The 57,671-nt window shown below is 38.2% G+C and carries 53 protein-coding genes and 1 riboswitch (1 of these 54 running past the window's edge); of the genes, 39 read left to right on the forward strand and 14 right to left on the reverse strand.

Features of this window, described 5'->3' with window-relative positions:
* The first annotated feature begins 424 nt into the window (after nt 1-424).
* The 8 genes from pcrB (at nt 425) to pruA (ending at nt 10,997) form a co-directional block, all read left to right on the forward strand.
* Nucleotides 425-1,111: a heptaprenylglyceryl phosphate synthase gene (gene pcrB / locus AC6CHV_RS15225; protein WP_498079156.1), complete on the forward strand. Its 687-nt coding sequence runs from the start codon at nt 425-427 to the stop codon at nt 1,109-1,111.
* Between the two features lie 71 nt (nt 1,112-1,182).
* Nucleotides 1,183-3,417 carry a DNA helicase PcrA gene (gene pcrA, locus AC6CHV_RS15230; RefSeq protein ID WP_341329769.1) on the forward strand — a complete coding sequence of 745 codons (2,235 nt, stop codon included), beginning with the start codon at nt 1,183-1,185 and terminating at the stop codon, nt 3,415-3,417.
* A gap of 18 nt (nt 3,418-3,435) precedes the next feature.
* Nucleotides 3,436-5,442 (forward strand): NAD-dependent DNA ligase LigA, encoded by a 2,007-nt coding sequence (ligA, locus tag AC6CHV_RS15235; RefSeq protein ID WP_498079157.1) that lies wholly within the window; start codon nt 3,436-3,438, stop codon nt 5,440-5,442.
* 13 nt (nt 5,443-5,455) lie between these two features.
* Nucleotides 5,456-6,661 carry a CamS family sex pheromone protein gene (locus tag AC6CHV_RS15240; protein ID WP_341329771.1) on the forward strand — a complete coding sequence of 402 codons (1,206 nt, stop codon included), beginning with the start codon at nt 5,456-5,458 and terminating at the stop codon, nt 6,659-6,661.
* A gap of 171 nt (nt 6,662-6,832) precedes the next feature.
* A complete protein-coding gene (locus AC6CHV_RS15245; RefSeq protein WP_440273128.1) occupies nt 6,833-7,744 on the forward strand; it encodes a LysR family transcriptional regulator in 912 nt (303 codons plus the stop codon).
* Between the two features lie 574 nt (nt 7,745-8,318).
* A complete protein-coding gene (locus AC6CHV_RS15250; protein ID WP_341329773.1) occupies nt 8,319-8,834 on the forward strand; it encodes an acyl-CoA thioesterase in 516 nt (171 codons plus the stop codon).
* Nucleotides 8,835-8,867: 33 nt separating this feature from the next.
* Nucleotides 8,868-9,230: a hypothetical protein gene (locus AC6CHV_RS15255; RefSeq protein ID WP_341329774.1), complete on the forward strand. Its 363-nt coding sequence runs from the start codon at nt 8,868-8,870 to the stop codon at nt 9,228-9,230.
* Between the two features lie 219 nt (nt 9,231-9,449).
* On the forward strand, nt 9,450-10,997 hold the full coding sequence (pruA, locus tag AC6CHV_RS15260; protein WP_341329775.1) for an L-glutamate gamma-semialdehyde dehydrogenase: 1,548 nt from the start codon (nt 9,450-9,452) through the stop codon (nt 10,995-10,997).
* A gap of 41 nt (nt 10,998-11,038) precedes the next feature.
* On the opposite strand, the gene AC6CHV_RS15265 is transcribed toward pruA, so the two are convergent.
* Nucleotides 11,039-11,341, reverse strand: coding sequence for an iron-sulfur cluster assembly accessory protein (locus AC6CHV_RS15265; protein WP_121449498.1), 303 nt, complete (start codon nt 11,339-11,341; stop codon nt 11,039-11,041).
* Nucleotides 11,342-11,806: 465 nt separating this feature from the next.
* On the opposite strand from AC6CHV_RS15265, the gene putP reads away from it, so the two are divergent.
* Together putP and AC6CHV_RS15275 are read left to right on the forward strand one after the other, a co-directional pair.
* Entirely contained in the window at nt 11,807-13,321 is a 1,515-nt protein-coding gene (putP, locus tag AC6CHV_RS15270) for a sodium/proline symporter PutP (protein WP_440273126.1), read from the forward strand.
* A 433-nt stretch (nt 13,322-13,754) separates the two neighbouring features.
* Complete coding sequence (locus AC6CHV_RS15275; RefSeq protein WP_341329777.1) at nt 13,755-14,210, forward strand: GNAT family N-acetyltransferase; 456 nt, start codon at nt 13,755-13,757, stop codon at nt 14,208-14,210.
* Nucleotides 14,211-14,266: 56 nt separating this feature from the next.
* Here the strand turns inward: AC6CHV_RS15275 and AC6CHV_RS15280 are convergent, their stop codons facing one another.
* Nucleotides 14,267-14,584: a thioredoxin domain-containing protein gene (locus AC6CHV_RS15280; protein WP_121449495.1), complete on the reverse strand. Its 318-nt coding sequence runs from the start codon at nt 14,582-14,584 to the stop codon at nt 14,267-14,269.
* Between the two features lie 196 nt (nt 14,585-14,780).
* Between AC6CHV_RS15280 and gatC the strand changes: the two genes are divergently transcribed.
* From gatC to AC6CHV_RS15345, 13 genes are all read left to right on the forward strand, one after another.
* A complete protein-coding gene (gene gatC / locus AC6CHV_RS15285; protein ID WP_121449523.1) occupies nt 14,781-15,071 on the forward strand; it encodes an Asp-tRNA(Asn)/Glu-tRNA(Gln) amidotransferase subunit GatC in 291 nt (96 codons plus the stop codon).
* A gap of 14 nt (nt 15,072-15,085) precedes the next feature.
* Entirely contained in the window at nt 15,086-16,543 is a 1,458-nt protein-coding gene (gene gatA, locus AC6CHV_RS15290) for an Asp-tRNA(Asn)/Glu-tRNA(Gln) amidotransferase subunit GatA (RefSeq protein WP_341329778.1), read from the forward strand.
* Between the two features lie 15 nt (nt 16,544-16,558).
* Nucleotides 16,559-17,989 (forward strand): Asp-tRNA(Asn)/Glu-tRNA(Gln) amidotransferase subunit GatB, encoded by a 1,431-nt coding sequence (gene gatB / locus AC6CHV_RS15295; RefSeq protein ID WP_498079158.1) that lies wholly within the window; start codon nt 16,559-16,561, stop codon nt 17,987-17,989.
* A gap of 602 nt (nt 17,990-18,591) precedes the next feature.
* On the forward strand, nt 18,592-18,843 hold the full coding sequence (locus AC6CHV_RS15300; protein WP_341329780.1) for a DUF3949 domain-containing protein: 252 nt from the start codon (nt 18,592-18,594) through the stop codon (nt 18,841-18,843).
* 235 nt (nt 18,844-19,078) lie between these two features.
* The gene (locus tag AC6CHV_RS15305; protein ID WP_498079201.1) at nt 19,079-19,528 is read left to right on the forward strand and encodes a sigma-70 family RNA polymerase sigma factor; all 450 of its coding nucleotides are present in this window, start codon (nt 19,079-19,081) and stop codon (nt 19,526-19,528) included.
* The gene (locus AC6CHV_RS15310; RefSeq protein ID WP_498079159.1) at nt 19,525-19,968 is read left to right on the forward strand and encodes a hypothetical protein; all 444 of its coding nucleotides are present in this window, start codon (nt 19,525-19,527) and stop codon (nt 19,966-19,968) included. Before AC6CHV_RS15305 ends, AC6CHV_RS15310 begins: the two co-directional genes overlap by 4 nt.
* Nucleotides 19,965-21,059, forward strand: coding sequence for a hypothetical protein (locus tag AC6CHV_RS15315; RefSeq protein WP_498079160.1), 1,095 nt, complete (start codon nt 19,965-19,967; stop codon nt 21,057-21,059). The genes AC6CHV_RS15310 and AC6CHV_RS15315 overlap by 4 nt, the downstream gene beginning before the upstream one ends.
* Entirely contained in the window at nt 21,059-22,012 is a 954-nt protein-coding gene (locus AC6CHV_RS15320; protein WP_498079161.1) for a hypothetical protein, read from the forward strand. The genes AC6CHV_RS15315 and AC6CHV_RS15320 overlap by 1 nt, the downstream gene beginning before the upstream one ends.
* Nucleotides 22,013-22,228: 216 nt before the next feature.
* Nucleotides 22,229-23,134, forward strand: a complete 906-nt coding sequence (locus AC6CHV_RS15325; RefSeq protein WP_121449406.1) for a diacylglycerol kinase — start codon at nt 22,229-22,231, stop codon at nt 23,132-23,134.
* 494 nt (nt 23,135-23,628) lie between these two features.
* A complete protein-coding gene (rlmD, locus tag AC6CHV_RS15330; RefSeq protein ID WP_498079162.1) occupies nt 23,629-25,002 on the forward strand; it encodes a 23S rRNA (uracil(1939)-C(5))-methyltransferase RlmD in 1,374 nt (457 codons plus the stop codon).
* Between the two features lie 39 nt (nt 25,003-25,041).
* Nucleotides 25,042-25,278, forward strand: coding sequence for a hypothetical protein (locus AC6CHV_RS15335; RefSeq protein ID WP_341329786.1), 237 nt, complete (start codon nt 25,042-25,044; stop codon nt 25,276-25,278).
* A gap of 333 nt (nt 25,279-25,611) precedes the next feature.
* Complete coding sequence (locus AC6CHV_RS15340) at nt 25,612-27,051, forward strand: MFS transporter (RefSeq protein WP_498079163.1); 1,440 nt, start codon at nt 25,612-25,614, stop codon at nt 27,049-27,051.
* A gap of 19 nt (nt 27,052-27,070) precedes the next feature.
* Nucleotides 27,071-28,258, forward strand: a complete 1,188-nt coding sequence (locus tag AC6CHV_RS15345) for an amidohydrolase (protein ID WP_498079164.1) — start codon at nt 27,071-27,073, stop codon at nt 28,256-28,258.
* A 60-nt stretch (nt 28,259-28,318) separates the two neighbouring features.
* On the opposite strand, the gene AC6CHV_RS15350 is transcribed toward AC6CHV_RS15345, so the two are convergent.
* A complete protein-coding gene (locus tag AC6CHV_RS15350; protein WP_341329789.1) occupies nt 28,319-29,290 on the reverse strand; it encodes a DMT family transporter in 972 nt (323 codons plus the stop codon).
* A gap of 145 nt (nt 29,291-29,435) precedes the next feature.
* Between AC6CHV_RS15350 and AC6CHV_RS15355 the strand changes: the two genes are divergently transcribed.
* A complete protein-coding gene (locus tag AC6CHV_RS15355; protein ID WP_440273120.1) occupies nt 29,436-30,299 on the forward strand; it encodes a LysR family transcriptional regulator in 864 nt (287 codons plus the stop codon).
* Nucleotides 30,300-30,361: 62 nt separating this feature from the next.
* On the opposite strand, the gene AC6CHV_RS15360 is transcribed toward AC6CHV_RS15355, so the two are convergent.
* The gene (locus AC6CHV_RS15360; protein ID WP_498079165.1) at nt 30,362-30,676 is read right to left on the reverse strand and encodes a winged helix-turn-helix transcriptional regulator; all 315 of its coding nucleotides are present in this window, start codon (nt 30,674-30,676) and stop codon (nt 30,362-30,364) included.
* A gap of 190 nt (nt 30,677-30,866) precedes the next feature.
* Here AC6CHV_RS15360 and AC6CHV_RS15365 point away from each other — a divergent pair, with 190 nt between their 5' ends.
* From AC6CHV_RS15365 to AC6CHV_RS15385, 5 genes are all read left to right on the forward strand, one after another.
* Complete coding sequence (locus AC6CHV_RS15365; RefSeq protein ID WP_121449399.1) at nt 30,867-31,718, forward strand: VOC family protein; 852 nt, start codon at nt 30,867-30,869, stop codon at nt 31,716-31,718.
* A 19-nt stretch (nt 31,719-31,737) separates the two neighbouring features.
* On the forward strand, nt 31,738-32,799 hold the full coding sequence (locus tag AC6CHV_RS15370; protein WP_498079166.1) for an LLM class flavin-dependent oxidoreductase: 1,062 nt from the start codon (nt 31,738-31,740) through the stop codon (nt 32,797-32,799).
* Between the two features lie 257 nt (nt 32,800-33,056).
* On the forward strand, nt 33,057-33,632 hold the full coding sequence (locus AC6CHV_RS15375) for a TetR/AcrR family transcriptional regulator (protein ID WP_440273116.1): 576 nt from the start codon (nt 33,057-33,059) through the stop codon (nt 33,630-33,632).
* A gap of 104 nt (nt 33,633-33,736) precedes the next feature.
* A complete protein-coding gene (locus AC6CHV_RS15380; RefSeq protein WP_498079167.1) occupies nt 33,737-35,842 on the forward strand; it encodes an MMPL family transporter in 2,106 nt (701 codons plus the stop codon).
* Between the two features lie 153 nt (nt 35,843-35,995).
* Nucleotides 35,996-36,916 carry an NERD domain-containing protein gene (locus AC6CHV_RS15385; RefSeq protein ID WP_498079168.1) on the forward strand — a complete coding sequence of 307 codons (921 nt, stop codon included), beginning with the start codon at nt 35,996-35,998 and terminating at the stop codon, nt 36,914-36,916.
* 774 nt (nt 36,917-37,690) lie between these two features.
* On the opposite strand, the gene AC6CHV_RS15390 is transcribed toward AC6CHV_RS15385, so the two are convergent.
* From AC6CHV_RS15390 to AC6CHV_RS15405, 4 genes are read right to left on the reverse strand one after another with little or no spacing between them, the layout of a single operon-like run.
* A complete protein-coding gene (locus AC6CHV_RS15390; RefSeq protein ID WP_498079169.1) occupies nt 37,691-38,764 on the reverse strand; it encodes an extracellular solute-binding protein in 1,074 nt (357 codons plus the stop codon).
* The gene (locus AC6CHV_RS15395; protein ID WP_121449394.1) at nt 38,761-39,564 is read right to left on the reverse strand and encodes an ABC transporter permease subunit; all 804 of its coding nucleotides are present in this window, start codon (nt 39,562-39,564) and stop codon (nt 38,761-38,763) included. Before AC6CHV_RS15395 ends, AC6CHV_RS15390 begins: the two co-directional genes overlap by 4 nt.
* Nucleotides 39,554-40,372, reverse strand: coding sequence for an ABC transporter permease subunit (locus AC6CHV_RS15400; protein ID WP_498079170.1), 819 nt, complete (start codon nt 40,370-40,372; stop codon nt 39,554-39,556). Before AC6CHV_RS15400 ends, AC6CHV_RS15395 begins: the two co-directional genes overlap by 11 nt.
* Complete coding sequence (locus AC6CHV_RS15405; protein WP_498079171.1) at nt 40,362-41,471, reverse strand: polyamine ABC transporter ATP-binding protein; 1,110 nt, start codon at nt 41,469-41,471, stop codon at nt 40,362-40,364. The genes AC6CHV_RS15400 and AC6CHV_RS15405 overlap by 11 nt, the downstream gene beginning before the upstream one ends.
* 281 nt (nt 41,472-41,752) lie before the next feature.
* A riboswitch (cyclic di-GMP riboswitch) is annotated at nt 41,753-41,816 on the forward strand.
* A 339-nt stretch (nt 41,817-42,155) separates the two neighbouring features.
* Between AC6CHV_RS15405 and AC6CHV_RS15410 the strand changes: the two genes are divergently transcribed.
* A complete protein-coding gene (locus tag AC6CHV_RS15410; protein WP_498079172.1) occupies nt 42,156-43,346 on the forward strand; it encodes a diguanylate cyclase domain-containing protein in 1,191 nt (396 codons plus the stop codon).
* Between the two features lie 156 nt (nt 43,347-43,502).
* On the opposite strand, the gene AC6CHV_RS15415 is transcribed toward AC6CHV_RS15410, so the two are convergent.
* The 3 genes from AC6CHV_RS15415 to AC6CHV_RS15425 form a co-directional block, all read right to left on the reverse strand.
* A complete protein-coding gene (locus AC6CHV_RS15415; RefSeq protein WP_121449390.1) occupies nt 43,503-43,790 on the reverse strand; it encodes a DUF2653 family protein in 288 nt (95 codons plus the stop codon).
* On the reverse strand, nt 43,778-44,224 hold the full coding sequence (locus tag AC6CHV_RS15420; protein WP_440273110.1) for a hypothetical protein: 447 nt from the start codon (nt 44,222-44,224) through the stop codon (nt 43,778-43,780). The genes AC6CHV_RS15415 and AC6CHV_RS15420 overlap by 13 nt, the downstream gene beginning before the upstream one ends.
* Nucleotides 44,225-44,428: 204 nt before the next feature.
* Nucleotides 44,429-45,766 (reverse strand): gluconate:H+ symporter, encoded by a 1,338-nt coding sequence (locus AC6CHV_RS15425; RefSeq protein ID WP_498079173.1) that lies wholly within the window; start codon nt 45,764-45,766, stop codon nt 44,429-44,431.
* Nucleotides 45,767-46,128: 362 nt separating this feature from the next.
* On the opposite strand from AC6CHV_RS15425, the gene cyoE reads away from it, so the two are divergent.
* From cyoE to AC6CHV_RS15465, 8 genes are all read left to right on the forward strand, one after another.
* Nucleotides 46,129-47,031, forward strand: a complete 903-nt coding sequence (gene cyoE, locus AC6CHV_RS15430; RefSeq protein WP_341329803.1) for a heme o synthase — start codon at nt 46,129-46,131, stop codon at nt 47,029-47,031.
* Nucleotides 47,032-47,269: 238 nt separating this feature from the next.
* On the forward strand, nt 47,270-47,875 hold the full coding sequence (locus AC6CHV_RS15435) for a methyltransferase domain-containing protein (RefSeq protein ID WP_498079174.1): 606 nt from the start codon (nt 47,270-47,272) through the stop codon (nt 47,873-47,875).
* A gap of 287 nt (nt 47,876-48,162) precedes the next feature.
* A complete protein-coding gene (locus AC6CHV_RS15440; protein WP_180271122.1) occupies nt 48,163-48,312 on the forward strand; it encodes a hypothetical protein in 150 nt (49 codons plus the stop codon).
* Nucleotides 48,313-48,323: 11 nt separating this feature from the next.
* Entirely contained in the window at nt 48,324-48,791 is a 468-nt protein-coding gene (locus AC6CHV_RS15445; RefSeq protein WP_099360970.1) for a cytochrome c oxidase subunit II, read from the forward strand.
* Nucleotides 48,792-48,805: 14 nt separating this feature from the next.
* The gene (locus tag AC6CHV_RS15450; RefSeq protein ID WP_341329805.1) at nt 48,806-50,497 is read left to right on the forward strand and encodes a cbb3-type cytochrome c oxidase subunit I; all 1,692 of its coding nucleotides are present in this window, start codon (nt 48,806-48,808) and stop codon (nt 50,495-50,497) included.
* A 283-nt stretch (nt 50,498-50,780) separates the two neighbouring features.
* A complete protein-coding gene (locus tag AC6CHV_RS15455; protein ID WP_440274638.1) occupies nt 50,781-51,413 on the forward strand; it encodes an SCO family protein in 633 nt (210 codons plus the stop codon).
* Between the two features lie 4 nt (nt 51,414-51,417).
* Nucleotides 51,418-51,978: a hypothetical protein gene (locus tag AC6CHV_RS15460; protein WP_341329807.1), complete on the forward strand. Its 561-nt coding sequence runs from the start codon at nt 51,418-51,420 to the stop codon at nt 51,976-51,978.
* Nucleotides 51,979-52,083: 105 nt separating this feature from the next.
* The gene (locus tag AC6CHV_RS15465) at nt 52,084-53,226 is read left to right on the forward strand and encodes a trans-sulfuration enzyme family protein (protein ID WP_341329808.1); all 1,143 of its coding nucleotides are present in this window, start codon (nt 52,084-52,086) and stop codon (nt 53,224-53,226) included.
* A 77-nt stretch (nt 53,227-53,303) separates the two neighbouring features.
* Here AC6CHV_RS15465 and AC6CHV_RS15470 read toward each other — a convergent pair whose 3' ends face one another.
* Together AC6CHV_RS15470 and AC6CHV_RS15475 are read right to left on the reverse strand one after the other, a co-directional pair.
* The gene (locus AC6CHV_RS15470) at nt 53,304-53,918 is read right to left on the reverse strand and encodes a hypothetical protein (RefSeq protein ID WP_341329809.1); all 615 of its coding nucleotides are present in this window, start codon (nt 53,916-53,918) and stop codon (nt 53,304-53,306) included.
* Between the two features lie 207 nt (nt 53,919-54,125).
* A complete protein-coding gene (locus tag AC6CHV_RS15475) occupies nt 54,126-55,520 on the reverse strand; it encodes a sigma-54 interaction domain-containing protein (RefSeq protein WP_341329810.1) in 1,395 nt (464 codons plus the stop codon).
* 323 nt (nt 55,521-55,843) lie between these two features.
* Here AC6CHV_RS15475 and AC6CHV_RS15480 point away from each other — a divergent pair, with 323 nt between their 5' ends.
* The gene (locus AC6CHV_RS15480; RefSeq protein WP_341329811.1) at nt 55,844-57,046 is read left to right on the forward strand and encodes an ornithine--oxo-acid transaminase; all 1,203 of its coding nucleotides are present in this window, start codon (nt 55,844-55,846) and stop codon (nt 57,044-57,046) included.
* Nucleotides 57,047-57,093: 47 nt separating this feature from the next.
* Here AC6CHV_RS15480 and AC6CHV_RS15485 read toward each other — a convergent pair whose 3' ends face one another.
* Nucleotides 57,094-57,671, reverse strand: the 3' portion of a protein-coding gene (locus AC6CHV_RS15485; RefSeq protein ID WP_341329812.1) for a dimethylarginine dimethylaminohydrolase family protein. 421 nt of this gene lie beyond the right edge of the window; 578 of the gene's 999 nt are visible here — the last part of the coding sequence; its start codon lies off the right edge, out of view; its stop codon occupies nt 57,094-57,096.

Below are 57,671 nucleotides of genomic sequence, written 5' to 3' on the forward strand. Positions count from 1 at the left end.
TACTTCATCAAGAGTATGAGGAACATAACTTAAGAAACATTAACAGGTTAAGTACTTCATCAAGTGTATGAGGAACAAAACTTAAATTACATTAAGGAGTTAAGTACTTCATCAAGAGTATGAAGTTCTTAACCTAAGCTTGAATCACGTGCTAAGCCATTTTTATTCATAAGTCAGGTCGTATAAAGGGTTTGTGTTATAACCTTTTTCCACTATTATCCAAAAATCTAGTCTTATACGGTCTTTATTCCATATCCTTTTTCAAAATTTATACAAGTTTCCTAAAATAAAATGAGATTAGCCATATTTTTCATCTGTAATTAATTGCAATAAAAGTACATTTTTAATGAAATCCACCTAAGTATTAATAGATGGATGTAGTTTTGATATAATGGAGAAATGGAATGATGAATGGAGGATCTTCATGTACGATTTTAGAGAATGGAGACATGTTTTTAAGCTGGATCCGGATAAGGAAATCAGTGAGGAACATTTAGATGCAATTTGTGAATCTGGAACAGATGCGATTATTGTTGGTGGAAGCGATGGGGTGACATTGGACAATGTCCTTCACTTAATGTCTCGAATCCGACGTTATACTGTACCAGCTGTTTTAGAGATTTCAAATATTGAGTCAGTCACACCTGGCTTTGATTTATATTTTATTCCTACTGTATTAAATAGTAGTGATACACAATGGATGATGGGGATGCATCATGAGGCGGTAAAGGAATTTGGAGATGTTATGAATTGGGAAGAAATGATTATGCAAGGTTATTGCATTCTTAATGAAGACTGTAAAGCGGCTAAGCTGACAAGTGCAAATGCTTCTTTGGAAAAGGATGATGTTGTAGCCTATGCAACAATGGCTGAAAAAATGTTTTCCCTCCCTATTTTTTATATAGAATACAGTGGAGCGTACGGGGATAAGGAGATTGTTTCAGCTGTAGGAGAAACACTAGAAACGACAAAACTGTTTTACGGCGGTGGAATAAAGACGGCTGAACAGGCAAAGGAAATGGGACAGTTTGCCGATACTGTAGTCGTAGGAAATATTATATACGAAGACATGAATGCAGCTTTAAAAACAGTACAAGCTGTTAAGGGATAAGAATGGAAATCCTCATAAAAATCGGATAAAATAGAACGTATGTACGATACTGAAATAGGACGGTGAAGAAATTGCAATTTATTAGCAATAAATTGTTATCGGGATTAAACGAAGAACAACAAGAAGCGGTTAAAGCAACAGATGGTCCACTTTTAATTATGGCGGGAGCAGGGAGTGGTAAAACTCGAGTTTTGACACACCGTATTGCTTATTTAATGGTGGAAAAAGAAGTTGCGCCGTGGAATATCTTGGCGATCACCTTTACTAATAAAGCAGCTCGAGAAATGAAAGATCGTGTACAAGCAATTCTAGGAGGAGCAGCTGAAGATATTTGGATTTCAACTTTCCACTCAATGTGTGTTCGAATTTTACGAAGAGACATCGACCGAATGGGGTTCAATCGAAACTTCTCCATTTTAGACACAACTGATCAGCTTTCGGTTATCAAAAATATTTTAAAAGAAAAAAATATTGATCCGAAGAAATTTGACCCACGTACGATTCTAGGAACAATCAGCAGCGCGAAGAACGAATTGCAAACACCTGAAGAATATGAAAAAACAGCGGGTGGCATGTATGAGCAGATTGTAAGTGATGTCTATAAGTTGTATCAAAAAAGACTGCGTAAAAACCAAGCGCTTGATTTTGATGATCTCATTATGACTACAATCCAACTTTTCCAACGAGTTCCGGAAGTGTTGGAATTCTATCAGCGTAAATTTCAGTACATCCATGTGGATGAGTACCAGGATACAAACCGTGCCCAGTATATGCTGGTTAAGCTTCTAGCTTCACGTTTTAGGAATTTGTGTGTTGTGGGTGATTCAGATCAGTCGATTTATCGTTGGCGTGGCGCGGATATCACCAATATTCTTTCGTTTGAAAAAGATTATAAAAATGCAAAGGTAATTTTGCTTGAACAAAACTATCGTTCAACAAAACGAATTTTACAGGCAGCAAATGTAGTTATCCAAAACAATATGAACCGTAAACCGAAAAATCTCTGGACGGAAAATGACGAAGGGAAAAAGCTGTTGTACTACCGTGCCGATAGTGAATCTGGGGAAGCGCAGTTTGTTGCAGGGAAAATACGTGAACTTGTAGATGGTGGACAACGAACCTTTAAAGACATTGCGATTTTATATCGAACCAATGCCCAATCTCGTGTGATGGAGGAAGTCTTGCTTAAATCCAATATCAACTACCAAATTGTTGGCGGAATTAAGTTCTACGACAGGAAAGAAATTAAGGATATTTTGGCATACTTGCGCACAATTGCGAATCCAGACGATGATATTAGCTTAACGAGAATTATTAATGTCCCAAAACGTGGAATTGGTGCGACTTCTATCGATAAGATTGCCAACTATGCAATTGCACAAGACCTTTCCATGTTCCAAGCATTGCAAGAGGTTGAACAGATTGGTTTAAGTGCAAAAATCACAAAAGCATTACGCGAATTTAGAGATTTAATTAATAATTGGGTCCAAATGCAGGACTATTTATCGGTCACTGAATTGGTTGAAAATGTTTTAGAGAAGACAGAATACGTTGAAATCTTAAAGGCTGAAAAAACACTTGAATCTCAGAGCCGAATTGAAAACATCGAAGAATTTTTATCTGTTACTCAAAACTTTGAGAAAACAAATGATGACAAAAGTCTTGTGGCCTTTTTAACAGATTTAGCATTAGTGGCTGATATTGATAAACTAGAAGAAGATGAAAATGATAAAAATAATGCAGTTGTCCTGATGACACTTCACTCTGCGAAAGGACTTGAGTTCCCGGTTGTGTTTTTAATGGGAATGGAAGAAGGAGTCTTTCCACATAGTCGTTCTCTTATGGAAGAAGCGGAAATGGAAGAAGAACGCCGCCTTGCTTATGTAGGGATTACAAGAGCGGAAGAAGAGTTGTATTTATCAAATGCACAAATGAGAACCTTGTATGGACGAACATCAATGAATCCAGTTTCACGTTTTATTGCTGAGATCCCAGAGGAGCTTCTTGAAGATTTGGGTCAGCAACGTAGACAGCAAATGCGTACTCCATTTTCTTCGTCATCCTCACCTTCACCTGCGAAACAGCCAGAAAGAAGGGTTTTCTCAAGACCAGTTGCACAATCCACTGGCGGAGATGAAATTGGTTGGAAGGTTGGCGACAAGGCTGAGCATAAAAAATGGGGAATTGGAACGGTTGTCAGTGTGAAGGGAGAAGGGGAATCGAAGGAACTGGATATTGCATTCCCTAGCCCAACTGGAATCAAACGATTGCTTGCAAAATTTGCACCAATCACGAAGGCAAACTAGGAAAGAGAGGTTTGGTGTATGGATAAAGTGGCAGCACAAGAAAGAGTTCAGGAGCTTCATGAACTTTTAAACCAGTACAATTATGAATATCATGTATTGGATAAACCTTCTGTACCAGATGCGGAGTATGACCGGTTAATGCGTGAGTTGATTCAGCTTGAGGAGGAATTTCCTGAGTTACAAACAGGAGATTCTCCTACAGTCCGCGTTGGTGGGCAGGTTCTAGAATCCTTTCACAAAGTAGAGCATCGAATTCCAATGTTAAGTCTCGGTAATGCATTTAATGAGCAGGATTTGCGTGACTTTGACCGCCGTGCACGTCAAGCAGTTGGTGATTCTATCTCTTATGTGTGCGAGTTAAAGATTGATGGTCTTGCTGTGTCTCTACGTTATGAACAAGGTCGTTTTGTTCAAGGCTCTACTCGCGGTGACGGGACGATTGGAGAAGACATCACGGTTAACCTAAAAACGATTCGTTCGATTCCACTTCGTTTAAAGAAGGAGATCGATATTGAGGTTCGTGGAGAGGCATTTATGCCGAGAAAATCTTTCGAAAAGCTAAATGCGGCTCGACTCGAAAATGAAGAAGAACCATTTGCAAATCCGAGGAATGCGGCTGCAGGTTCATTGCGACAGCTTGACCCGAAAATTGCAGCAAGTCGCAATCTCGATATCTTCTTATACGCGATTGCGGACTCAACGAATCTAGGGGTCGATTCACATAGTGAAGGCCTTGATATGCTTGATGAAGTAGGCTTTAAAACAAACCCTGAACGCAGAAGATGTGCAAGTATAGAGGAAATTCTAGATTACATTGCGGAATGGACAGAAAAGCGTCCAGCTCTTGCGTATGATATTGATGGGATTGTCATAAAAGTTGATTCATTTGATCAGCAGGACGAGCTTGGATTCACTGCAAAAAGTCCGCGATGGGCTGTTGCCTATAAGTTTCCGGCAGAAGAAGTTACTACTAAGCTGATTGATATCGAGTTAAGTGTCGGTCGAACTGGAGTAATCACACCTACGGCTATCCTTGAGCCTGTTCGTGTGGCAGGGACAACCGTGCAGCGAGCATCTCTTCATAATGAAGATTTAATTCGTGAAAAGGACATCCGGATTGGGGATACTGTAGTCGTAAAAAAAGCAGGGGATATCATTCCAGAGGTTGTGAATGTCCTTGTTGAAAAACGAACAGGTGAGGAACCAGAGTTCTACATGCCGACACATTGTCCGGAATGTGAGAGTGATTTAGTCCGTTTAGATGGAGAAGTCGCTTTACGTTGTATTAACCCGAAATGCCCAGCCCAGATTAGAGAAGGGTTGATTCATTTCGTTTGTCGAAATGCCATGAATATAGATGGACTTGGTGAAAAGGTGATTTCACAATTATTTGATGAAAAATTGATTTCAGATGTTGCAGACCTGTACACATTAACAAAGGAACAGCTGATTAATCTTGAACGCATGGGTGAGAAGTCCGCAGATAATCTTCTTGCCGCAATTGAAAATTCAAAGTCAAACTCCTTAGAAAAACTACTATTTGGTTTAGGGATTCGACATGTTGGAGCTAAAGCAGCAAAAACATTGGCCCAGCATTTTGAAACAATGGAGAAGCTACAGGTTGCCACAAGGGAAGAACTTACGGCGATCAATGAAATAGGCGAAAAAATGGCTGATGCGGTTGTCACTTATTTTGAGCTCTCAGAGGTTCATGAACTTCTAAATGAACTACGTGAGTATGGAATAAATATGGAATATAAAGGTCCTAAGCTTGTATCTGTAGAAGATAGTGATTCCTATTTTGCTGGAAAGACCATCGTTCTTACGGGTAAGCTTGAGCAATTGTCAAGAAATGAAGCAAAAGCTGAAATTGAGGCACTTGGAGGAAAGGTTACAGGAAGTGTAAGTAAAAGCACTAACCTTCTGATTGCAGGTGAAGCAGCTGGCTCGAAGCTTACAAAAGCACAGGATTTAAAAATTGAGATTTGGGACGAGGAAAGACTGGTACAAGAACTAAGGAAGTAAGAGGTGTTCGAACTTGAGAAACCTATACCTTCTAGGCTTAGCGTTTTTGCTTCTTTTATCTGGGTGTGCCCCTAAATTTGAACAAGAGACAGAAGTCGTTCAGGATTCAGATAAGAAAGCGGAGAAAGCGATTATTCCTAGATATAATATTTCAGATTCCTATTATAAAGCGGTCCTTCCTTATAAGACAGGAAAAGCGCGGGGGATTGTTGCATCATATATTAACAATCGATTGGATATCGATGAATTCGAAACGGGATTAATGCGAATCGCTCAGGATTCATTTCCATCGGACAAATATTTTTTCCAGGAAGGCCAGTATCTTGAAAAAGAGACGGTTCAAGACTGGTTAAAGCGGAAAAGGTCATCTGCCCAGCAGCAAGCATATGAAAAGGCATTAGAGAAAAAGAATCTACCAAACGAAGGACTAAATCCGATATTTGATACATCAAATGAGGACCCAGGCTATGAGGCAGCTATGAAGAAGAGTCCAATCTATGTTGCTGCAATTACGGAACAGAACTATTTAATTAAAAATAATGAAGACAAATTAGAAATTGGAGGAATTGTCATTGGAATAGGCATGAACTCCCATCATTATTACAATTTGCCAGATTCAATGGGTGGATATCCAAGGGATGTAGAAATTTCGAATGCTGAAATCGAAAGAGAAGGAAAAAAAGCAGCAGAGGAAATCATTAATCGAATTCGAACCGAAAAAGAATATGCAAGTATACGTGATATTCCAATTGTCGTTGCTTTGTTTAAACAGCAGGCAGTTAGTGCAGTTGCCCCAGGAAACTTTATCATGAAGGCAAAAGTGGATGCTAACTCGTCGAATATCGGAAAATGGGAAACAATTAATGAAAAGTATTACTTCTTTCCATCTAACGAGGCAAAAAGTAATTATCGTGAGGATTCGTTAATGGTGCAAAATTTTTCTGACGCTATTGCAGATTTCTTCCCTAATTTTACAGCAGTTGTCGGAAAAGGTTTTTATAAGGACGACGAGCTACAGGAGTTAACTCTTAAAATCCCTATGCAATTCTATGGAAAAGCAGAGGTTATTGGTTTTACACAATACGTGACGGGTCTAATAATGGAGCATTTTGAAAACTATATTTCGCTTCAGGTATATATCGAATCTGAAAGTGGAGCTGAGAGTGTTATCATACGGGATGCAGGCGAAAGTGAACCGACTGTTCACGTGTATAATTAAGAGTAGAGAAGATCTAACCACATACGCGTTAGGTCTTTTTTACCAGGGAGTCTAGTGTAGTTGTTACTACCCGTAATAAGGAATTCCAATTCCTTGAAACATGTGATTGGTGAAATTAAATAAGCATAGGCTACCATTGTCCCTTAGTACGAAAACAAGGATTTGATAAAAGTGGAACTTAAACATTTACAATATTTTATTGAGATTACGAGAACTGAAAATTTTACAAATGCTGCTGAAAATTTATTTATTACGCAGCCTGCCCTAAGCAGAATTATCAAATCATTAGAGAATGAACTTGGTACACAGCTTTTTATTCGGAAGAGAAAAAAACTAATATTAACAGAAGCGGGACAAATTTTAAAAAAACATGCATTGAAAATTGAGCAACAGTTAGAGCATCTAGATGAAGAGATGAATCAAGCATTCATGCTAAAAAAAAGGCATGTCCGCATCGGGCTACCTACCATTACCAATTCTATCTTTTTCTCACAATTACTCTCTTCGTTCCATCAAGAATATCCTGAGGTGACATTCCAATTAGATGAAGATGGTTCAAAAGCGATAGAAGAGAAAATTATTAATGGGTTACTGGATTTTGGAGTAATCGTTCTTCGTAAAACAAATAGTCAATTTGACTATTTGTTGTTTGTTAAGGAAAAATTAAAACTTGTTGTCCCATCGGCTCATTACCTTGCCAAGAGACAGGGAGTGTCATTGGATGAACTTAAGGAAGAGTCATTTATTATGTTTAATCGAGAATTTGAATTGAGGAGTCTTGTCGTTTCAGCTTGTAGGGAGGCTGGTTTTCAACCATCCATTATTTCTGAGACGTCACAGTTAGATTTCATTCAGGAAATGGTTGTTTCGAATTTGGGTATCACTTTGCTACCAGAAAGTATATGTGAAGAACTAACAAATGAACTTGCAAATGATATTCAAACGGTCAACATAACAAATCCGACAATCGAATGGAATTTAGCAATGGTCTGGAAAAGAGATGAATACTTATCACAAGTTACCAAAGAATTTATCCGGTTTGCAAAAGCAAAGCTGACAACTGTTAACCCGTATGATTCATAATATAGCTGGACATAAATGTCAGAAAGTTCCCCTGGTTAAGGAGGAGCTTTTTTTATTTGGCTCTTTTCTAAAAGGTTGTTGCTTTTTGAGATAAAAATGCAAACCTAGTTGATTGGAGCGTAAGGTGGCGACTCCTCGAAAATGTATTCACATTTTCTTCGTGCGCGGGTTATTTCAATGAAGCAAATTCAATGTCCAGCGGGAAAAGCGTGAGACTTGAGACCCCGCAGGAGCAGCAGCGACGTGTCCAGTTTCAGCGGCTAGAAACTTGAGAAATTTCAACTCCTCGTTACTGTGCAAGCCGCCTCCACATGTCGTTGAGGAGACTCAAGCCACGCCCGCGGAAAGCGTCCACCTGAAGCAGAAGTCAACGTTATAAAAAACAACAAAGTTTGCGAAAACAGCCATTTATTTTATGGTTTGGGGGCGTTTACATGCAATTTTGTTATGTATGTTATATATGAATTGGCATTGTATTTTTCTACTTTGGCAGTAGTATAATTGTCCTTGTGAAAAAAAATCTAATGCTTATGAGATTCATTCTTGTAGCATTTATATAAATGGTGATGATTAAATGGAAGCAAGGAAAGTTAAAGAAACGCGTGTTATTCAAACCGATCAAGTACTGATCAATGATTTGAACAATTATCATACTTTATTTGGCGGAGTTCTAATGAAGAAGATGGATGCCTGTGCAACACTTTCTGCCCGCAGACATTCACGGATAAAGGAGTGTGTTACGGCATCGACTGACAATGTTAATTTCATTGAACCAATCCGAGTAACTGATTCTGTATGTATTGAATCATTTGTCAGCTATACAGGGAAAAAGTCAATGGAGATTATCTGTAAAGTGATTGCTGAAGATCTTGAAACTGGGAAACGAAGAATGGCGGCAACAGCATTCTTGACTTTTGTCCCTCTTGACGAAAATAAAAGACCAATGGAAGTGCCAGGTGTTATTCCGGAAACAAAGGAAGAAAAGTATCTTTATGAGACGGGAAAAGAACGAGAAAGAATTCGCAAGTTAAAAAGGAAACAAAATCATGAGCTTGTGGCTAACCTTTCACTGGACAAACCATGGGATTAATGGGAAATAAACATAAATAAGGAAGATGATTATATGATAGTAGTAGCAAGTTACAAGCAATTGAAAGATGCACAAAATGCGATTGAAAACTTAAACAAGACAAAGCCAACTATTTATAAAAAATTCATAAATATCATTAAGTTAACCCGTCGAATGCAGTATGGGTATCAATATATGGGCTCATTAATTATGGGGGAAATCCAACCAATGTCCTCAGAAGATTATGTAGCATCTGTTTATCAAAGAGAAGTTGAAAAACTAAGAGCGGATGCAAAATTTAATGAATTGAGAGAAATGTTGAATACGCATAAACAGCTTAGTTATGTAAATATCAGTAAATTAGCATTAGGTGAAAATCCAACAGCATTAGTTGGTCCATCTTCAATCCGTTCATAAGGCAAAAGACAAATGAATAAACCACTGGAAAGAGTGGAGAGTAAGGGTGTATTGGACTTTGATTCAATTCACCCTTTTGTTTTGGATGGAACTACCCTTTTTTTGTATAAAATAAGTATAAAGAGTATTTCGACTATTTAATTCCCGTTTGAAGTAAGCGCTTTATTTTAGTAGAATGATATTGTTATCTTTAATGAGTACAAAGGGAGGCGAAGTAGAATGGTAGTACCTTACAAACATGAACCATTTACTGATTTTTCAATTGAGGAAAATATGAAAGCGTTTGAGGCCGGTCTGAAGACTGTAGAATCATATTTAGGCAATAATTACGACCTAATTATAGGTGGTGAACGCATCTCAACCGAAGACAAAATCGTCTCTGTAAACCCTGCTAACAAAGAGGAAGTAGTTGGCCGTGTGTCAAAAGCAAACCGAGAGCTAGCTGAAAAGGCTATGCAAGTTGCGGATAAAACATTCCAAACGTGGAGAAAGTCAAGCCCGGAAATGCGTGCTGATATTCTTTTTAGAGCAGCAGCAATCGTTCGTCGTCGCAAGCATGAGTTTTCTGCTTTACTCGTAAAAGAAGCGGGTAAACCTTGGAATGAAGCAGATGCAGATACAGCAGAAGCTATTGACTTTATGGAGTACTACGGACGACAAATGTTAAAATTAAAGAATGGAATTCCGGTAGAAAGCCGTCCAATTGAACATAATCGTTTTACTTATATCCCACTAGGTGTTGGGGTTATCATTTCACCTTGGAACTTCGCTTTTGCGATTATGGCCGGTATGACTACGGCTGCATTAGTTTCTGGTAATACGGTGTTACTGAAACCAGCAAGTACAACTCCAGTAATTGCTGCGAAATTCATGGAAGTTCTAGAAGAAGCAGGGTTACCTGCAGGGGTTGTCAATTATATCCCTGGAAGTGGCTCTGAAGTGGGTGACTACCTTGTAGATCACGCAAAAACTCGTTTCATCAGCTTTACTGGATCACGTGATGTCGGTTTACGTATATATGAGCGTGCATCCAAATTGAATGATGGCCAAATCTGGTTAAAACGTGTCATCGCTGAGATGGGCGGTAAAGATACAATCGTCGTTGATAAAGAAGCTGATCTAGAATTAGCAGCTAAATCCATTGTTGCATCAGCATTCGGATTCTCTGGACAAAAATGTTCAGCATGTTCACGTGCAGTTATCGTGGAAGATGTATATGATGAGGTACTAAGCCGTGCTGTTGAATTAACAAAGGAACTAACAGTGGGAGACCCTACTCAACAATCAACCTATATGGGGCCTGTTAATGACCAAGGTGCTTATGACAAGATTATGAGCTATGTTGAGATTGGGAAGAAGGAAGGGAAACTTCTTCATGGTGGAGAAGGTGATGATTCTAAAGGCTGGTTCATCCAACCTACAATCTTCGCTGATGTGGAAGAAGAGGCACGTATCATGAAAGAGGAGATATTTGGTCCTGTAGTCGCATTCTGTAAGGCACGCGATTTTAACCATGCAATTGACATTGCAAATAACACAGAGTATGGATTAACAGGTGCAGTTATTTCAAACAACCGTGCAAATATCGAAAAAGCAAAGGAAGACTTCCACGTGGGTAATCTCTATTTTAACCGTGGATGTACGGGAGCAATTGTAGGCTATCAACCATTTGGTGGCTTCAATATGTCTGGAACAGACTCAAAAGCAGGTGGCCCAGACTATCTTCTTCTTCACATGCAAGCTAAAACAATATCTGAAATGCTATAAAAATAAACGCCCTTTCATCACATGAGAGGGCGTTTTAATGTTTAATGGTGGTGATGTCCTTTTTTAGGATTGGTAATTACAAATTGCTCTTCTGGAACGTAGAAGAATTGAATCCATACACCATCTAAAAATTCCGCATCCCTCGTATCAAGAAGGACTTCAATATCCTTATCGGTTTTGACAATTTCATCATGCTCTGTAGGGTTATCAAACTGAAGGGCATAATGGGCGTGGTCACCGTGTACTTCTGTGATTACCACGCGAAGCATTTTTCCTTCTGATTCTTCACTTTCGAGCATTTTCTTCATTGTTTTTGCAGCATTACGATTAATTTTTACATTCATGTCGATTCTCCTGTTTTTTTATTAAAATTTTATACTACTTATTTTCTCAGTATTTCTGAAAAATAACAAATATATAGCCTTTTTCTGAAAAAAGTTCGATTTAATTTTATTAGTTTCGATGAATAGTTATTAGATTATTAGATTTATATTGCAAATTTACACTAAATTTATGAATAATTATACATTCATTATTTGTTTTTGCAATATTCGCCCTGTTCTGTAAGTTATCATATGTTAAGATTTATAAGTGTTTATTTTGAGCTGCAGTTAATATCGAAAAATGGGAATTATCATGAAATTGTATATGACCGCATAGGGATAGGATTAGCGAAACCTTGAGGGGGGTGAAGGTATGGAATATAGTTTAACGGGTGTCACATATTTTTGGCTGTTCGTGCCGATGCTTTCGTTAATTGTATTATCAACTATCACATTATTTACTGACAAAGGAGAGGATGTCTAAACATGGATATTAACGTACAAACGTTAACAGCAATTATTATCTATCTTGTAGGAATGCTGGTCATCGGTATCCTTGCTGCAAGAATGACAAAAAATTTAACCGACTATGTACTGGGTGGAAGAAGGTTAGGTGCAGGGGTTGCAGCCCTTAGTGCTGGATCGTCTGATATGAGTAGTTGGCTCATGCTCGGTTTACCTGGTGCAATGTATGCTGGTGGAATGGGTGAAATATGGATTGCAGTTGGTTTGGCAATAGGTGCTTATCTGAACTGGCAATTTATTGCGAAGCCTTTCCGTGTGTATACAGAGGTTTCAAATGATTCGATAACGGTTCCTGACTATTTTGAAAATCGATTCCGTGATGGAACAAAGCTACTACGTGTTATTTCCGCGGTTGTTATCTTAGTATTCTTTACCTTCTATACTTCTGCAAGTCTTGTAGGTGGAGCAATTCTTTTAGAAAGCTCATTTAAAATGGACTATGAACTCGCCCTATGGGTTGGAGCTGCCGTCATACTTTCCTATACTTTCTTTGGTGGTTTCTTAGCTGCAAGTTGGACTGATTTTGTTCAAGGAATCTTGATGTTCCTAGCATTAATCATCATTCCAATCGTCGTGATCTACGAACTTGGTGGATGGGGTGATACAGTCAATCAAATCGGTGCTATCGACCCATCTTATCTAGATGTTATGTCTGGTGCTACTACACTTGGAATTATTTCATTATTAGCGTGGGGGCTAGGTTATTTTGGTCAGCCACATATCATCGTTCGATTTATGGGTATTAAATCAACAAAAGAGATTCCAAAAGCGCGTTTTATCGGAATGACTTGGATGGTATTATCACTATTTGGCGCAATCTTTATTGGATTTACGGGTATTGCTTATTTCGCTGATGCACCTTTAGCTAACTCAGAAACAGTGTTTATCGTTTTTTCACAAGTATTATTTAACCCATGGGTTGCTGGATTCTTACTAGCGGCGATCTTAGCAGCCATTATGAGTACAGTTGATTCGCAGTTACTTGTTTCTTCAAGTGCATTGACCCAAGATTTCTATAAAGCTATCTTTAGAAAGGAAGCTAGTCAGAAAGAAGAAATGTGGGTTGGTAGAATTGCGGTTCTTGTAATTGCAGTAATTGCTATTTTCCTAGGGTATGACCGTGATAGCAAGGTATTAGATCTTGTTGGATATGCTTGGGCAGGATTTGGAGCTGCATTTGGTCCTGTTATCATTCTCTCCCTGTTCTGGAAACGGATGAATCGTTGGGGAGCGTTAGCCGGAATGATCGTAGGAGCAGTTACAGTTGTTGTCTGGAGTATTCTTTCTACACCTAAATTGAATGAGGCTGGAGAGGTTATTAGAGAAGCAGTCATTCCATTTAGTTTGTATGAAATTGTTCCAGGTTTCCTACTTGCCACAATTACGATTATCGTTGTCAGCTTAGTTACAAAGGCACCATCACAAGAAATCCTTGATGAATTTGACGCAGTAAAAGAGAAACTGAAAAAAGCATAGAAAAGTATTCTTATAGATTGAAAACGAGAGGCCGTTATTTGCATTGTAGCAAATAGCGGCCTACTTTATTAGATTTCTAATTCCTTATATCATTCTTGGGATGTAGAAAATCAAAATGAAAGTCGGAATAAGATTTTGACAGGCCAAGTAGGAAATCCAAAAGTGAGTCAGAAAACGGTACATATTTGGACAGACTAATTGGGAAGAGCCTGAAGAGAGTCAGAAAAAGGTTTAGATTCTGCCAGGTCAAGTCGTAAAATCCAAAAGTGAGTCAGAAACCGGTGCAGATTTGGACAGGCTGATAGGGGAGAGCCTGAAGTGATTCCAATTAAGATGGATTCGGATAAAATGAAGGACATTTCTTTTGTTGCCTATGTAAGCGAGGTCACTCATAATTATTTTAATAGGATAATAAGTTGCGAGGAGCCAGGATATGTCATCAATAAAGATTAAAGAAATTACAATCGAAAATTTTTATGAGTGCATTAGCTTAAAATTGGGCGAAGGGCAGGATAAGAAAATTGAGCCTAATGTATTTTCAATTGCAGAGTCTAAGGTAAATCCTTGTTATACACCGTATGCAATTTATTTGGAAGAAGTTGTGATTGGATTTGTCATGACGGATTATGATCCATCACTTGAGCCCAGAAATAAATATTGGGTTCCAAGGTTGATGATTGATGTTCGATACCAAGGAAAAGGCTATGGTAAATCCGCGATGAAAAAAATTATTGATCAATTAAGAACAAATGAAGATTGTGAGTGTATCCGTCTATCAACAGAGCCAGACAACATAGTAGCTTTACGATTTTATGAATCCATCGGATTTGTAAATACGGGTGAGATGTTAAATGGAACAGAGATTATTTTAGAATTAAATCTAAACTAGACAAATAATGCCGTTAGTTGCTTGTACTAAACAATTAACGGCACTTCTTTAAGATATTAGATCCCTAATCCTTCAAGGTATTCGTTGACTTGCTCAGGTGTTTTCGCGTTAGCACTGTGTAAGTGTCCTAGCTTTTCTCCACCTTTATAATATAGAAGACTTGGGATTCCCATTACATTATACTTTTCAGCGATTTCAGGGAACTCGTCCTTATCCATGCTGTACCAAGGAACACTATTGTGAGTTTCGAGAACCTCACCAATGAACGCTTCAAGTCGTCTGCAATCAGGGCACCAAGTTGTATCAAATTTAATAATGGCACCTTCAGATTGAATAATCTCATTAAATTGTTCAACAGAAGTAATCCTTTCCATTCCAATCACTCCACATCCTGTATTTTATCAATCCTACTATACCAATTCCCTATTTAAAAGAGAAATAATCTGCCCAGCCAGAAGTTTCGAGTTGTTTCTTGTCGAAATCGGGAAGAATGAGGGAGGAACTATTGCCGAAACGGTGAAAATTTTGATATTATCAGTATATTGTATGGACGGTGGAGGTGAAGGGAAAATGTCGAGGATTTCGATTGAAGAAGTTAAACATGTTGCTAACCTAGCGCGTTTAGCTGTGACAGAGGACGAAGCGAAGATGTTCCAACAACAGTTAGATGCGATTATTTCATTTGCTGAACAATTAAATGAACTAGATACAGAAAATGTGGAGCCAACTTCACATGTTCTTTCCGTGAAAAATGTAATGCGTGAAGATGTTGCAAAAGAAGGATTACCAGTTGAAGAAGTTTTGAAAAACGCACCAGATGCGAAAGATGGACAGTTCCGTGTACCATCTATCATTGAATAAAGGGGGGAGACAAAGTGTCACTTTTTGATCACAAAATTTCAGAATTACAAGCACTTTTACATAAAAAAGAAATTTCAGTATCAGATCTTGTAGATGAATCATTCAAGCGTATCAATGCGGTTGATGATAAGGTACAAGCTTTTTTAACATTGAATGAAGAAAATGCAAAAGAATACGCGAAGCAATTAGATGAAGCACTTGGAAACAGTGATGAATTAGGCTTATTATTTGGTATGCCAATCGGTGTTAAAGACAATATTGTAACCAAAGGCGTTCGTACAACGGCAGCAAGTAAAATACTAGAAAACTTTGATCCGATTTATGATGCAACGGTCGTTCAAAAGCTTCAGAATGCTCAATCAGTTACGATTGGTAAGTTAAACATGGATGAATTTGCAATGGGTTCTTCCAATGAAAACTCAAGCTTTAAGGTAACAAAAAATCCATGGGATCTAGAACGTGTTCCAGGAGGGTCTAGTGGTGGATCTGCAGCAGCGGTTGCGGCTGGAGAAGTATTATTCTCACTTGGTTCTGATACCGGTGGTTCCATTCGACAACCAGCAGCTTTTTGTGGAGTGGTTGGATTAAAGCCTACGTACGGAAGAGTTTCACGTTTTGGTTTAATCGCTTTTGCATCTTCATTAGATCAAATTGGACCAGTTACACGCACAGTTGAGGATAATGCTTTCCTTTTACAAGCAATTTCTGGTGTTGATCCAATGGATGCAACTTCTGCGAATGTCGACGTACCAAACTACGTATCTGCTTTAACGGGTGATGTTAAAGGCTTGAAAATTGCTGTGCCTAAGGAATATCTAGGTGAAGGTGTAAATGAGGAAGTTCGTCAATCTGTTCTTGACTCACTTAAGGTTCTTGAAGGACTTGGCGCAACATGGGAAGAGGTTTCACTTCCACATTCAAAATATGCATTAGCAACGTATTACTTATTATCATCTTCAGAAGCATCAGCAAACCTTGCACGCTTTGATGGCGTTCGTTATGGATACCGTACAGATAATGCAGAAAATCTCATTGAGATGTACAAGCAAACGAGAAGCGAGGGCTTTGGTGACGAAGTAAAACGTCGTATCATGCTCGGAACCTTTGCGTTAAGCTCAGGCTACTATGATGCTTACTATAAAAAGGCACAAAAAGTTCGTACATTAATCAAGAAAGACTTTGAAGATGTACTTGAAAAATATGATGTCATCATTGGACCTACTACACCAACTCCAGCGTTTAAAATTGGTGAAAACATGGACGACCCACTTACAATGTATGCGAATGATATTCTAACCATCCCAGTGAACCTTGCAGGTGTACCAGGAATATCGGTACCATGTGGATTCTCAAATGGATTACCACTTGGTCTGCAAGTTATTGGTAAACATTTTGATGAAAGTACAATTTATCGTGTTGCAGATGCGTTTGAAAAAGCAACCGAACATCATAAACAAAAACCACAATTGTAAGGGGTGAAAACAGAGATGAAGTTTGAAACAGTTATTGGGTTGGAGGTTCACGTTGAACTTAAAACCGAATCAAAAATATTTTCAAGCGCACCGAATGAATTCGGAGCAGCGCCAAATACATTAACTAGTGTCGTTGAATTGGGGTACCCAGGTGTACTTCCAGTTATAAATAAAAAAGCTGTAGAGTGGGCGATGAAGGCTGCAATGGCTTTAAACTGTGAGATTAACCAGGAAACAAAGTTCGACCGTAAAAACTATTTTTATCCGGATAACCCAAAGGCCTACCAAATCTCTCAATTTGATAAGCCGATTGGTGAGAATGGTTGGATTGAAATCGAAGTAAATGGCGAAAAGAAAAAGATTGGGATTTCACGTCTTCACCTAGAGGAAGATGCGGGTAAACTTACTCACTCTGGTCGTGGTTATTCATTGGTTGACTTGAACCGTCAAGGAACACCATTGATTGAGATTGTATCTGAGCCAGACATTCGTACACCTGAGGAAGCATATGCCTACTTGGAAAAACTAAAATCAATCGTCCAATACACAGGTGTATCTGATTGTAAAATGGAGGAAGGCTCACTTCGTTGTGATGCTAACATCTCACTACGTCCAGTCGGCCAAGAAGAGTTCGGTACAAAAACGGAACTTAAGAACTTAAACTCATTTGCATTCGTTAAAAATGGTCTTGAATATGAAGAGATTCGTCAGGCTGAAGTTTTATCTGCAGGCGGCGTAATCGAACAAGAAACACGTCGCTATGATGAATCTTCAAAATCAACTATTTTAATGCGTGTAAAAGAAGGTTCGGACGATTACCGCTACTTCCCAGAGCCAGACTTAGTTGAACTTTATATTGACGATGAGTGGATGGAAAGAGTTCGTGCAGAAATTCCTGAGCTTCCAGATGCTCGTAAAAAGAGATATATTGAAGAACTGGGACTACCAGAATATGATGCATCTGTTCTAACTGTAACGAAGGAAACATCTGATTTCTTTGAAGAAACAGTAAAAAGTGGCGCTGAAGCAAAACAAACCTCAAACTGGATTATGGGTGAAGTTTCAGGGTACCTAAATGCCGAGCAGAAGGAATTACATGAAATTGCCTTAACTCCAGCAGGACTTGCAGGTATGATTAAACTAATCGAAAACGGAACAATTTCTTCTAAAATTGCTAAAACCGTCTTTAAAGAGTTAATTGAAAATGGCGGAGATGCTGAAACAATCGTGAAGGAAAAAGGACTTGTTCAAATCTCTGATGAAGGTGCTCTAACAAAGATTATCGTTGAAGTGATCAGTAACAACCCTCAATCCGTCGAAGATTTTAAGAGTGGTAAAGGGAAAGCGATTGGTTTCCTAGTTGGCCAAGTTATGAAACAAACAAAAGGACAAGCCAACCCACAAATGGTAAACAAAATTCTTGCTGAAGAAATGAATAAATTATAAAAGACGAAGACCTACTTATTTTTAAAAAGTAGGTCTTTTTTTGGTTGCCAAACAATGGTGAGTTTTACCGGTTACGGTCGGTTGAAATAGCGGAGTAGGATGTCCCGCAAGCGAATTCTATAGGTACATGCTTGAATGGAATAGCGGTGTAGCATATGCCCATAAGAGCGTTCTACAGGTACAAGCTTGGCACAAATAGTGTGTGGCATGTCCCGCAAGAGAGTGCTACCGGTACACGCTTGGCAGAAATAGTGTGTGGCATGTCCCGCAAGAGAGTACTACCGGTACAGGCTTGGCGGAAATAGTGCTTGGTATGTGCCACAAGAGAGCTCTCCCGGTACACGCTCGATAAAAATAGTGGAGTAGCATGTGCCACAAGGGAGCACTACCGGTACACGGCTGGCAGCAATAGTGCGCAGTTTGTATCGCAAGAAAGCTCTACCGGGTACACGCTCGATAGAAATAGTGTGTAGCATGTCCTGCAAACGGTGCTTATTGATAAACCATTGGCAGAAAAATATATTTATGCATTACGCATGAAACCTTCTCAGGGTCCTAATCGTAAACTAAATATAAGCGTTTTCACTCAAGGGGGTGCGAAGATGGATTTGATATGGATGATACTTGGAGCGATTGTAGTTCTTTATATTTTAATCATGATTCCGTTCCAATATCGAAATATAGCTGCAACGAAGGAAGAATTAAAGAAAACGAAAAAAACACATAATGAATTGTATGAGGACATGTCCTTCGAGGAGCAACAATTACAGTATAACCTCCAAGGGAATTTGTTAAATCTGCCATCAACATTAATCGCAGCATTAATATATAAATTACGTCATCGAGATAGTTAATTGTTTAGGAGACCTTCAAGTTTTGAGGGTCTTTTTTCGTGACTTTAAATTTTTTTATAATTTTTTTATGAAAAGTGTAGGGTATAGTAGGGTTAAGTTCGTCTAATAGGGTAGAGAAAAGAGAAGGGGGGAGAGCGCAATTCAGGATGAGATTCTGATTGAAAAGGTAAAAGCAGGCGATGAGCACGCATTTCGATTATTTATCGAAAAATATAAGAATCTAGTATTCAAGGTAATATATTCAGTTTTACGACATGAAAAGGATGCCGAGGATGCGTCGCAGGAAGTGTTTCTAAAAATCTATTATGCTCTCCCCCAGTATAGTTCGCAGGGCATTAAAGCATGGATGACACGGATTGCTATGAACCACGCAATTGATGTAAAGCGGAAGAAACTTCGGCAGCAAGAAATGGTTCTTGAACCGGATGACCTCCCGACATTCTCTTCCCCAGAGGAAAATGTTGTATTGCCACTTTTACAAAAAGAACAAAGAGAACTGGTCAAAAATCGGTTACACGATATGCCTACGAATTATCGTAAAGTGATTGAAGCTTATTACATAGCAGAAAAAAGTTATAAACAAATTGCAGAAGAGCAACAGGTCGAAGTAAAGACGGTTGAAACCAAATTATACCGAGCTAGAAATTGGATAAAAAAACATTGGAAGGAGGATGATTTTAGGTGAGACATTACAGAGACGAAGAATGGTTAATGTACATGAAGGATGAATTAGCAGAATCAAGGCGGGGAGAACTTGAAGATCACCTGTATTCCTGTGACCAATGTTTAAAAATATATATGAAACTAGTAGAGGACCAAGCCGTTGGGCTTCCGGATCTTGAAAATATTCATTTTACAGACGAGGTAGTAATGAAGCTACCGGTGAACAAGGAAAAACAAAAGAAGTCTATTTTACAAAGTCCGATATTCCATTATGGAGTTGCGGCAGTTGTAACATTATCATTAATGTCAACTGGAGTCTTCCAAAGTATGACGGGTATAGTGGGGACAGTGGAGGCATCTAGCTTTTCTAAACAAAGACAATCTGTTTCAACTAGTTTGATGGAAAAAGCTTTATCGGTTTTTGACATAATCAATACAGATCAAGAGGAGGGAGAAAAATGAGTTATAATCCAGTGCTGGCATTTTTCCTATCATTTATTCCAGGTGTTGGACATTTTTATGTGAATCGAAAGATAAGAGGGTTTGTTTATGGAGTGGGTACAGTCGGGCCTATATTAATAGGAATCTTTGGATGGATGATGACTGGATTTGAAGATCCACTTTTAGTTGGGCTCATCTTTGCATCTTTTGTAGCGGTTATTAATGTATTCGATATGGTTATCTTTCTATTACGAAATAATAAGCAAAACCAAAAGCATCAGGTATTTCAATCGGGAGATGAACAAGTTATTGTTACTAGATCGGATGATTCAGAACGTTTCTATACAATTATTCTTTCGTTTATCCCGGGGTTAGGGCATTTTCAACTAGGCTTGCTAAACCGTGGATTAACCTTTCTTATCGGATTCTTCGGATTGGGAACCATGGTTGTGTTTATTTCCATTTTTACAGATCAAGGGGCATTCTTGGTGTTTTTAGGGATTCTACCAATTTTGTGGGTATACAACATGTTTGATGCGATTCAGTTAATAGGGAAAAAACACCGTGGAGAAGAGTTAGTTGATAAGACCATAATCGAGGATTTTGAGGAAACAAGACGTGAGCAAGGGCGTAAAAGCAAAACGCTAGCAACAATTTTAGCCATTTTCCCGGGAGCAGGGCATTTGTATCTTGGCCTTCAAAAACGAGGTATACAGCTGATGGCTGCCTTTTTATTCGCGATTTATATTTTAGATGTTCTGAGGTTGTCATTATTTCTGTTTTTAATCCCCATTATTTGGTTTTATAGCTTTTTTGATGCCCTACAAAAGGTGTCAAAGCATGGAGAAGATGACCTTGAGGATGTTCCGGTCGTTTCCTATATTGTCAATCACCAAAAATGGGTCGGATTTGGGCTAATTGCCTTAGGGATTTACTATTTACTCGTAAATGTTGTCCTTCCTACGGTTGGTCCTACGATTATGAGAGTTTTCAATTTTGATGTTCAATATTTTTACTATAATTACTTCCAAGGCACGATTATTTGTATCTTACTCATTGGTGGTGGCTTGAAGTTGATGGTAGGAAGTAAAAAACGGAAGGAGAATGCGTAATGCGAAAGTGGCGGGTTGGTTCAGTTTCAATGGGGTTGTCTTTAGTCTTGCTTGGGATTCTTCTTTTCCTATCACAGCTAAAAGGAATGCAAATGATGGAGCCGCTGCTTGTGTGGTGGCCAATCATTCTAATCGTGTTGGGAATAGAAATTGTCGTCTATCTATTTATGTCAAAGCAGGAAAATCCAATAGTTAAATATGACTTTTTAAGTATTCTTTTTGTTGGGATTATCGGAACAATTGGAATCGGGTTTACCTTGTTATCATCTATAGGGCTTGTTGATGAGGTTCAAGGCGTGATTGGGGCAAAGCACCGTACAATGGATTTGCCAGCAATTGAGGAAAAGTTGGCAAGTGATGTCAAGCGTGTGGTCCTTGAAACGAACGGAGTAACAAGCATAGTCGAAGGATCTACTGCGAATGAACTTCATGTATTTGGCGTGTTCCGTGCAACGGTCCACCCGAAGGCAGACCCAATCATTGCAGAAACAAAGGATTATGTATTTACTAAGGTTGTCGGGGATACTATGTACGTGACATTGAAAGAACCTGCAGATCAGACGGGTCCATTTTCTACATATGCAACAATCGAGCCCACGATTATTGTGCCAAGTTCGATTAGACTAGAGGTGCGAGGTGAGCATAATAATGTCTCACTTTATCCGGGCTCACTTGAAAATAACTGGGTTGTAGATGGAGTGTCAAATGTATCGGTTCATGTGAATGATAAGAGTGACATTCTGTTGTCAGCTGTTTCGAATAATGTCCTTGAGAATGGAAATATAAAGTGGGATAAAATCGATACAACTGAACGTGGTGGAATTGAAGAAGTTTACGAGGAAAGTACCACCGAAAAATTATACAAAGGCACAAAAAAGTTGGGCGAAGGCACATATAAGTTATCGATTTTTAATAGTGATCTTGTAACAGTAAATCTAGTTGAAAAAATGTAAGAAAAGGTTTTGCGCTTTGGCCTTGGCAAAGCGCATTTTTGTGTAATAAGCGTAAGTTAAAAGGGGCAACTTAATAGTGTTTTTTGAATATAAATGATATAGTAAATAGGTGTGGTAGAATTGGATTTTTTTGCTAATGGACCAAATTGATTAAATCATTTGGTTAAGCTATGATGTAAATGAAATATAAAGATTATCTTTTTTAGGATGATGAAAATGAAAAGAGCTCGTATTATATATAACCCTACCTCTGGTAGAGAATTGTTTAAGAGACATCTGCCCGAGGTGTTAGAGAAGCTAGAAAAAGCGGGATATGAAACCTCATGTCATGCCACGACTGGGGCTGGCGATGCAACAAATGCGGCCCGAATTGCGGTTGAAAGAAAGTATGACCTTGTAATAGCTGCAGGTGGCGATGGAACCATTAATGAGGTTGTAAATGGCTTGGCTGAGCAGGAATATCGTCCAACACTCGGAATTATTCCTGTTGGAACAACGAATGACTTTGCACGCGCAATTGGAGTTCCTCGAAATATTGATGGTGCTTGTGACGTGATTGTAGAAGGAAACTCTGTTCCAATCGATATCGGCCGTATAAATGATAAGTATTTTGTTAACATTGCAGGTGGAGGAAGGCTAACTGAGTTGACCTATGAGGTACCAAGCAAACTGAAAACGATGCTTGGGCAGCTTGCCTATTATTTAAAAGGGATGGAGATGCTTCCTTCGATCCGTCCAACTGAAGTTAGTATTGAGTACGATGGGAAGCTGTTTGAGGGTGAGATCATGTTATTTCTTGTATCCTTAACGAACTCTGTTGGAGGCTTTGAAAAGCTGGCACCAGACTCCTCATTGAATGACGGCTTGTTTGATTTGTTAATTTTAAAAAAGGCAAACCTTGCCGATTTTATTAAGGTTGCAACTTTGGCAATTCGTGGAGAGCATATCAATGACCCACATGTTCTTTACACAAAAGCAAATCGTGTTAAAGTAAATCCTACTGAAAAAATGCAAATCAATCTAGATGGTGAATATGGTGGATTACTGCCAGGTGAATTTGTAAATCTGTACAAACATATAAATGTGCTAGTATCAAAAGAAAAAGCAGAAAAGATGGATTGAAATCTGGCGTGAGCCAGATTTTTTTTGGTTTGGATAAGGGTAAGGGCAAGCGAGTGAATCGTGCCCGATTAGCGGAAGAGGAAGGCAAAAGGGGAACGCAAACAAGTGAATCGTGCCCCATTTGTGGCAAAGGAAGGCAGAAGGGGAACACAAGCGGGTGGATTGTGCCCGATTTGTGGTAAAGGTAGGCAGAAGGGGAACGCAAGCGGGTGGATTGTGCCCGATTTGTGGTAAAGGAAGGTAAAAGGGGAACGCAAGAGGATGAATCGTGCCCGATTAGCTGAAGAGGAAGGCAAAAGGGGAACGCAAGCAAATCAGCCCTGCCTAAGCACGAAGGGGAAATTGGATAGCATGGACGATGCTAAGCTTTGAATACGTTTTGCTAACTCCAGATCTCAATATTTAATACCCGAACCTCCTTCCCACATTGGCGTAACCTCCCTCCGATATGTTACAATCAGTTCAGCATTTTGAACGCAAAGGAAGAATACACAATGACAAAACTGAAACCGCCAGTTGAAAAAAATACTTACTATGATGTCACATTTGAAGATCTTACCCATGATGGAGCGGGTGTGGCTAAAATTGAAGGCTTTCCGATCTTTGTTCCGAACGGTCTACCGGATGAGAAAGCAAAAATCAAAGTTACCAAAGTCAATAAAGGCTACGGCTTTGGCCGTCTAATAGAGATTTACCAAAAAAGCGAATATCGCGTCGATGCTCCGTGTCCGATATATAAAGAATGCGGAGGCTGTCAGCTTCAACATCTCAGCTATGAGGGACAGTTAGTTGCGAAACAAAAACAGGTCCAGGAAGTATTAACACGCATCGGTAAGCTACAAAATATCAAGGTTCACTCTGTTCTTGGAATGGATAATCCATGGCGATATCGGAACAAGGCACAGGTTCCAGTAGCAGACCGTGAAGGCGGCCTAGTTGCAGGGTTTTACCAACAGCGAAGCCATGAAATCATTGATATGGAAGCTTGCCTTATCCAACAAGAGAAGAATGATTTGGTTGTGCAAACAGTGAAAACAATCTGTGAGAAGTTTGGAATACAGGCCTATGATGAGAAGAATAACAAAGGTACTCTTCGTCACATTATGGCACGTTATGGCTTGGTTTCTGGAGAAATTATGGTTGTACTTGTCACTAGAACGAGAGAGCTTCCACAAAAGAATAAAATCATCTTAGAGATTACTGAAAACTTGCCAGGTGTTAAATCGATTGTACAAAACATTAACTCCAAACAGACGAATGTGATTTTTGGAAATGAAACAAATGTCCTTTGGGGTGAAGAATATATTTACGATAATATTGGTGATATCAAGTTTGCGATCTCTGCAAGATCGTTTTATCAGGTTAATCCTGAACAAACAAAGGTACTGTATGACAAAGCGTTGGAGTATGCAGGGTTAACAGGGGAAGAGACAGTTATTGATGCCTATTGTGGAATTGGTACTATTTCATTATTTTTAGCCCAGAAAGCAAAGAAAGTGTATGGAGTTGAAATTGTTCCTGAAGCGATTGAGGATGCGAAGCGGAACGCAGCCCTAAATCATATCGATAATGCAGAGTTTGCGGTCGGAGAGGCAGAGGTTGTCATTCCAGCTTGGTACAAAGACGGAGTTAGGGCGGATGTCATTGTCGTTGACCCTCCTCGTAAGGGGTGTGATGAGGCGTTATTACAAACGATTTTAAAAATGAAACCGAAGAAAGTTGTTTATGTTTCATGTAACCCAGCAACTCTTGCAAGAGACCTTCGAGTTTTAGAAGATGGTGGGTATAAAACAGCCGAGGTACAACCTGTAGATATGTTTCCGCACACTGTTCACTGTGAAGCAGTCGCAAAATTAATTATAAAATAGATACTAAATAAATAAACATGAAGCGGGAGGAAAAGGCTGATGGTTAAAGAAAAATTAAAAGCTAAAATTATCGAAATTGTGGATAATCAGATTAACATAAATGACCCAAAATGTACCAAAGAAACCTTGGAACGATTGGTCAACTCAGGTTTCTCAGAAATGGAGTCTAAAGAAATGATCGGCAGAGTGCTTATTGAAGAAATGTACGAACTTTTGAAAAACCAAGTTCCTTTTAATGAAAAGCGCTATGCAGAGAAATTAAGTATGCTTCAGTAGAGTCCTGTCCTAATATATAAAAAACTTTACGAAAGCCCCCATTAAACTATTTATGGGGGTTTTTTGATGCTGAGCTTTTTAGCCTTAAAAACAATCTGTACTAATCAATCATTTTCGTAAAAGCCCATTTTCAATCAAACGTTTGTTTAACGGATTAGCCCAGATGTATCAACGACTTGCAATTTCAATTAAACGTTTGTTTGAACTGGATTAATCGTGTTAAGCGAGCGGAAATACGAACTGTACTAGTCGAAAAATTGTAAAAAAGTGGGGCTAATTCGCAGGATGATGTGGACTGCGGAGGAGATTCTAGTAGTAAAAGGGGGGAAATCTATGGAGTTAGCATATAAAGGTACAAACAAAATGATAATTGGGATTGTATTTGGTGTTATTACATTCTGGTTATTTGCGCAAGCAATGGTCAATGTAGTCCCTGCCGTGCAAGAGGATTTAGGGATTTCACTTGGGACGCTGAACATCGCCATAAGTTTAACAGCACTATTCTCAGGGTTGCTTATCGTGGCTGCAGGTGGTTTAGCTGACAAAATAGGTCGTAAAAGGATTGCCTATTTTGGATTTATCTTAAGTATTGTCGGTTCACTATGTCTGTTAATGGCTCAAGGGTCTGTATTACTAATTATGGGACGTATTATTCAAGGTGTTTCAGCAGCATGTATTATGCCATCAACAATTGCATTAATGAAGGCTTATTTCGAGGGAGCAGAACGACAACGTGCACTCAGTTTTTGGTCCATTGGTTCCTGGGGAGGGTCAGGGGTTGCTTCTTTTGCAGGTGGCACAATCGCGACATCTTTAGGATGGAGATGGATTTTCGTATTTTCGATTACTTTTGCAATCGTTGGGATGTTTTTATTAAAGGATACACCAGAAAGTAAACAAGAATCCTCAGGTTCTTTTAAATTCGATTACTCAGGCTTAGCAATTTTTATCGTAACGATGATCGCACTAAATGTGTTTATTACATATGGGGCAGATTTAGGATGGACAAGTCCAATTTCGCTAGGCCTTGCTGCAGTAACAATAATAGGTCTTCTCCTTTTCATTAAAGTAGAGAAGAATAAAGAAATTGTTCTTATTGATTTTGCTTTATTTAAAAATGCGCTTTATACTGGTGCAACTGTATCCAACTTCTTGCTGAATGCGATTGCTGGTACATTAGTTGTAGCGAACACGTATGTACAGGTGGGTAGAGGTTTTAATTCTTTTCAATCAGGTATGTTGTCCCTCGGTTATTTAGTAGCGGTATTGGCAATGATCCGTGTTGGGGAAAAAATCTTACAAAAAGTAGGTGCAAAAAAGCCGATGGTTTGGGGCGCTACTATCACTACGCTTGGTGTAGGTGTCATGGGATTAACATTCTTATCTGATCTTGCTTATACAGTTGTTGTGTTTATTGGATTTGCATTATTTGGGTTAGGACTTGGAATCTATGCCACCCCTTCAACAGATACTTCTGTATCAAATGCACCAGCTGAAAAGGTGGGAGAAGCCGCTGGTGTTTATAAAATGGCAAGTTCACTTGGTAGTGCATTCGGTGTTGCAATTTCTGCTACAGCTTACGCGGCGATAACAGCTAATGGGAACCTAGAATTTGCAGCTACGGTAGGAATCATTGTTAATGTCATCTTCGGTATTTTATCGATACTATCGATTATTATGCTGGTACCAAAAGATGCAGGAAAAACAACTAAAGAGGTTAAACCAAACCCTGCTTCTAACAAAACACCAACTAAAGAGCCCATTTTAGAATAGTCGAAAAGGAGAACAGCCAATGAAAGAACAATTGATGGAAATGTTAGAATCACGAAAGGATGAAATGATTGAAATCCGCAGACATTTACATGAAAATCCCGAACTATCCTTTAAAGAAGAAAAAACCGCTCAGTATATTTTAGATTTTTATAAAGGGAAAGATGTAGAGGTTCAAGCCAATGTTGGGAATGGTTATGGAATTGTCGTGACAATAAAGGGGGGGAAGTCTGGAAAAAACATTGGCCTGCGTGCAGACTTTGATGCGCTTCCTATTGTCGAAGAAACAGATGTACCGTTTAAATCAAAGACTGAAGGTGTGATGCATGCGTGTGGTCATGATGGACATACAGCGTATTTGTTAGTACTAGCAGACTGTTTAATTCAATTAAAAAATGAAATACCCGGTACAATCAAAATTATTCACCAGCATGCCGAAGAGGTTCCGCCGGGTGGGGCAAAAAGTATCGTGGAATCTGGTATTCTTGATGATTTAGATCATGTATTCGGCATCCATCTACTTCCACTAGGTCCGGCAGGGACAGTTGGGTATCATGCAGGATATTCATTTAACGGAAGAGCTTATATGAAATTAAAGGTCCAAGGTAGAGGTGGCCATGGCTCATCGCCACATTTGGCAAATGATGCGATTGTGGCAGGGGCGCATTTTGTAACAGCCGTTCAAACAATCATTAGCCGTCGTTTAAGCCCATTTGAAAATGGTGTTATTACGATAGGTTCATTTGATGGTAAAGGAACATTTAATGTCATCAAAGATAGCGTAGAGCTTGAAGGTGACATTCGTTATATGACGGATGAAACAAAGGAAAAAATTGAAAAAGAAGTGAAACGTCTTGCCCGTGGACTTGAAGAAGAATTCGGAGTAACATGTGAGCTAACTTACAAAACGGATTATCCTCCCCTATACAATGATCCAGAATTAACAGGAAAAGTTGCAGAGTATCTAAACAATGCAAATGACAAAGACATTAAAGAAGTGAAGGAATTTCTAGCAATGGCACCATCTGAAGATTTTGCTTATTATGCAGAAAAGTTCCCTTCTTGTTTCTTCTATATTGCATGTACGCCAAAGGGGGATAAGGATCCCTATTTCAATCATCATCCTAAATTTGATATTGATGAAGATGCCCTCCTTGTCGCTGCAAAGGCAGTGGGAACTGTGGTTTGTGGATTTTATGAATTAGATTAGGGTACTTATCCAAAACAAAGCCCATTCAACAAGTGATATGTTGGATGGGCGTTAGCCTTTTTAGGATAAAGGCATTTCTCTCAAATTTGTACGAACTTGTTTAACAGATTTTTTCTTTTGCGACAGCCTTACGTAGATATTATTAGATAATAGTGAAACGATGATTAAGATTGTACCAAGAAGATCGAACATCGTTACCTGATTACCCTGAAAAATCGAAATCAAGAGTGTTGTAACGGGAACAAAGTTAATGAACAGCAATCCATTTAATGGTGATAATATGCTCACACCAATATTCCAACCGAGTAATGCAATCACCCCAGGAAAAATAATCATAAATAATAAATGTGGGCTAACAGTTAGCATACTTTCTACTGTTGGGACAGTTAAAGAGCCGAACAAAGTTGCACCAATTGTAATTACAATAGCAGTAATTGTTCCAAGTAAACAACTTAACGTTGAATAACGCAATGCAGACCAACCACTAAATTCACTACCCCCCATCGTGTAAATGACCCATCCTATTACGGCAATGAATATTAGTAATGAAGGTATAAAGTCATCAGTTGCTCCAAGAAAAGCTCTAACATCACCTTTAGTAATCACCAACATCGCGCCAATGAATGATACGATTACACATCCTAATGTGAATAGTTGCGGGCGTTTCCTAAAAATCATCCATACGATTACAACGGAAATCATCGGCATGAGGGATTCCATAATTGATGCGACCATTACTCCGGAAGCACCTAATAAATCTTCACCCCAGAAGATAAAAAGATTATAGACGGTGAATGCCATCGTGCCGAAAAACCATAATTGAAGTCCTTTTCCTTCAAAGCGGAAAGCTTGCTTTCCTTCTTTCCATAATAAGATGGCCACTAATATAATAGTTACAGCGCCATAACGAATGATTGTAAAATAAAAGGGATCAAGATGTTTAAATGCCGCATGAGCTACAGGAAACATTGCTCCCCATGATACCGCTGCAATAAAACACAAAATCGCTCCGATTAGTACACTATTTTTCACTTTCCTCTACCTCTTTCAATAAGTTACGATAATCATCATCTTAAAACGATTTGTATATCTTGTAAAATGAATAAAAACAATGATTAATATCATTTTTATTGATATCATATTTATAGAGATAATTGTGCGAACAGGAGGAGAAACTGTGGAATTCAAAGACTTAGAAATTTTTCAGATGGTAGCAGAAAAAGGAACAATTACAGAAGTGGCAAAAGAGTTGAGCTACGTTCAATCCAATATTACATCACGGATCCAGAAGCTCGAGGCTGAGCTAAATACACCTTTGTTTAATCGACATCGTCGGGGAATGACGTTGACACCCGAGGGGAAGAAACTATTAACCTATAGTAAAAAAATATTGTTGTTAACAGATGAAATGAAAAAAGCCGTTCAAAATAAAAATGAGCCGTCTGGTAAATTAGAAATTGGAACAGTTGAAACTGTCATTCATTTACCAAAAATATTATCTACCTATACTAAAAAATATAAAAATGTGGATCTGTCATTATATACTGGTGTCACTGAAGATTTGGAAAAGCAAGTGTTACATCATAAGTTGGATGGAGCATTCGTTTCTGAATCAGACTTTCATCCTGACCTTGTGTCGCATGACGTATTGCAAGAGGAGCTTGTGTTAATATCAGATATTCGTACATCCTCATTGGAAGAGTCGAAAGAGGAAACCATTCTTTGCTTTAGTGAAGGCTGCGGATACCGAGCGAGATTTAAAGCGTGGTATAGAGACCAAAACCTTACACCAAGAAAAGTGATGGAATTTGGCACATTAGAAACGATTTTGCGTAGCGTAGTCGTTGGACTTGGTGTGGCATTCGTCCCAAGATCAGCGGTTACCCATTTGGAGCAAAGTGGGCTCATCAGATGTTATACCCTTCCAGATCAATACAGTAAAATCAAAACCGTTTTTATAAGAAGAGCTGATTCGTACTTAACCTCAACAATGGAAAAATTTATTGAAACCATCGAAACGAATAATCAAATAACAGTATAAAAAAACAGGTTGTTCCCAATAGTCACCGACATGACTTGTGGAACAACCCTTTACCATTTTTTTTAATCTATTTTTACCCATTCTTGCGACCATTTTTCAATTTCCCTTAAAATGGGTTCGATACTATGTCCTCTTTCTGTTAGTGAATACTCAATAATAACAGGCGTTTCAGGGATAACCTCACGTTTAACCAATCCTTGGTGCTCCAGTTCCTTTAAACGATCTGATAATACCTTTCCACTTATACCTATTGAAGATTGTACCTCATTAAACCTTTGTGGCCCTACTAATAATTGATAGATAACCAAAGCTGTCCATCTTTGACTTAATAGTGAAATTGCTTTTTCAAATTTCGGGCAGATTGTAGGTTGTTTCATTTTAAAAATGCACCTCTCTTAATGAGTATTGTACTAAAATGAAAAACTATTTACAATTGGAAATTTAATTACTTGACAATAATTAATTATATAAATAAACTTACTTACATAAAGTAACTTAATTTTAAAAACGAATTGATATTGTAAAGGGAAAGTTATATAAAATTATAGATAATCTAGGAGGATAATAATGGGATACCATGCAAAGCCAACCACATTTGTTGGACATGTCAAAATAAAAGTTGAAAAGCTAGAACGTTCATTACAGTTCTATAAGGATATACTGGGATTTGATATTTTGGAACGAACAGACTCGACAGCAAAACTAACGACTGATGGAAAGACAAGTATTCTATCACTGGAACAACCTGAAGATGTTGTTCCAAAGCAAGGAAGAACAACTGGACTCTATCATTTTGCTCTTCTTTTACCTACAAAAACAGATTTGGCTAATATTGTTGTTCATCTAGTAGAAAAAGGGGTTCGCTTTGGCTCTTCTGACCATCTAGTTAGTGAAGCTTTATATCTAAATGATCCTGATGGCAACCAAATTGAAATATATATAGACCGCGATCCCTCTGAATGGGATTGGAAGGGTGAAGAAGTGGAGATGGCTGTTGATCCGCTAGATTTTGAAAGACTTTTAAACAACATTGAACCAGGTAAAACATGGAAAGGGATGCCAAATGAAACGCTAATGGGGCATATTCACTTACATGTAGCTGAGTTACAAAAGACCGAAGAGTTTTATGTGAAAGGACTTGGATTGGATGTTGTAAATCGTTATGGTACACAGGCACTTTTCCTTTCGTCCGGAAAGTACCACCATCATATTGGAGTTAATACATGGAATGGCGTAGGAGCACCTAAGCCACCTAAAAATGGTGTTGGGCTTGAATCGTATACACTTATTTTGCCAACTGAAGAAGCCCGTGACGGGATTGTGGAAAATTTGAAAAAGATTGGTGCGGATGTGATCGAAGAGAACGATACGGTTATCACATTTGACCCTTCTGGAAATCAAATAGAGTTAGCTATCTAATGAAGGGAGGACACCTTTAATGAATCAAGAAAAGAAAAGTGATTTTGAAATTGGCATTTACACTCTCGCTGATATTGGGCCAGACCCCCTTACCGGTAAGACCATTACCGCTCAAGAAAGAGTAAAAGAAATGATTCAAGCTGCAAAACTTGCGGACGAGGCTGGACTTGATGTATTTGGAATAGGAGAGCATCATCGTCTAGACTATGCATCATCTTCTCCAGCAGTTATATTGGCTGCAATTGCCCAAGGCACTGAACAAATTAGATTAACGAGTACAACGAGTGTATTAAGTACGCTTGATCCCGTTCGTCTATTTGAGGATTTTGCAACATTGGATTTACTCTCGGATGGTCGTGCAGAAATACTGGCCGGTAGAGGAGCGTTTATTGAATCATTTCCTCTTTTCGGTTATAGCACAAATGATTATGATGAATTGTTTGAAGAACATATGGATTTATTATTAAAATTAACTCAAAATGAGACTGTCACTTGGTCGGGGAAGTTTCGTTCTTCATTAAGGAATGCAGAAATCGCTCCTAGACCAGTACAGGAAAATCTACCAGTATGGATCGGAGTTGGAGGTACACCTGAAAGTGCCGTTCGTGCTGGAAAGTTTGGGGTGGGGATGGCTCTAGCAATATTAGGTGGTCATCCAAAACGATTTAAGCCACTTGTCGATCTCTATCGTCAAGCAGGAATAGAAGCAGGACATAACCCTCAAGACTTAAAGGTCGGTGTAACAGGCCATGCTTATCTAGCTGAAACAACTCAGCAAGCAAAGGATGAGTTTTACCCTTATTACTCCAATTACTGGGAATATGTAAATCGTCAGCGTGGAATGGGGACAAGGATGTCAAGGAATGACTTTGAACATATGGCTAGTCCAGAAACGGCCTTGTTCGTAGGAAGTCCACAGCAAGTCGCTGAAAAAATCCTCACACAATACGAGCTCTTTGGGCACAAACGATTTCTTGCCCAGTTAGATATAGGTGGTCAACCTTTTAAAAATGTAGCAAAAGGTATTGAATTGTTAGCAACGGAGGTTGCTCCAATCGTTCGAAGAGAAACAAGTAAATAATGGATACGAAAACTATCTGTACTAATCGGCTATTTTCGAGAAAACCCATTTTCAAACAAGCGTTTGTTTAATGGGTTTTTCCTTTAGTAACAATAACTTGCGAATTCAATTAAACGTTTGTTTGAATCAAATTCGTATTGTTGAGCAGGTTAAAAAGTGTGCTGTACTAGCCCAATATTGATATTAATGTGTCAATTCGTAGTCAACTCTTTCTCTTTACTTATATCTTGTTCTATAATGAGGGTGGGGTGAAGGACATGGCTCGTGAACGTAAATTTACAACTGAGGAATTATATAAGACAACTGAGGAACTACTCCTAACACATCATTATGAAGGGTTCCAGTTTAGTTTGGTTGCGGATCATTTGCGTGTTTCCCGAGGAGCAATCTATAAGTATTTTGAAAACAAGGAAGAATTGATTACGGAGTATATGCTTTTTAAAATGGAGCAATTTCTCCAGGAGCTAAAGGAAATATACTCAATTGAAGGCTTTCATAGTCAATTTGATTTTCTTTTAAACCTCATGTTTAAGAATCCGGAACTTTATCAACTTATAGAAATTGGGAAGCGTGTTCCGGTCCACATAAATGAGAAAGTAAAAGAAAACATGGAAAAACTTGAAAGCTATCACATTGAGATGTACCGTTATGTGGAGGGTTTAATTGAATCGGGTAAAAGTGAACAACAATTTAATCCAAATATTCCTGAACCAGTCATCTTAGGTTATATTTTTCAATCAGTCGCGATTCCAAATCATTTTGGCATTCCCCATGATAAGTGGGTTCAGTCGATTAAAGAAATAATTTGTCACGGAATCTTCAAAGACTTATAATTGACACGGGTGTCACTTTAAAAGATAATTATCGTGACAACTGTGTTAATTTTTTTATAGAAAGTGACATGAGTGTTACTTTTGAAAGAAGAGGTGGTTTAAAATTGAAAAACATGTTACGAGCCATTACAGATAAAGTCACCACAAAAAAAGGAATGTGGATTACATTAGCCTCTTGGCTTATTGTCACCATATTATTAGCCGTTTTTGCGCCGAACGCAAAGGATTATGAGGTTTCGAGAATTGACTCACTTCCTGAGGATGCACAGTCGGTAATTGCCCAAAGTAAAGTGGATGAGTATTTCAAGGATAGTAATGGGACTCCAGCAATCTTGGTCTTTCATAATGATGAACAATTCTCATTTCAAGATCTTGTAGATGTATCTAGTCAAATTGAGAATGCTGAAATTCCTGGGGTAGAGCAGGTAGTTCCTTTATCAACCTTGCCACCGCAGGCTGCTGCAGGATTCTTTTCAGAGGACCAATCAGCTGCTATACTTCCAATCATGTTTGATGCATCGTTAGAAACAACGGAAATCCGCGATTCTAAGGATGAGGTTATAAAGGTCGTTAAAGATAATTCAGATCTAACTTTGTATGTAACTGGTCCAGCGGGAATTGCAACAGATTCACTGGATTTATTTTCAAGGGCCGATCTAGTGTTAATTTTATCAACGGTAGGGTTAATCCTCATTTTATTAATTGTGATTTATCGTTCACCATTGTTAGCCCTAATACCGTTATTAGCAGCTGTCTTTGTCTATGAAGTGACTATGCAATCATTAGGTATACTAGGGAAAGCTGGTTTACAGCTAAGTAATCAGACAATCTCAATTATGTCGATTCTTTTATTTGCGGCCGTCATTGATTACTCGTTATTTGTATTTTCTCGTTTCCGTGAGGAGCTCAAGAATTATGAAAATAAATATGATGCGATGAGAGCTGCCATGAAAGAGGTAGGAATGCCTGTCTTTTTCTCAGGTGGGACAGTATTAGCGGCAATGCTAGTATTATTCTTCGCAGACCTTGGAGATTATCGTAATTTTGCTCCAACCTTCGGTACAACAATGGTAATCATCATGATTGCATCTGTCACACTCGTGCCAGCACTATTTACACTTTTCGGTAGAAAATCATTCTGGCCAAAGGTACCAAAAGTAGGGGATGCAAAAGTAAAAGATAACTCCATCTGGAGCAAAGTCGGAAGAATGGTTGTTAAAAAGCCAGGATTATATGTCGCAATTGTAGGGATTTTTCTTCTTATTTCTGCAGCCAATATGTTTAACTTAAATTACGAATTCGACACGATGAAGTCATTTCCAGAGGATATGCCATCACGACAAGGATATGAACTCATCGAGGAGAAATTTGCAAAAGGTGAACTTGCACCATCTACAGTCTTGTTTGAAGGGAAAGCGGCTGTTACAAAGGAAGAGCAGGATGCGCTACGCGAAGAGTTACTAGCTCAAGATCTTGTGAGTGACGTTAGAATCAACGGAACTGCTGAAGAAAATCGGGTTCTAAATTTCTCTTTAACGTTTGAAGAAGGGCCATATGATATAGAAACGATTAACGCAATGGAGAAGATGATTTCAAACTCTGAAACCATTTTGAAAGATGCGGATGTAGATGGAGAACTCTACTTTGCAGGAGAAACCGCAACTAAAGTGGATGATCGCTCAACAAATAATCGAGACGTTATCTTGATCGTTATACTTGAAACGATTTTAATTTTTGGTATGCTAATTGTTCTTACAAAATCATTTAAAATGCCTATTTATATGATGGGTACAATCTTAGTTTCATTTTTAGCGGCATTAGGATTAGGTATGTTCTTAACAAACTTATTCTTTGATATCGACACGATAGCGAATCGTGTTCCATTATACGCATTTGTTTTCTTAGTTGCACTTGGAATTGATTATAATATTATGCTCATCTCAAGATTCCAGGAAGAAAGAAGAAATCATTCAGTCAAAGAAGCGGTACAAATAGCAGTCGCAAAAACAGGTGGAGTCATTTCATCTGCGGGTGTCATTTTAGCTGCCACCTTTGCGGTCCTCATGACACAGCCGGTTCAATTATTATTTGTCTTCGGCTTTATTGTAGCGGTAGGAATTCTGTTAGACACATTCCTAATCCGCGGAGTATTGTTACCTGGGTTAATCGTACTCTTAGAGAAGGATAAAGCGGTAAGTAAAGAAAATTAGTGATAGAAAAGAAAGGGCCTGTATCAATTTAGATACAGGCCTTTTTATAGTGTATGGATTTGTGTTCTAATTAAATCGAATTTTAGGTGATTGACAAGATTTGTGAATTATGAAACTATTATATTGTAAAAATTTAGAAAAGGAAGGCTAAAGATGATACTTAAAGCAAGAAAGGTTCCAAATCACCTACAAATACGGCGTTACTTAAAGCCCCGAATAGTGTTTACTGATGGGCAAGTAAAAAAGTTACTAGCTGATGAAAAAGGCTTTGAAGGCGAATGCAATTTCGATGAACTAATAGCCCGATCCCCTGCTTCCACATATCTTCAACTATATGACCTCCTCCTTGAATGGCGAAACACAACTTTTCAAATTGACTCACTCCTTATATGTCCATACAAAATCTATCTTTTCGATGTCAAAAACTTTGAAGGAGAATTTTATATTGAGGGTAATCGATGGTACTTTTCATCTGGGTATGAAATAAAGAATCCAATTCCTCAACTAGAGCGCTCTGAATCCCTGCTTAGACCACTCATGCAATCAATAGGTATTAATCTTCCCATTGAAGCGAAAATCATTTTTGATAATCCCGACTTTACCCTTTTTCAGGCAGATAGACATCTTCCAATCATCCTACCTACTCAAATTAATTCTTTGTTAAAGAAGTTAGGTTATGCTTCTATGAATACTAGTGGATCATTAATAGGATCGGCAAAAGAACTAGCCCTACTTCATAGTGAAAATTCTCCATTCAATGATAAGCTTATCCCTGAATATACCTATCAATCTGTGAAAAAGGGAATCTCTTGCGTCGATTGTGGATCGCTATCGGTTAGTTTGAATGGAAGATACCTTATGTGTGAGAGGTGCGGGGCAAAGGAAGCTCTACATACAGGTATTATGAGATCACTAGAAGAATATAGGGTGCTCTTTCCAAATAGGATACTGACCGTTTCTGAGGCTAATGATTGGTGTGGGCTTGATATGAATAGGCTTAGAATGCAGAAAATATTGAAGGAACATCTTGTTATGGTTGAGGGAGGAAAATCAACGTATTACCGTTTTATATAAGTGTAGTAGTGGAAATTCACTTCTATATTATTTTTAAGCGAGATGGATCAAAAGGCATTGGTAAATAAGGGATACGAATGCTTTTTTGTGGACAGGGCAGACAAAAGTATTTGTAAAATCCAGGAAAAGGAAAAAGTGACATTAGAATCGATGATAATTGTAATTTATTTCCATTTCTGTATCTTTTTTAAGCGAAAATGACCAAAAAGCATACGCAAATAGGGATTGCGAATGTTTTTTTGAGGATAGGTGAAACAAAACCATTCAGAAAATCCAATAAAAGGAAAAGGTAACTTTGGAATCGGCATGAATTGTAATGAAATTCCATTTCCGAATGATTTCTAAGCGAAAGTGATCAAAAAGCATACGTAAATAGGGGATACGAATGCTTTTTTGAGAATAGGCAGCACCAAACCATTCGCAAGATCCAATAAAAGGGAAAAATAGCCTATAAGTTGAGTAAGAATGTAACGATTTTCAACTTATGCATTATTTAAAAACGAAATATTGAACGCATAGTCTTTGTTTACCCCAGAAGCAAAAAAGATAAAACGCAATAAACGAACACAAGGACCGTATCGGTTATGATACAGTCCTTGTATTCGATGCTAGCTCCAAGAAAGAGCATCTCGGCTCTCTTATCTAGCCAATCCCCTCTGAGGGAAAAAGATGCCTTTTTCAGTACTTGTGGACCACGACAGGACGGCTAAGCTTCAGAGGTAGGCACAAGAGTACCTACCTTCAGCTGGAATTCGGGCACCTTGCGCTTTTCTGTTAGTTCTGTCCCATCTTAAATTCTAGGAAAAGCTGGTTATAGATGGCGAGGTTCTTTTTCCCAAGGTTTTCATACACCTCAAGCTTTTCGGTTAGCTCTGGAGATGGGTAGAAACGCTCATCAGACACCATATCTTCTGGCATATATTGTAGTGCTTCTTTGTTTGGAGTAGAGTAGCTGACGTATTCCGTGTTTTGAGCTGCTACTTCCGCATCCAGCATAAAATTAATAAACTGATGTGCGCCATCAATATTTTTGGCTGTCTTCGGAATGACCATATTGTCAAACCAGAGGTTAGAGCCTTCGCTTGGTACGACATAGTTCAGATCCTCATTTTCCCACATGATATCAGCGGCATCACCCGACCAAACAATTCCAATCGCAGCCTCGCGATTTTGAATCAGTACTTTACCCTCGTCACCAACAATTGCTTTTACATTTGGGGTAAGCTTCATCAGTTTTGCCTTTGCTTCAATTAAGTGGTCAAGATTAGTATCATTCAATGAATAACCAAGAGAGTTAAGCCCCATTCCAATGATTTCTCTGGCACCATCAACCAAGATGATTTCATTTTTTAGGGAAGGGTCCCAGAGATCATTCCAGCTTGTAAATTCTTTACCATCAAGCATGGTAGAGTTATAGACAATGCCGACCGTCCCCCAGAAATATGGGACTGAGTACTGATTACCCGGATCAAAAGGAAGATCCATGAACCGTTCATCAATGTTTTTTAAATTTGGTAGTTTTGAATGGTCAAGAGGGATGAGTAAGTCCTCTTGGCGCATTTTATCAATCATATATTCAGATGGCACCGCGATATCGTAGGTGGTTCCACCTTGTTCGATTTTTGTCATCATCGCTTCATTAGAGTCGAAGGTTTCATAAATAACCTTGATTCCAGTTTCCTCTTCAAAACGATCGATGAGTTCTTCGTCGATATAGTCGCCCCAGTTATAAATCGTCAAGGTGTTCCCACCAGCGAGACCCTGAGATGAATTTAAATGGTGGATAAGGTAGAGTAACCCACCTGATACTAGTGCAATTGCTATAAAGGCACGGATGAGTTTCGTCATTTTCGAACCCCCAATCCACGTGTGTTTCCTCGTTGTGCAATAAAGTAATATCCAACAACAAGAAGCATTGTAAAGATAAAGAGAAGAGTTGACAATGCATTAATATTTAACGAGATTCCTCGTCGTGCAAGAGAATAGATTTCAACAGATAGCGTTGAGAAACCATTTCCTGTTACGAAAAATGTAACAGCGAAATCATCGAAGGAATACGTAAGGGCCATGAAAAATCCAGCAAAAATTCCTGGTGTGATGTAAGGAATAATCACCTTTGTTAGAACCTGCCATTGGCTTGCTCCGAGATCTCTCGCTGCATCAATTAAAGAAGGACTCATCTCTTTTAGTTTTGGCAGTACCATAAGTACAACGATTGGAATACTGAAGGCAATATGTGAAAGTAACACAGAATAAAATCCTAATTTAATTCCAGCCATTGTTAATAAAATTAAAAAGGAAGCACCGATAATGACATCAGGACTTACAATCAAGACGTTATTTAACGATAGTAAAGTATTTTGAGTTTGTCTTTGTTTAATCGAATGAATCCAAATGGCTCCAAGCACGCCAATAATGGTCGATACAAGAGCAGAAAGCAAGGCAATCACAAATGTATTTAACACGATGATTAGCAGTCTAGTATCCCCGAATAGCTCCTTATACCAATCCAAGGTAAAGCCCTCAAAATTGCTCATCGTGCCACCACTATTGAATGAGTAATACACGAGATAGAAAATCGGTGCATATAAAATGAAGAAAATAATAAATAGATACGCCTTAGAAGAAATAGCCAGTTTATCTCTCATTTTTAGCACCTCGTTTCTTGCGGTTTCCAGTTGCGACCATAATTAATACCATAAAAATAATCAGGAAGACAGCTATTGTTGAACCCATGCCCCAATCCTGAGTGACAAGAAACTGCTGTTCAATAGCAGTACCAAGTGTAATCACTTTGTTTCCTGCAATTAGTCGTGTCAGCATGAATAATGATAAAGCAGGAATAAATACAACCTGACAGCCAGATTTTACCCCTTGAATCGTAAGTGGAAAAATCACACGACGAAACGTAGTCCATTTAGATGCCCCAAGGTCGCGAGAAGCATCTAGCAGACTAGGGTTTAATTCATTTAACGAGTTGAAGATTGGTAAAATCATAAACGGAATAAAAATATATACAGATACAAACACAAAGCTAAAATCCGTAAATAATAATTGTTTAGAGCCAATACCAAACACTTCAAGAATCGCATTCGCTGTGCCATAAGTTCCGAAAATTCCAATAAAAGCATAGGCTTTTAATAGTAAATTAATCCAGGATGGAGCAATGATTAATAATAACCACAGATGTTTATGTTTTGTTCTTGTAATTAAATACGCTGTCGGATATGCAACTAATAGAGTTACAGCTGTAATTAAAAACGCATACCAAAAAGAGCTCAGCGTCATTTTTAAGTAAACGGGTGTGAAGAATGTTTTATAGTTTACTAAAGATAAATTTCCCTCAATATCAAAAAAAGAATAATAGACAACAAGTGTAACCGGAGCGATAACAAATATGAGAATCCATAATGCATAAGGGATAAAAACAAGATTACGTGTTACCTTATTTTCCATGGCTTTCCCCGTCCACGTATGCCTCTAAACGACGATCATATTCTTCTTCTGTTTCACCAAGACGCATAACGTGTATTGCCTCTGGGTCAAAATAAAGTCCAATTTCTTCGCCAACTTTAGCCTTCTTAGTTGAATGAACAAGCCACTCATTTCCATCCTTATCCAAACCGCAAATTTCATAATGTACTCCTCTAAATAACTGGGAATCCACTACAACTTGTAGTTTTCCTTTTTCAACAGAAGTAATTTCTAAATCTTCTGGACGGATGACAATTTCGACTAATTCATTGTCTGAAAAACCTTGGTCAACGCATTCAAATGTCTTTCCGACGAATTCTACGAGAAAGTCTCGATGCATTTTTCCTTTTACGATATTAGATTCACCGATAAAATCAGCAACAAAACGATTGATTGGTTCATCGTATATATCAATTGGGGTACCACTTTGTTGAATTTTTCCTTCATTAAGTACAAATATCTCATCAGACATGGCAAGAGCTTCTTCTTGGTCATGGGTAACGAAGATAAAAGTAATACCAAGCCGCTTCTGAAGGTCGCGAAGCTCGTATTGCATTTCGGTACGAAGCTTCAAATCGAGAGCGGATAATGGTTCATCCAATAAGATAATCTCGGGTTCATTAACAATTGCACGTGCAATCGCAACACGCTGTCTCTGACCACCTGACATTTCTTGAATTTCACGATTTTCATAGCCTGCAAGATTAACAAAGCTTAAAGCTTCTTTTACCTTTTTATCTATTTCAGATTGCTTCAATTTCTTTATACGTAACCCAAAAGCAATATTTTCAAATACATTAAGATGTGGAAACAGGGCGTAATCCTGAAACACTGTATTTACTTGACGTTTATTTGCAGGTGTCGTATTTACTTTTTTACCATTAAAATAAACCTCACCACTTGATGGTTCAATAAATCCTGCGATTAACCGAAGTATCGTGGTTTTTCCACACCCAGATGGACCGAGAAGAGTATAAAATTTTCCTCTTTCTATTTCAAAGCTAACATTGTCGAGAACAGCTGGATCATTGTCATACTGCTTTGTGACATTTTTAAATTGGATAATAGGTATACTGTTCATAGCAACCCCCTTCTTTCTATTAATAGAGATAAGATTCATAACGTAATCCGGCATAATTATACACGAATCGGCAAAAAAAACAATAATAATTATAATTGTCAAGTCAGAAAACTAGGGAAGACTATTTTCTTATTGAAACAAGAGAAGTGTATAGGGCATTTGGGATAGGAAAATTTTCCCGTTTTTAGCAAAAGATTATAACGATTTCATTGACCAAAGAGGAAAATAGAAATATAATTATAGTACTATTTAAAATACTCTTTCTTTAATGAGTTAATTGGATAAAGTAAGGGCAAATTCATTGAAAGATGAAGACGCAAAACTATAGGGGCTAAAGTTCACTAGTGTTCAAAATGGAAGATAAAAAGGACCGAGAAGTTCAAGGCGGCGTAGCTTTTTTGTACCAGAGCGTATGTAATTATACGTGAGGAACGTAGAAGTAAGCCAACCCAGAAATTCTATGTGTCATTTTTACCTGAGTTTTGGAACATCCTCATTTTGGACATGCCAGCCAGTTACCGAGTACAGCTCGTATCGAAAGAACGTAGATTAATCGGTATATGATTAGTCTTTTTTTATACCAATTTATTAACAATATGTTGCTACTATATTACTAGATTTTTGGAATTGGAACATTTCAAACGAATTTTGGAACATCCTCTAAAAAAATTTGGAAGTGATTACATGGAGAAAACAATCCAGAATCTTAACTTGCTAAAAAAATTAAGCGAACTAATTGAGATGATTGGTTCTGAGAAGACTCTAATTTCTGACGAGGTTCGTACTTTACTTAATCAAACATGTCAGGAAAAAGAAGAACAAGAGATTACCAGTACCCTTTTAAATCAACTCCAAGAAATAAACGAACAAATGGAAAACATGCATTGGATGAATAAGCATTACCGAATCCTACATGATTTCGCACAAGTCTGCAGTAAAACATTAAATGAATCCGTCCTTCTCCAAAAGTCTTATGAAATGGTTTCACGTGTTATGCCTACTGATGCATTTTATATTGCATTGCATAATCCTGGTGACAAATATATTCATTTAGTCTTTATTATGGATAATGGCGAACCAGCTCCTCCAAGTACCGTAGACTTTGGCGAAAACTACACATCAAAAGTCATCAAAACAAGGGAAATCGTCCACCTCAAACATCAAAACCAGAACATTGAATATGATACGAAAATGGGTGAGGGGGACGAGGACACAAGCTCCTGTCTTTTTGTACCCGTTGTCATTGATGACCAGGTCAAAGGTGTCATCTCAACTCAGAGCTTTAAAGATTTTGCTTATCGGAAAGAGCATGAGGAACTACTACAAATGATCGGAGCGCAAGTGATCAACTCGATTGAAACAGCAAGATTATATGAAAAAATTTACACAATGTCTCGTACGGATGAATTAACAGGTTTAAAAAACCACCGTGCCTTCCATGAGGATTTAGCACAACTGATCAAAAATGAGAATGATGAAATAACAGTTATGATGATAGACTCTGATGATTTAAAACAGGTCAATGATCGCTTTGGGCACGATGCTGGTGACCTATATTTACAGGTACTAGCATACGGAATGAAAACGGTATGTAATGAAAAGTTTGAGGGGTATCGTTATGCCGGAGATGAATTCATGATTCTGATTAAAAATAGCAGTGACACGTGTGTAAAGGAAATTTACGCAACATTAAATGAGTATTATAATGAAAATCCAATCATCATGGAGAATGAAAAAATCATTGTTTCGATCAGTACGGGTGTCGGGATATATCCACACCATGGAACGACCGTAGATTCTTTAAAAAAGGCAGCCGACCAAGCGCTATATGCTGCAAAAGAAAGTGGAAAAAAACGCATCGTAATAGCGAAATAAAAAAGCTCATCCAAATGGATGAGCTTTTTACTCGTTGTCCAGCTCCAGGCACCATCGGCTCGAGGTCACAAGCCAATCGCTTCTGAAGGTAAAAATCACCTTCTGTCAGCGCTCGTCTTGTGCTTGTCGCCGATAGGCGGGGGCCCTGCGCTTTTCTTAGTTGATATGGGCAATAATACCTTCTTCGTCGTCCAACACAAGTTTGATTCCGGCATATGGGTCACGGTTAAGAAATTCGCCTAGCCATAAACGAATTGCTTCAATTAAGTTCGCCATAATGAGAACCTGCTTTCGATCGTTCACGTATACTTCTGCGGAGAATCCGTAATCATCGTCATACATCAGCTCCACTTCAACCTCTTCAGGCTTTACTTGCTTTTTTAAGCCGATATAGACACAAACTGCATTTATAATTTCCTGTTCAGAAAGTATTAGCGCTGCCATGGATCAGTCTCTTTTTTCTTTTTATCTTTAATCATGACGAAGATTTTTCGAATGATGGAGATCAGAACGTAAATCGCAAGAACGTTAATCATTAATCCTAAAAATGAACCAAGCATACCCATTCCACCTAAAAGACCTCCGAATAGGAATCCTGCAAGTCCACCAAGCATAAGACCTTTCATTAATCCACCAGACATGAATCCACCTTTTGGAGTGGTAGGAGTAGTAGATTTGTTCGTAACATTGTTGTCTTGTTTTTTCTGTTGTTGCTGGAAGTTTGATTTATTTTTGTTCCCAATATTACTATTGAATCCTCTTTTACCTGATTTGTATCCCTTTGCTTCTACAGACGTTGGTTGGTCTTGGAAAACAAAGCTCCCAAGCGGGGAAAAAATCAAAGTAAGTGCTACTAATGCTGATAATATCTTTTTCATATGATAGAAATACCTCCATAAGTTAGTTAATTTATTTATAATAGTATACCTTATTATCCAATCTATTGCGCTTTGCAATACCTCCTCATCAACTTTCTCTCTTATATACGATGAAAGCAGAGTTTGGTTTCGCTTTTTTTAAAAAATACGATTGGTAAATAGTAACAAGAGCCCTAACGAAATTGTTAGGGCTCGCAGAATGTATTACATAAACATATCAAGGATCAAGACAATACCCAAACCTACAATAGAAGTTGTGAATAGTAATAGACCCCATGTCTTAAAGGTATCTTTAATGCTTAGACCAAAATATTCTTTAAATAACCAGAATGATGCGTCGTTAACGTGTGTGATTGTGTTACTACCAGCCGCTGTTGCAAGAACCATTAATACTGGGCTAACATCAAATGTATCGATTAGAGGACCTACAATACCAGCAGCAGTTATCGCTGATACAACACCTGTACCTGTAGCAATACGAATTAAGGCAGTAATAAACCAAGCCATAATCAACGGTGAAATTGTAGTATTTTCCATCATCGAAGCAATATAGTCACCAACACCAGAATCAAGAATGACTTGTTTGAAGGCACCACCTGCACCTACAATAAAGATTATCATCGCAATTCCTTTGATAGCGCTTGAGAAAGAGTCCATTACAGTGTTAATGTCTCGACCTGTACGTATACCAAATACATAAATACCGATTAAAACAGCCACAAGTAAACTAATTTCTGCACTACCTAGGAAGTTAATAATTTCATGGAACAAGCTTCCTTCTTCGATAAACATATTTAGAATAGTTGCAGTCATAATCATGATTGCTGGGATTAATGGAACAAAAAGACTTAAACCAAAACTAGGCATTTCTTCTTCAGTGAACTCTTTTGGTTTTTCCATTAATTTTGGAATCGGACGATCTAAATTTTTCATCATTCTTGGTAAAATGATTCCAGCCGCGATAACTGCCGGAATAAAAACAACAATACCAATTATATAAACCATACCCATATCTGCGCCATAAGCATCGACCAATGCAGTCGGACCAGGCTGTGGCGGGAATAAACTATGTGATAGAGTAGTAGCTGCAACCATTGTAATTCCAAGCTTTAAGAATGGAATTTTTGCCTCCATCGCAATACTAATAACAAGCGGAGCTAGAATAATAAAGGCAACCTCATAGAAGACGGAAATTCCGAATACCATGCCAATAATAATTAGGGCCCATTCTACCTTTTTAACACCAAACTTATTTAATAGAGTAGAAGCAATACGTTGGGCTGCTCCACAATCAACCATTAATTTACCTAAAACAGCACCCAAACCAATTATTAAAGCAAGGCTTCCAAGTGTACTGCCAAGGCCGGACTTAATAGTTGAAACAATACTTGTTAGATTCATTCCATTTAATAAACCAACAAGGATTGCTGATAGTAAAAGGGCAATCACACTATTTAGCTTAAGCTTCATATTTAGAAAAAGAAGTAAAGCAACCCCAAGAATTACCGAGATAATCGGTAAATTGTCTACAAACCAATCCATTTTTCATTTCCTCCTGTATCTCTCTTAGCTGTAATATCGTTTACATTTGCTTCCGTAAGTGTTGTTCTTTTATTGAAAAAAATATTTAGATAACTGAGCGCGTTTTCAAATCAGAAAACTTTTTATTAATTTGTTTAGGAAACAAACAAAAAGCGATGGTCTAATTTTACAAAACTTTTTTGAGGGAAGCAATGAGAAAGTTTTACTATTTAACTGTAGGGAGCGGAATGATATGGGAGTTGGGTGGAATTCACTATAGAAGTAGGTAAAAAGTGGTTTTCTTATCCTAAGAGCGATAAAAATGGTATAGTATATTTGAAGCATAATGTTCTTCTAATAGAACCGTAGGAGAGAGGATATCCATGCAATCAGAAATTCAAATACAAAAAACATCCCTCATAGCTGATCTTAAATCACTTTTTAAGGCAGGGGTTTTAATAGCCAATGTTCTACCCGTGTTTTCAGGATTTTGGTTAGCCATTTACTTTACGGGCGCATCTTTTCAGGACAATCTGGGATTGTTTCTGTATACAATAATCGGAAGTACGCTCGTTATGGCGGGGGCACTCATCATAAACAACTGGTATGATGTTGACATTGATACAGTCATGGATCGAACGAAAAAGCGACCAACTGTAACAGGCCATTTTTCATTGAAATTTGTTCTGGTATTAGGAATCATTTGTACTGCTCTAGGATTCATTTTTCTATATTTCACAACATTTGAAGCTATCTTTTTTACATTTATAGGCTGGTTCACATATGTTGTGTTATACACGATGTGGTCAAAGCGCAGATTTACGATTAATACTGTGATTGGAAGTGTTTCTGGCGCTGTATCTCCTTTAATGGGGTGGGCTGCGGTTGCACCTATCGATCACATCGTTCCAATTATGCTCTTCTTGATCTTATTTGTTTTTCAAATGCCTCATACATATGCGATTGCGATGAGAAAGTATGAAGAGTATAAAGCGGCTAAAGTCGCGATGCTCCCAGTCGTTCGCGGATTTGAGGTAACGAAGAAGCATTTTCTGTTCTGGGTGATCTGTTTGTTGCCGATACCTTTCTTTTTAGGGGACCTAGGATTAGTATTTGTCGTACTCTCGACAGTGCTTAATATTGGTTGGATTGTATTGAGTGTCAAAGGATTTACGGTTAAGGATGATATGAAATGGGCTCGCTGGAACTTTCTATATTCAGTGAATTATATTTTTATAATCTTCCTATTAATGGTCGTCGTTACATTACCAAAATATTTTGGATAGCCTTGCCACGAACCTCGTTACATTTAATGTAGCGGGGTTTTTTGTGAAACAAAATTTCATAAATAAATTCAGATCTTTTTGTACTTGATTAAACGAGATAACCAACAAGAGAATATGGTATGCTTTGAAGAAGAAAAAAATCAAATCAAACATATCTTTTCCATTCGCAATCCAGAAAAGCTAACATTTGCATTGAGAGGGATACCATATTAATCACATCATGGCAAGGAGACTACCAATGGATGATAAGTATTACGATGCACTTTTACATGTAAAAACAAGTGGTGGCCAAAAGGGATTTAGCCCCTCCGTACATTATCACCGCTATGAACCGACGCCATATGAAGGGCTCGACGCACTATTTTTGCATTATCAATTGAAGGAAACCGACCGGGTAGTGGATTTTGGATGTGGCAAGGGTAGGCTTCTTTTTTATATACATCACCATTTTGGGGCATCTGTTGTTGGGATTGAGATTGACAAAAGTCTCTATCATGAAGCGGTGGAAAATCGAGTACGCTATTTTAAAAAGTCAGGTTACCAAAAAGGTGAAATTGAAATTCACCATTGTGCCGCACAGGATTATAAAATTAACTCGCTTGATAATCGTTTTTACTTTTTTAATCCTTTTTCTATACAGGTTTTTAAGCATACATTGTCTAATATCCTACGTTCATACGAGCACAATCCACGACACATAGAGATTATTCTTTATTATGGATCAAACGAGTACACCTATTTTGTAGAAACCAATACACCTTTTCAAATGAAGAAAGAAATCATCATTCCTGAATTGTTTGAGAAAAACACATATGAGAGATTTTTAGTTTATCAACTTGATTAAGCAGCTTCCAAATTCGGAGGCTGCTTTTTTGTGCAGGAGTTAGTTCACCAATTTGTCATTTTCGGATTTCTTCGAAGGGTACAAGGGAGGAAAAGTCCACAAAAAGCCGAATTAGAGCGGTTTTATTGAGTTTTAATCAAAAGTTAGGGGACGAGAAATAGCCTTTTTTCTCGTCTTTTTTTTATGAGTGTATTAAAAATTACACTTGATGTGTGATTCAGTTCACAACATTGAGAACAATTCCTAATTATGATGTAAGTAAGAAGAACATAAGGAGGTTGAGTTGGATGGGAGCTTCAAAAGTTAACAGAAATAAAAACACAAACGGGGGAAATTCGGAACGATTAGTTGGAACCTGGATTTCAGTTGGTGTTGTTGGAGCAGTCATTCTTGCTACGTATCTATTACTATTCGGCCTATTTATGGCTAGATTCTAGGAGGGAAAAAAATGAAGATGCATCGTGATGAAAAAATATGGCTTACCATAAGTTTCGGCCTTATCATTGGATTCATGCTTATAACAGGATACCAAACATTTGCATTAGAAATGGGACCACCAAGTAATATGGAAACAATCGATCCTCAGAAAGTAGATGAAACAGCTCCATTCGACAAACCAGGTGTTTATCAAATCGGAGAAAATGAATATGAAGTAGTTATGACCTTACAAATATTTAGTTTTACACCAGCAAAAATTGAAGTACCTGCGGGTGCAAAGGTTCACTTTATCATGACATCTAAAGACGTGGTTCACGGATTCCAAGTTGCAGGTACAAACTTAAACGCAATGGTAATGCCAGGACATATTCAAAAAATCACTCAAACGTTCGACGAGCCTGGTGAGTATTTAATTCTATGTAATGAATATTGTGGTTCTGGTCACCAATTAATGTCTACAACAATTACGGTTAAATAAAGGAGGGGAGACCATTGGCAACTATATTAAAAAATTCAGATTTGACATTTAAAGAAAAGACAAACAAAGTTTTAGGGGTTAATCTAGATGATGCAAAGATTTCGAAATCCTATTTATCAGTAGCATTTATCGCATTATTATTAGGTGGACTTTTTGGATTATTCCAAGGATTAAATCGTGCAGGTCTTCTAGAATTGCCAAGTTGGCTTAATTATTATCAAGTATTAACAGCACATGGCCTATTATTAGTAGTAGTATTTTCAGCATTTGTTACCATTGGTTACTTTTACGCAGGTCTTTCTCATGATTTAGGTGGATTATTACCTAAAGTTAGAAGGATGGCATGGGTGGGCTTTTGGACGAAAATCCTTGGTATCGTATTAGTCGTCATTCCTGTTCTAATGAATGAAGCATCTGTCATGTACACTTTTTATCCACCAATGGCAGCACACCCAGTGTTCTATATCGGGTTAGCATTAGTGGTAGTAGGTATTTGGATCTTAGCAGCTGGTGCATTTATTCAAGTAGCAAACTGGAGAAAGAATCATAAGGGTCAGCATTTACCAATCCTTTCTTTCTTTGCTACAGGTGTATTTATTCTACTAGTTGGTGCAACTGCATTTGTCGCAGTTGAAGTATTATTCTTGATTTTACCATGGACACTTGGCTGGGTAGATACAATTAACGTAATGGTCTCTCGTACACTTTTCTGGGCATTCGGACACACAGCAGTTAATATCTGGTATTTAACAGCTGTATCTGCTTGGTATGTCATTATACCAAAAATCATTGGCGGAAAACGTTGGAGTGATACACTTACTCGTGTAGTTGTTATTGCCCTAGTTATCATGAACATTACTGGTGGATTCCACCATCAAATTATTGATCCAGGAATTAATTTATCAGTAAAATTCCTACACGTATTCATGAGTTTAGCAATTGGTTTCCCATCATTAATGACAGCATGGGCAATGTTTGCAGTATTTGAACGTACTGGAAAAGCAAAAGGAGGTAAAGGTGCCTTAGGTTGGTTTAAAAAGTTACCTTGGGGAGACGTTCGCTTCTTATCACCATTTATTGCAATGGCTGCCTTTATCCCAGCGGGTGCTGGTGGTATTGCACAGACAACGAACCAACTTGACCAAGTTATACACAACACAATGTGGGTTGTTGGACACTTCCACTTAACACTAGGTATGTCAGTCGTAATGACATTCTTTGGTATTAGTTACTGGTTAGTCCCACATATTTCTGGCCGTGTATTAACAAAAGGAATGAATAAATTAGGTGTTGTTCAAACCATCATCTGGACAACTGGTATGGTTATCATGGCGATCACAATGCACTGGGTTGGACTTCTTGGTTCACCAAGAAGAACATCTTTCACAGACTACTTTGGTAGTGCACAAGCTGCAGGTTGGGAACCATTTATGATGGTAATTGGTATCGGTGCAACACTATTACTTGTAGCGGTAATCATCCAAGTATATGCAGTATTCAATATGATGTTCTTTGCACCAAAAGGCGAAACAGAATTCCCAATTGCTGAAGTAGAAGAAACAGCTTCAAAAACTCCATTCTGGACAGAACGTTGGGGACTATGGGTTGTGCTTATGATTCTAGTAATTGCAATGGCCTATGTATTACCATTAACTGAAATGATTGTAAACGCACCTCCAGGATCACCACCATTTAAAACTTGGTAACTAGAAAAGCGCAGGCGAGCATTTTAGCGACGTACGGACTGGACTGAACCCGTAGGAGATAAAGGAAACACGGGGAGCGAAGCGAACCGATGTTGACCTTTTCGTACGGAGGGTGAGGGAAGTCTCGCTAGTCGCTGCGAGCCGAAGCTAGACAAAACGAAAAGCGCAGGCGCCGTAGTTAGACAATCAAGGAGTTGTTCCTTAATAGAGAGAGATAGCGAAACTTCTGCTATCTCTTTCTGATATTAGTAGATGGAAAAACTAGAAATAGGATGTGATCTTCGTGATCAAAAAAAATCGAACGACATTCGCTTGTATACTAATCTTATTATTTGGATGTGTGCTGTTCTATACGGGAACCGATGGATTACGGGCGTTTACTGCTGAAACAGCAAGAGTAAACCAACTACTAGAGGATAAGCCAGCATTTCCAGATGTAACATTTGAGGATAGCGAGGGACGGACATATCCTATTTCTGAGTTTGAAGATAAATATGTGTTCATCACTTTTCTCTACACAGCCTGCACAACTGTTTGTCCACAATTAGAAATGAATATGGCGCAGGTATATGAGCAGATTCCTCAAGAATACATCGGGAAAGATATCGTCTTTTTAAGTATAAGCTTTGATCCCACAAGGGACGATCCAGCAACTTTAAGTAAATATCGCACCTTCTTTGGATCTGACGGAGAAACATGGAGAATGGCAAGGATACCAAACGAAACGGAATTACAAACCCTACTCGATACATTTGGTGTAATCGTAATCCCCGATGGAAAAGGTAACTTTGCACATAACTCAGCCTTTTATTTAGTTGATCCAAATGGTTTACTGATCGAAGTAATGGATTATCAGGAAATTGATCAAGCCACTGCCAAGGTTACTAGTATTTTAGAAAGTCAAAAGGAGGAATAAGGCTATGAAACAATTTTTAATTGGACTAGGGCTGTTATTCGTATTAGCGCTTCCTCCTGTTGCTGATTTACTGGAGTCAATTATGATCATCCATATGCACATGCAAATGCCTTCAATCGTAATTGCTGGATTTTTTATGGGTAAACTGTTTCAACAAAAGTTTCCACAGTTTTTTGAGAAATGGAATCAAAACGGAATACCAGGTATTTTATTATTCACTGTAATCATGGTGTATTGGACAATTCCAAAAACAATGGATGAGACACTAACGATTACAAGCATGGAAGTATTTAAATTTCTTAGTTTATCTTTTTTAGCGGGTGTTCCTTTACGAGATAGCTGGAAGAAACTAAGTGAACGTGCAAAAAATCTCGTCTTTATCTTTTTTACAGTGAAATATTTGGGTATGGGCGTGTTATATATAAATACAAATATGCAACTATGTAATAATTACCTTGTAATCGATCAAATCACACTGGGATGGGGTTTTATAACAACCGCAATTTGTATTGTTATTTATTTGGTTTATAACAATTATACAGACCAATCTATCTATAAAGAGTAGGTGAGAGAAGCTGCAGGTGCAGCTTCTTTTTTATAGTATTCTGATTGACATGCATTAAAATAAGGTTCAGAATAATAGCAATAAATACTAAAAAGGGTGAGGAAAATGGTAAAACGGTTTGAGACAAAATTAATACATAGTATAGAAAAAGCGAAATTACCTATTCGAAGCAAGGTAACACCAATTTACCAAACATCGGCTTTTACCTTTGATAACCTTGAAGATTTAGAGGGTTATTACCAAGGAGAAGGAAATTACTTATATTCGCGAACTGGAAATCCTAATACGGACGAGCTTGGCCAAATGGTAGCAGCAATTGAAGGAGCACCAGCAGGTATCGCGACATCTTCTGGACTATCTGCAATTTTAGCTGGAATCCTATCTGTTGCAAAAAGTGGAGATCACATTGTCGCAGCAGAGGACGTATATGGGGGGAGCTTTCATCTTCTACATGAAGAGTTGCGTAATCTAGGCGTGGAAACAACTTTTGTTTCCTTTGCAGACCTTGAACAAGTAGAAAGGGCCATCCAACCGAATACAAAACTGCTTTATACTGAATCAATCACAAATCCACTTTTACGAGTCGAAAATCTACCGGCTGTGGTCGAACTTGCAAAACGAAACAACTTAGTCACTGTTGTAGATAACACATTCGCGACACCATATCATTGCAACCCATATGAGCTTGGGGTGGAGGTAGTTGTTCACAGTGCGACAAAGTATATTGGTGGACATAGTGATGTAACTGCAGGGGTTGTTGTGGGAAGAGAGGACTTGGTTTCAAAAGCGCGTGCAAAGGTTGTTAATCTAGGTGCGAATGTAAGTCCTTTTGAAGCTTGGCTAACAACTCGTGGCTTAAAAACATTGGCCGTTCGCATGCAAGTACAGTCTTCAAATGCTCGAAAACTTGCGGAAGCTTTGCGTAACAATCCTAACATTGCAAGAGTGTACTATCCGTTTGAGGCAGAAACTACAGGATATGGAGCAATGGTGTCAATCGAACTTGCAAAAACTGTTGATGTGAATCAATTTTTCAAATCGATAGGCTGGGTTAAGCTAGTTCCAACATTAGCTGGAGTAGAGACAACTGTATCTCACCCTCTAAAGACTTCCCATCGTGCTTTACCGGCAGAGGCACAGGAATCATTAGGAATTACGAACGAACTTGTGCGAATCTCGGTGGGGATCGAACATTCCGAAGATATCATTTCTGTATTTGAAAAAGCTATCGAAAATTCATTGAAATAAACAAAACGAGTATCCATAATAATGGGTACTCGTTTTTCAAACAAACATTTGTTTGAAGCAAAACTGCATCCTGTTACCTAAAGAAATCTTTCAAGCTCCTGGGTTGAGTAATTGTTCTTTATACCAGGTTTGTTTTCTAGATACTGTATGATTTCCTCTTTCGAATAATACTCTCTAAGGCCTGAAATAATCGTATCCAAATATTCAGAGGAAGGTTTATTGAAAGCAACAGTATCTATATCCCAAGGGGCGGTAAACGTAAAAATTGGATAACCATCATCATCTCCAAGATATAGAATTCTCCCATACCACGCCTTTTCACGGAAAACCATTGAACCTGATTCTCTCACTTCCTGCAAGTCAATATCAATCTTCATTCCACTGTTCTCTTGTTTTAACACATCAATAAACTGCTCAGATGTAATTAAATATTTCTTGCTATAGGTAGCTGTTCTTTCATTCGGGGAACCATCAATAAAAGCAACACCCTTTGAATCCCATCTCCTAGCTTCCTTCGCAAAATACAATGGGTAGGGGATGGTAAAGATTCCTTCATCAATCGGAGATGAGGGATCTTTACAGCCAACCTCCGTTTCAGTAGAACCATTGGGTCTGCCACCTTTTATGTAACAAAGAAAGCGTTTCTTATTAATATTTGAGCCATAACTTGCATACCAGACATATTGTTTCACTAGAATCACCAGCCTTTAACTAATAATCATTCGTCAATTACTAAAGTTTCACCTTCCCCAGAACCGATAACATACTATATTTTCGACTTATTTCTACTCATTTCCCGAGCAATATTTGTGCGAAAAGGGGGGATTTGATGATATTTGTAAGATTTTAGATATCGAATAAGTGTGTAATTTTAAAAAGAATGTCAAGCCAGGAATATCTCACCTAGGCTTATTAATTCCGTATTTTTTTAATCGATATTGGAGGTTTTGGCGACTCTTGCGAAGTGCTTCAGCAGTCTTTGTGATATTAAAATGATAATGTTCAAGTACCTGTTTTAGGTATAAGGTTTCTGCTTCCTCCATGTAACTGTCTAACGGCTGAACCTCTGTGATTAAAGAGGGTTGTGGTGCCTTTTTTGTAGATACAGGTTTAATATGTGTTTTTTTACGAAAATGCATGGGGAGATGGTTATAAGTAATCGTATCCTCATAGGTAATGATATTTAAAGCTCCCTCTATAATATGCTCTAGCTCCCGAACATTCCCAGGCCAGTCATATTGAATCAATGTCTGTAATACCTCATCTGCTATGTTTGTTACTTGCAGACCAAACAGATGATTATATTTTTCCATAAAAGTAAAAGCGAGTTCTTTAATGTCTTCCTTCCGATTTCGTAATGGAGGAATAAAAAGGGTTACGACACCTAATCTGTAATATAAATCTTTTCGAAGTCTACCCTCGGAAATGGCATCAATGGGGTCCTCATTCATTGTAGCTAGGATCCGCACATTCACTTTTTTATCCTTCGTGTCACCCACTCTTCGTACTATTTTTTCTTGAATAACTCGTAGAAGCTTTGCTTGTAGGGCAGGATTCAATGAATTAATCTCATCTAATAGCAAAGTGCCTCCTTCTGCTTGTTCAAATAAACCTGGGCGGTCAATGGCACCTGTAAAAGCTCCTTTTTTTGTACCGAAAAGGAGACCCTCAATCAGATTGTCCGGTAAAGCAGCGCAATTCTGAGATATAAAAGGAGCGGATGACCTGGTACTTCCATTGTGAATACTTTGAGCAAATAGCTCTTTTCCTGTACCAGTATCCCCTATGATGAGAATGGAGGAACTTGTCCTAGTAGCACGTTTACTTGACTCAATTACCTCCAATATTGCAGAACTTTTCCCTATGATGCTATCAAATGTATAATGAGTATCACTTTTCCGGTTCATATTTTCACGTAGTAACTTCTCAACTTTTGTAACATCACGGGCAATTTCCATCGCTCCAATACGTTGTTTGCCATCCATAATTGGGATTGTGTTATTGATGGTGGTGATTTCCTGACCACGGTTGTTGTAATAGGTCTGTTTAGCATTATTTATGGAATTACCCGTCTTAAGTACTTGAAGCAACGTACTATCCTCATTTTTGTGAAACGAAAATACATCAACCAGCTTTTTGTTTAGAACATCATCTTGGTTCATCCCTTCAATCTGAGCCATTTTTTGATTGTAAATAATCGTTGTGCCTTGAGAGTCAACGACATGTATACCAACATCCACTTCATTAACTAATTGCTCAGTTGCTTTGGTTTTTAATATCTCAACTTGTTTCATGATATCCCCACCCTTTTCCTTACTTCTTATTATATGAGAAAAAAACAAAGGGGCAAATTATATTTGCATTAACTTTGGGAAATGAAAAATATTTTTGCGCAAAAAAATATAGTAGGTGCAAAGAAAATTTGCATTAATTTATGGAGATAAAAAAATGTCTTATTTCTAAAGATGGTCATTCGTATGAATTACCTGAGCGTAATGCACTTTTTTAAAAGAAATCATTTAAAATGCACCAACATGAGAAGTTGGCATGATTCTTGCACAAAATAGTAGACAAGAAGAAATTCTCACTACAACAATAGCTACTGGAGGTTAAATAGATGGCTCAAATTAAAGCGGACTCAAAAACAATCATTGACCAAACGGAAAAGTTTGGTGCAAATAACTATCATCCACTACCAATTGTAATTTCAAAAGCAGAAGGCGTATGGGTGGAGGATCCCGAAGGAAATAAATATATGGATATGTTAAGCGCATATTCTGCAGTTAATCAAGGTCACCGTCATCCCAGAATCATTCAAGCTTTAAAGGATCAGGCTGATCGCGTTACACTTACATCGCGAGCATTTCATAATGACCAGCTTGGCCCATGGTATGAATTAATTTGTAAAATGACAAATAAGGACATGGCACTACCAATGAACACAGGGGCGGAAGCTGTTGAAACAGCTATTAAAGCGGCACGTAGATGGGCATATGATGTTAAGGGTGTAAAGGAAAATCAAGCTGAAATCATCGCGTGTATTGGAAACTTCCATGGACGGACGATGACGGCCGTTTCATTATCTTCGGAAGAAGAATATAAACGTGGATTCGGTCCAATGCTACCGGGAATTAAACTAGTTCCTTATGGGGACATTGAAGCACTAGAAAATGCGATAACTGAAAATACAGCAGCATTTCTCTTTGAACCCATTCAAGGAGAGGCTGGAATTATTATTCCACCAGAAGGTTTTCTTAAGAAAGCTTTTGAAACATGTAAACAAAACAATGTCCTGTTTATTGCGGATGAAATACAAGCGGGGCTTTGTCGTTCTGGAAAAATGTTTGCATGTGAATGGGATGATGTAGAGCCTGATATGTATATTTTAGGTAAAGCATTAGGAGGCGGGGTATTTCCAATATCCTGTGTCGTTGCCAATAAAAACATATTAGGTGTATTTAACCCAGGTTCTCACGGTTCTACATTTGGAGGAAACCCAATGGCTTGTGCTGTCTCCATTGCTTCATTGAACGTCTTAATTGAGGAAAATTTAGCACAACGTTCTCTTGAACTTGGTGATTATTTCTTGAATCAATTAAAAGAGATAAAAAATCCAATTATTAAAGAAGTGAGAGGGCGTGGCTTGTTTATCGGAGTTGAATTAACAGAGGCTGCCCGCCCGTATTGTGAGTCTTTAAAGCAGGAAGGGCTCCTCTGTAAAGAAACCCATGACACGGTTATTCGATTCGCTCCACCTTTAATCGTAACAAAAGAAGAGTTAGATTGGGCAATCGAACGCATTGCGATGGTTCTAGGATAATCACATATTCGAAAAAAGGATCAAGTCTTTTACGCTTGATCCCTTTTTTATTGGTTTATAGGTTCACGTATAAGCGGAAGTGTTAAACAGTGTATTCCTCCCCCTAACTTATAGAACTCGGAGATGTCTACAGGGATAATATCAATACCATTTGCTTTGAGTAATTCCATTGTTTTTACTCCAGAAGAGGGGAAAATGAGCCTTCCAGGAGAAATCGGTAAGACATTAATCGTTAAAGGGGGATCTTCCGGATGAACATGAAATAATCCAATCTTCCTTTTATGAAGTTCATCTATAAACCAATAAGGAAGTAGAGCTTTATTAATAAGTGCTTTATTATGATCGATAAGAAGAAATGCTTCATCGAGATGAATGATGGTAGATGGTAAATCAACTGTTATTAAATCAATATCCTGTAGAGAAAGAATGTAATTTAATTGTTCAATACCAAGAGAATTTACGCGTTCCGAGCGACCGATAATGGCTGTGTTTTTGTTAAGCATGGTAAAACTTCCACCTTCGACAAAACCATGTCCTTGAATACGGCCTAGAATTGGCATCCCTAATTTGCTAAAGGTTTGTTCGGCCAAACGAGTTTCACCATATCGAATATAAAGGGCAAGCC

The organism is Ferdinandcohnia sp. GQ5 (assembly GCF_059759275.1).

Bases quoted from the DNA above. Each gene is read 5' to 3' on its own strand.
- AC6CHV_RS15250 (WP_341329773.1), top strand. From the start codon at position 8,319: ATGGAAGCAAGGAAAGTTAAAGAAACGCGTGTTATTCAAACCGATCAA.
- AC6CHV_RS15275 (WP_341329777.1), top strand. From the start codon at position 13,755: ATGTCATCAATAAAGATTAAAGAAATTACAATCGAAAATTTTTATGAG.
- AC6CHV_RS15340 (WP_498079163.1), top strand. From the start codon at position 25,612: ATGGAGTTAGCATATAAAGGTACAAACAAAATGATAATTGGGATTGTA.
- AC6CHV_RS15400 (WP_498079170.1), bottom strand. From the start codon at position 40,372: ATGGAAAATAAGGTAACACGTAATCTTGTTTTTATCCCTTATGCATTA.
- AC6CHV_RS15390 (WP_498079169.1), bottom strand. From the start codon at position 38,764: ATGACGAAACTCATCCGTGCCTTTATAGCAATTGCACTAGTATCAGGT.
- putP (WP_440273126.1), top strand. From the start codon at position 11,807: ATGGATATTAACGTACAAACGTTAACAGCAATTATTATCTATCTTGTA.
- AC6CHV_RS15255 (WP_341329774.1), top strand. From the start codon at position 8,868: ATGATAGTAGTAGCAAGTTACAAGCAATTGAAAGATGCACAAAATGCG.
- AC6CHV_RS15370 (WP_498079166.1), top strand. From the start codon at position 31,738: ATGAATCAAGAAAAGAAAAGTGATTTTGAAATTGGCATTTACACTCTC.
- AC6CHV_RS15315 (WP_498079160.1), top strand. From the start codon at position 19,965: ATGAGTTATAATCCAGTGCTGGCATTTTTCCTATCATTTATTCCAGGT.
- AC6CHV_RS15280 (WP_121449495.1), bottom strand. From the start codon at position 14,584: ATGGAAAGGATTACTTCTGTTGAACAATTTAATGAGATTATTCAATCT.
- rlmD (WP_498079162.1), top strand. From the start codon at position 23,629: ATGACAAAACTGAAACCGCCAGTTGAAAAAAATACTTACTATGATGTC.
- AC6CHV_RS15480 (WP_341329811.1), top strand. From the start codon at position 55,844: ATGGCTCAAATTAAAGCGGACTCAAAAACAATCATTGACCAAACGGAA.
- AC6CHV_RS15325 (WP_121449406.1), top strand. From the start codon at position 22,229: ATGAAAAGAGCTCGTATTATATATAACCCTACCTCTGGTAGAGAATTG.
- AC6CHV_RS15300 (WP_341329780.1), top strand. From the start codon at position 18,592: ATGGATTTGATATGGATGATACTTGGAGCGATTGTAGTTCTTTATATT.
- AC6CHV_RS15420 (WP_440273110.1), bottom strand. From the start codon at position 44,224: ATGAAAAAGATATTATCAGCATTAGTAGCACTTACTTTGATTTTTTCC.
- AC6CHV_RS15465 (WP_341329808.1), top strand. From the start codon at position 52,084: ATGGTAAAACGGTTTGAGACAAAATTAATACATAGTATAGAAAAAGCG.
- pruA (WP_341329775.1), top strand. From the start codon at position 9,450: ATGGTAGTACCTTACAAACATGAACCATTTACTGATTTTTCAATTGAG.
- AC6CHV_RS15375 (WP_440273116.1), top strand. From the start codon at position 33,057: ATGGCTCGTGAACGTAAATTTACAACTGAGGAATTATATAAGACAACT.
- ligA (WP_498079157.1), top strand. From the start codon at position 3,436: ATGGATAAAGTGGCAGCACAAGAAAGAGTTCAGGAGCTTCATGAACTT.
- pcrB (WP_498079156.1), top strand. From the start codon at position 425: ATGTACGATTTTAGAGAATGGAGACATGTTTTTAAGCTGGATCCGGAT.
- cyoE (WP_341329803.1), top strand. From the start codon at position 46,129: ATGCAATCAGAAATTCAAATACAAAAAACATCCCTCATAGCTGATCTT.
- AC6CHV_RS15385 (WP_498079168.1), top strand. From the start codon at position 35,996: ATGATACTTAAAGCAAGAAAGGTTCCAAATCACCTACAAATACGGCGT.
- AC6CHV_RS15475 (WP_341329810.1), bottom strand. From the start codon at position 55,520: ATGAAACAAGTTGAGATATTAAAAACCAAAGCAACTGAGCAATTAGTT.
- AC6CHV_RS15425 (WP_498079173.1), bottom strand. From the start codon at position 45,766: ATGGATTGGTTTGTAGACAATTTACCGATTATCTCGGTAATTCTTGGG.
- AC6CHV_RS15440 (WP_180271122.1), top strand. From the start codon at position 48,163: ATGGGAGCTTCAAAAGTTAACAGAAATAAAAACACAAACGGGGGAAAT.
- AC6CHV_RS15320 (WP_498079161.1), top strand. From the start codon at position 21,059: ATGCGAAAGTGGCGGGTTGGTTCAGTTTCAATGGGGTTGTCTTTAGTC.
- AC6CHV_RS15335 (WP_341329786.1), top strand. From the start codon at position 25,042: ATGGTTAAAGAAAAATTAAAAGCTAAAATTATCGAAATTGTGGATAAT.
- AC6CHV_RS15405 (WP_498079171.1), bottom strand. From the start codon at position 41,471: ATGAACAGTATACCTATTATCCAATTTAAAAATGTCACAAAGCAGTAT.
- AC6CHV_RS15365 (WP_121449399.1), top strand. From the start codon at position 30,867: ATGGGATACCATGCAAAGCCAACCACATTTGTTGGACATGTCAAAATA.
- AC6CHV_RS15360 (WP_498079165.1), bottom strand. From the start codon at position 30,676: ATGAAACAACCTACAATCTGCCCGAAATTTGAAAAAGCAATTTCACTA.
- AC6CHV_RS15265 (WP_121449498.1), bottom strand. From the start codon at position 11,341: ATGAATGTAAAAATTAATCGTAATGCTGCAAAAACAATGAAGAAAATG.
- AC6CHV_RS15445 (WP_099360970.1), top strand. From the start codon at position 48,324: ATGAAGATGCATCGTGATGAAAAAATATGGCTTACCATAAGTTTCGGC.
- AC6CHV_RS15415 (WP_121449390.1), bottom strand. From the start codon at position 43,790: ATGGCAGCGCTAATACTTTCTGAACAGGAAATTATAAATGCAGTTTGT.
- AC6CHV_RS15435 (WP_498079174.1), top strand. From the start codon at position 47,270: ATGGATGATAAGTATTACGATGCACTTTTACATGTAAAAACAAGTGGT.
- AC6CHV_RS15410 (WP_498079172.1), top strand. From the start codon at position 42,156: ATGGAGAAAACAATCCAGAATCTTAACTTGCTAAAAAAATTAAGCGAA.
- AC6CHV_RS15395 (WP_121449394.1), bottom strand. From the start codon at position 39,564: ATGAGAGATAAACTGGCTATTTCTTCTAAGGCGTATCTATTTATTATT.
- gatB (WP_498079158.1), top strand. From the start codon at position 16,559: ATGAAGTTTGAAACAGTTATTGGGTTGGAGGTTCACGTTGAACTTAAA.
- gatC (WP_121449523.1), top strand. From the start codon at position 14,781: ATGTCGAGGATTTCGATTGAAGAAGTTAAACATGTTGCTAACCTAGCG.
- AC6CHV_RS15345 (WP_498079164.1), top strand. From the start codon at position 27,071: ATGAAAGAACAATTGATGGAAATGTTAGAATCACGAAAGGATGAAATG.
- AC6CHV_RS15460 (WP_341329807.1), top strand. From the start codon at position 51,418: ATGAAACAATTTTTAATTGGACTAGGGCTGTTATTCGTATTAGCGCTT.